59 protein-coding genes (2 of these 59 running past the window's edge) are annotated in these 55969 nt (G+C 71.7%); 45 read left to right on the top strand and 14 right to left on the bottom strand.

Annotation, left to right across the window (positions count from 1 at the left end):
• Positions 1–241, top strand: the 3' portion of a protein-coding gene (locus PV410_RS33175; RefSeq protein ID WP_500329461.1) for a hypothetical protein. 68 nt of this gene lie to the left of the window's left edge; only the last 241 of its 309 coding nucleotides appear in the window; the start codon falls outside the window, past its left edge; the stop codon is at positions 239–241.
• 32 nt (positions 242–273) lie between these two features.
• On the opposite strand, the gene PV410_RS33180 is transcribed toward PV410_RS33175, so the two are convergent.
• Positions 274–852, bottom strand: coding sequence for a hypothetical protein (locus PV410_RS33180; RefSeq protein WP_499513305.1), 579 nt, complete (start codon positions 850–852; stop codon positions 274–276).
• A gap of 106 nt (positions 853–958) precedes the next feature.
• On the opposite strand from PV410_RS33180, the gene hemL reads away from it, so the two are divergent.
• The 8 genes from hemL (at position 959) to ccsB (ending at position 9439) form a co-directional block, all read left to right on the top strand.
• Positions 959–2272 carry a glutamate-1-semialdehyde 2,1-aminomutase gene (hemL, locus tag PV410_RS33185; RefSeq protein ID WP_500329462.1) on the top strand — a complete coding sequence of 438 codons (1314 nt, stop codon included), beginning with the start codon at positions 959–961 and terminating at the stop codon, positions 2270–2272.
• The gene (locus PV410_RS33190) at positions 2269–2943 is read left to right on the top strand and encodes a histidine phosphatase family protein (RefSeq protein WP_500329463.1); all 675 of its coding nucleotides are present in this window, start codon (positions 2269–2271) and stop codon (positions 2941–2943) included. Before hemL ends, PV410_RS33190 begins: the two co-directional genes overlap by 4 nt.
• Positions 2944–3140: 197 nt before the next feature.
• On the top strand, positions 3141–4454 hold the full coding sequence (locus tag PV410_RS33195; protein ID WP_500329464.1) for a polysaccharide deacetylase family protein: 1314 nt from the start codon (positions 3141–3143) through the stop codon (positions 4452–4454).
• Positions 4455–4546: 92 nt separating this feature from the next.
• Positions 4547–5119: a type 1 glutamine amidotransferase domain-containing protein gene (locus tag PV410_RS33200; RefSeq protein WP_500329466.1), complete on the top strand. Its 573-nt coding sequence runs from the start codon at positions 4547–4549 to the stop codon at positions 5117–5119.
• Between the two features lie 87 nt (positions 5120–5206).
• Entirely contained in the window at positions 5207–5824 is a 618-nt protein-coding gene (locus PV410_RS33205; protein WP_500329468.1) for a TlpA family protein disulfide reductase, read from the top strand.
• Between the two features lies 1 nt (position 5825).
• Positions 5826–6584 carry a cytochrome c biogenesis CcdA family protein gene (locus PV410_RS33210; RefSeq protein ID WP_500329470.1) on the top strand — a complete coding sequence of 253 codons (759 nt, stop codon included), beginning with the start codon at positions 5826–5828 and terminating at the stop codon, positions 6582–6584.
• 3 nt (positions 6585–6587) lie between these two features.
• Positions 6588–8360 carry a cytochrome c biogenesis protein ResB gene (resB, locus tag PV410_RS33215; RefSeq protein ID WP_500329471.1) on the top strand — a complete coding sequence of 591 codons (1773 nt, stop codon included), beginning with the start codon at positions 6588–6590 and terminating at the stop codon, positions 8358–8360.
• Positions 8357–9439, top strand: a complete 1083-nt coding sequence (ccsB, locus tag PV410_RS33220) for a c-type cytochrome biogenesis protein CcsB (RefSeq protein ID WP_500329473.1) — start codon at positions 8357–8359, stop codon at positions 9437–9439. The genes resB and ccsB overlap by 4 nt, the downstream gene beginning before the upstream one ends.
• A 27-nt stretch (positions 9440–9466) precedes the next feature.
• On the opposite strand, the gene PV410_RS33225 is transcribed toward ccsB, so the two are convergent.
• The 3 genes from PV410_RS33225 to PV410_RS33235 are packed head-to-tail and all read right to left on the bottom strand — an operon-like array spanning position 9467 to position 11295.
• A complete protein-coding gene (locus PV410_RS33225) occupies positions 9467–10420 on the bottom strand; it encodes an isopenicillin N synthase family dioxygenase (protein ID WP_500329475.1) in 954 nt (317 codons plus the stop codon).
• Entirely contained in the window at positions 10417–10863 is a 447-nt protein-coding gene (locus tag PV410_RS33230; protein ID WP_499513315.1) for a nucleoside deaminase, read from the bottom strand. The genes PV410_RS33225 and PV410_RS33230 overlap by 4 nt, the downstream gene beginning before the upstream one ends.
• Positions 10864–10884: 21 nt before the next feature.
• Positions 10885–11295, bottom strand: coding sequence for a PLD nuclease N-terminal domain-containing protein (locus PV410_RS33235; RefSeq protein ID WP_500329477.1), 411 nt, complete (start codon positions 11293–11295; stop codon positions 10885–10887).
• Positions 11296–11383: 88 nt separating this feature from the next.
• On the opposite strand from PV410_RS33235, the gene PV410_RS33240 reads away from it, so the two are divergent.
• On the top strand, positions 11384–12835 hold the full coding sequence (locus tag PV410_RS33240) for a menaquinone biosynthesis decarboxylase (RefSeq protein WP_500329479.1): 1452 nt from the start codon (positions 11384–11386) through the stop codon (positions 12833–12835).
• Positions 12832–13755, top strand: a complete 924-nt coding sequence (mqnP, locus tag PV410_RS33245; RefSeq protein ID WP_500329481.1) for a menaquinone biosynthesis prenyltransferase MqnP — start codon at positions 12832–12834, stop codon at positions 13753–13755. The genes PV410_RS33240 and mqnP overlap by 4 nt, the downstream gene beginning before the upstream one ends.
• 30 nt (positions 13756–13785) lie before the next feature.
• On the opposite strand, the gene PV410_RS33250 is transcribed toward mqnP, so the two are convergent.
• Both PV410_RS33250 and PV410_RS33255 read right to left on the bottom strand, forming a co-directional pair.
• The gene (locus PV410_RS33250) at positions 13786–14415 is read right to left on the bottom strand and encodes a magnetosome magnetite crystal formation protein family (RefSeq protein WP_500329483.1); all 630 of its coding nucleotides are present in this window, start codon (positions 14413–14415) and stop codon (positions 13786–13788) included.
• Positions 14416–14457: 42 nt separating this feature from the next.
• A complete protein-coding gene (locus PV410_RS33255) occupies positions 14458–15096 on the bottom strand; it encodes a rhomboid family intramembrane serine protease (RefSeq protein WP_500329485.1) in 639 nt (212 codons plus the stop codon).
• Between the two features lie 160 nt (positions 15097–15256).
• On the opposite strand from PV410_RS33255, the gene PV410_RS33260 reads away from it, so the two are divergent.
• The 5 genes from PV410_RS33260 (at position 15257) to PV410_RS33280 (ending at position 18781) form a co-directional block, all read left to right on the top strand.
• A complete protein-coding gene (locus tag PV410_RS33260; RefSeq protein ID WP_499513320.1) occupies positions 15257–15946 on the top strand; it encodes a UbiX family flavin prenyltransferase in 690 nt (229 codons plus the stop codon).
• 81 nt (positions 15947–16027) lie between these two features.
• The gene (locus PV410_RS33265) at positions 16028–16483 is read left to right on the top strand and encodes an Lrp/AsnC family transcriptional regulator (RefSeq protein WP_499513321.1); all 456 of its coding nucleotides are present in this window, start codon (positions 16028–16030) and stop codon (positions 16481–16483) included.
• 47 nt (positions 16484–16530) lie between these two features.
• Positions 16531–17694: an aminofutalosine synthase MqnE gene (gene mqnE / locus PV410_RS33270; RefSeq protein ID WP_499516908.1), complete on the top strand. Its 1164-nt coding sequence runs from the start codon at positions 16531–16533 to the stop codon at positions 17692–17694.
• 159 nt (positions 17695–17853) lie between these two features.
• The gene (locus tag PV410_RS33275; protein WP_500329487.1) at positions 17854–18372 is read left to right on the top strand and encodes a GNAT family N-acetyltransferase; all 519 of its coding nucleotides are present in this window, start codon (positions 17854–17856) and stop codon (positions 18370–18372) included.
• Between the two features lie 76 nt (positions 18373–18448).
• On the top strand, positions 18449–18781 hold the full coding sequence (locus PV410_RS33280; protein ID WP_499513323.1) for a DUF4229 domain-containing protein: 333 nt from the start codon (positions 18449–18451) through the stop codon (positions 18779–18781).
• A 155-nt stretch (positions 18782–18936) separates the two neighbouring features.
• Here PV410_RS33280 and PV410_RS33285 read toward each other — a convergent pair whose 3' ends face one another.
• Both PV410_RS33285 and PV410_RS33290 read right to left on the bottom strand, forming a co-directional pair.
• Positions 18937–19788 carry a MaoC/PaaZ C-terminal domain-containing protein gene (locus tag PV410_RS33285; RefSeq protein WP_500329489.1) on the bottom strand — a complete coding sequence of 284 codons (852 nt, stop codon included), beginning with the start codon at positions 19786–19788 and terminating at the stop codon, positions 18937–18939.
• A 549-nt stretch (positions 19789–20337) separates the two neighbouring features.
• A complete protein-coding gene (locus PV410_RS33290; RefSeq protein ID WP_354796699.1) occupies positions 20338–20541 on the bottom strand; it encodes a cold-shock protein in 204 nt (67 codons plus the stop codon).
• Between the two features lie 306 nt (positions 20542–20847).
• Here PV410_RS33290 and PV410_RS33295 point away from each other — a divergent pair, with 306 nt between their 5' ends.
• The 9 genes from PV410_RS33295 to PV410_RS33335 all read left to right on the top strand — a co-directional run bounded on the left by PV410_RS33295 (position 20848) and on the right by PV410_RS33335 (position 29029).
• Positions 20848–21720: a menaquinone biosynthetic enzyme MqnA/MqnD family protein gene (locus PV410_RS33295; protein WP_500329490.1), complete on the top strand. Its 873-nt coding sequence runs from the start codon at positions 20848–20850 to the stop codon at positions 21718–21720.
• A gap of 143 nt (positions 21721–21863) precedes the next feature.
• Positions 21864–23534, top strand: a complete 1671-nt coding sequence (locus PV410_RS33300) for a serine/threonine-protein kinase (RefSeq protein ID WP_500329491.1) — start codon at positions 21864–21866, stop codon at positions 23532–23534.
• Between the two features lie 53 nt (positions 23535–23587).
• Positions 23588–24787: a cyclic dehypoxanthinyl futalosine synthase gene (mqnC, locus tag PV410_RS33305; protein ID WP_500329493.1), complete on the top strand. Its 1200-nt coding sequence runs from the start codon at positions 23588–23590 to the stop codon at positions 24785–24787.
• An 8-nt stretch (positions 24788–24795) separates the two neighbouring features.
• On the top strand, positions 24796–25200 hold the full coding sequence (locus PV410_RS33310) for an imidazolonepropionase-like domain-containing protein (protein ID WP_500329495.1): 405 nt from the start codon (positions 24796–24798) through the stop codon (positions 25198–25200).
• Between the two features lie 82 nt (positions 25201–25282).
• The gene (locus PV410_RS33315; protein WP_499513330.1) at positions 25283–25972 is read left to right on the top strand and encodes a class I SAM-dependent methyltransferase; all 690 of its coding nucleotides are present in this window, start codon (positions 25283–25285) and stop codon (positions 25970–25972) included.
• A gap of 134 nt (positions 25973–26106) precedes the next feature.
• Positions 26107–27396 carry a geranylgeranyl reductase family protein gene (locus PV410_RS33320; RefSeq protein ID WP_499513331.1) on the top strand — a complete coding sequence of 430 codons (1290 nt, stop codon included), beginning with the start codon at positions 26107–26109 and terminating at the stop codon, positions 27394–27396.
• 129 nt (positions 27397–27525) lie between these two features.
• Entirely contained in the window at positions 27526–27990 is a 465-nt protein-coding gene (locus PV410_RS33325; protein WP_500329497.1) for a helix-turn-helix domain-containing protein, read from the top strand.
• Positions 27983–28342, top strand: a complete 360-nt coding sequence (locus PV410_RS33330; protein ID WP_500329499.1) for a DUF4180 domain-containing protein — start codon at positions 27983–27985, stop codon at positions 28340–28342. Before PV410_RS33325 ends, PV410_RS33330 begins: the two co-directional genes overlap by 8 nt.
• Before the next feature lie 303 nt (positions 28343–28645).
• Positions 28646–29029, top strand: coding sequence for a hypothetical protein (locus PV410_RS33335; RefSeq protein ID WP_500329500.1), 384 nt, complete (start codon positions 28646–28648; stop codon positions 29027–29029).
• Positions 29030–29345: 316 nt separating this feature from the next.
• Here PV410_RS33335 and PV410_RS33340 read toward each other — a convergent pair whose 3' ends face one another.
• A complete protein-coding gene (locus tag PV410_RS33340; protein ID WP_500329501.1) occupies positions 29346–30128 on the bottom strand; it encodes a C40 family peptidase in 783 nt (260 codons plus the stop codon).
• 555 nt (positions 30129–30683) lie between these two features.
• On the opposite strand from PV410_RS33340, the gene PV410_RS33345 reads away from it, so the two are divergent.
• The 18 genes from PV410_RS33345 (at position 30684) to PV410_RS33430 (ending at position 51402) form a co-directional block, all read left to right on the top strand.
• Positions 30684–31043, top strand: coding sequence for an NADH-quinone oxidoreductase subunit A (locus PV410_RS33345; protein ID WP_089226370.1), 360 nt, complete (start codon positions 30684–30686; stop codon positions 31041–31043).
• A 15-nt stretch (positions 31044–31058) separates the two neighbouring features.
• Positions 31059–31613 (top strand): NuoB/complex I 20 kDa subunit family protein, encoded by a 555-nt coding sequence (locus PV410_RS33350; protein ID WP_018558792.1) that lies wholly within the window; start codon positions 31059–31061, stop codon positions 31611–31613.
• Complete coding sequence (locus PV410_RS33355; protein WP_500329503.1) at positions 31610–32347, top strand: NADH-quinone oxidoreductase subunit C; 738 nt, start codon at positions 31610–31612, stop codon at positions 32345–32347. The genes PV410_RS33350 and PV410_RS33355 overlap by 4 nt, the downstream gene beginning before the upstream one ends.
• The gene (locus PV410_RS33360; RefSeq protein WP_500329505.1) at positions 32344–33678 is read left to right on the top strand and encodes an NADH-quinone oxidoreductase subunit D; all 1335 of its coding nucleotides are present in this window, start codon (positions 32344–32346) and stop codon (positions 33676–33678) included. The genes PV410_RS33355 and PV410_RS33360 overlap by 4 nt, the downstream gene beginning before the upstream one ends.
• Before the next feature lie 26 nt (positions 33679–33704).
• Positions 33705–34532, top strand: a complete 828-nt coding sequence (gene nuoE, locus PV410_RS33365; RefSeq protein ID WP_500329541.1) for an NADH-quinone oxidoreductase subunit NuoE — start codon at positions 33705–33707, stop codon at positions 34530–34532.
• Between the two features lie 2 nt (positions 34533–34534).
• Positions 34535–35866 carry an NADH-quinone oxidoreductase subunit NuoF gene (gene nuoF / locus PV410_RS33370; RefSeq protein ID WP_500329543.1) on the top strand — a complete coding sequence of 444 codons (1332 nt, stop codon included), beginning with the start codon at positions 34535–34537 and terminating at the stop codon, positions 35864–35866.
• Complete coding sequence (locus tag PV410_RS33375) at positions 35863–38364, top strand: NADH-quinone oxidoreductase subunit G (RefSeq protein WP_500329506.1); 2502 nt, start codon at positions 35863–35865, stop codon at positions 38362–38364. The genes nuoF and PV410_RS33375 overlap by 4 nt, the downstream gene beginning before the upstream one ends.
• Positions 38365–38399: 35 nt before the next feature.
• The gene (nuoH, locus tag PV410_RS33380) at positions 38400–39698 is read left to right on the top strand and encodes an NADH-quinone oxidoreductase subunit NuoH (protein ID WP_500329544.1); all 1299 of its coding nucleotides are present in this window, start codon (positions 38400–38402) and stop codon (positions 39696–39698) included.
• Positions 39691–40347, top strand: coding sequence for an NADH-quinone oxidoreductase subunit NuoI (gene nuoI, locus PV410_RS33385; RefSeq protein WP_500329508.1), 657 nt, complete (start codon positions 39691–39693; stop codon positions 40345–40347). Before nuoH ends, nuoI begins: the two co-directional genes overlap by 8 nt.
• Entirely contained in the window at positions 40344–41150 is an 807-nt protein-coding gene (locus tag PV410_RS33390; protein ID WP_500329509.1) for an NADH-quinone oxidoreductase subunit J, read from the top strand. The genes nuoI and PV410_RS33390 overlap by 4 nt, the downstream gene beginning before the upstream one ends.
• The gene (nuoK, locus tag PV410_RS33395) at positions 41147–41446 is read left to right on the top strand and encodes an NADH-quinone/ubiquinone oxidoreductase subunit 4L family protein (protein ID WP_499513341.1); all 300 of its coding nucleotides are present in this window, start codon (positions 41147–41149) and stop codon (positions 41444–41446) included. Before PV410_RS33390 ends, nuoK begins: the two co-directional genes overlap by 4 nt.
• A gap of 12 nt (positions 41447–41458) precedes the next feature.
• Positions 41459–43357, top strand: a complete 1899-nt coding sequence (gene nuoL / locus PV410_RS33400) for an NADH-quinone oxidoreductase subunit L (protein WP_500329510.1) — start codon at positions 41459–41461, stop codon at positions 43355–43357.
• Positions 43357–44952, top strand: coding sequence for an NADH-quinone oxidoreductase subunit M (locus PV410_RS33405; RefSeq protein WP_500329512.1), 1596 nt, complete (start codon positions 43357–43359; stop codon positions 44950–44952). The genes nuoL and PV410_RS33405 overlap by 1 nt, the downstream gene beginning before the upstream one ends.
• A complete protein-coding gene (nuoN, locus tag PV410_RS33410) occupies positions 44949–46601 on the top strand; it encodes an NADH-quinone oxidoreductase subunit NuoN (RefSeq protein ID WP_500329514.1) in 1653 nt (550 codons plus the stop codon). Before PV410_RS33405 ends, nuoN begins: the two co-directional genes overlap by 4 nt.
• Before the next feature lie 389 nt (positions 46602–46990).
• The gene (locus PV410_RS33415) at positions 46991–47977 is read left to right on the top strand and encodes a polyprenyl synthetase family protein (protein ID WP_500329545.1); all 987 of its coding nucleotides are present in this window, start codon (positions 46991–46993) and stop codon (positions 47975–47977) included.
• 264 nt (positions 47978–48241) lie between these two features.
• The gene (locus PV410_RS33420; RefSeq protein ID WP_500329515.1) at positions 48242–49537 is read left to right on the top strand and encodes a LolA family protein; all 1296 of its coding nucleotides are present in this window, start codon (positions 48242–48244) and stop codon (positions 49535–49537) included.
• Between the two features lie 40 nt (positions 49538–49577).
• Entirely contained in the window at positions 49578–50543 is a 966-nt protein-coding gene (locus PV410_RS33425; protein WP_499513346.1) for an ABC transporter ATP-binding protein, read from the top strand.
• Positions 50530–51402: an ABC transporter permease gene (locus PV410_RS33430; RefSeq protein ID WP_500329517.1), complete on the top strand. Its 873-nt coding sequence runs from the start codon at positions 50530–50532 to the stop codon at positions 51400–51402. Before PV410_RS33425 ends, PV410_RS33430 begins: the two co-directional genes overlap by 14 nt.
• 10 nt (positions 51403–51412) lie before the next feature.
• Here the strand turns inward: PV410_RS33430 and PV410_RS33435 are convergent, their stop codons facing one another.
• Positions 51413–51970 (bottom strand): flavodoxin family protein, encoded by a 558-nt coding sequence (locus PV410_RS33435; protein WP_500329519.1) that lies wholly within the window; start codon positions 51968–51970, stop codon positions 51413–51415.
• Positions 51971–52075: 105 nt separating this feature from the next.
• Positions 52076–52525 carry a VOC family protein gene (locus tag PV410_RS33440; RefSeq protein WP_500329520.1) on the bottom strand — a complete coding sequence of 150 codons (450 nt, stop codon included), beginning with the start codon at positions 52523–52525 and terminating at the stop codon, positions 52076–52078.
• Positions 52526–52590: 65 nt separating this feature from the next.
• Between PV410_RS33440 and PV410_RS33445 the strand changes: the two genes are divergently transcribed.
• On the top strand, positions 52591–53205 hold the full coding sequence (locus tag PV410_RS33445; protein WP_500329522.1) for a CGNR zinc finger domain-containing protein: 615 nt from the start codon (positions 52591–52593) through the stop codon (positions 53203–53205).
• A 61-nt stretch (positions 53206–53266) separates the two neighbouring features.
• On the opposite strand, the gene rarD is transcribed toward PV410_RS33445, so the two are convergent.
• Positions 53267–54262 carry an EamA family transporter RarD gene (rarD, locus tag PV410_RS33450; protein ID WP_500329524.1) on the bottom strand — a complete coding sequence of 332 codons (996 nt, stop codon included), beginning with the start codon at positions 54260–54262 and terminating at the stop codon, positions 53267–53269.
• Positions 54263–54408: 146 nt separating this feature from the next.
• Positions 54409–55266: an SDR family oxidoreductase gene (locus PV410_RS33455; protein WP_500329526.1), complete on the bottom strand. Its 858-nt coding sequence runs from the start codon at positions 55264–55266 to the stop codon at positions 54409–54411.
• Between the two features lie 105 nt (positions 55267–55371).
• Between PV410_RS33455 and PV410_RS33460 the strand changes: the two genes are divergently transcribed.
• Positions 55372–55767 (top strand): winged helix-turn-helix transcriptional regulator, encoded by a 396-nt coding sequence (locus PV410_RS33460; protein ID WP_499513353.1) that lies wholly within the window; start codon positions 55372–55374, stop codon positions 55765–55767.
• 64 nt (positions 55768–55831) lie between these two features.
• Here the strand turns inward: PV410_RS33460 and PV410_RS33465 are convergent, their stop codons facing one another.
• On the bottom strand, positions 55832–55969 hold the 3' end of the coding sequence (locus tag PV410_RS33465) for a 2-oxoacid:ferredoxin oxidoreductase subunit beta (protein WP_500329528.1). 948 nt of this gene lie beyond the right edge of the window; the window shows 138 of its 1086 coding nt (coding positions 949–1086); the start codon falls outside the window, past its right edge; it ends in the stop codon at positions 55832–55834.

Genomic DNA, 55969 nt, shown 5'->3' on the forward strand with positions numbered 1-55969 from the left:
CGTCGGAGCCGGCGCGGCCGGCGCCGCGCCGCAACAGGCTGCCCCCGCCTCGCACCAGTCCGTCGTCACCCACGGGGACGGCTGCCGGGGCTACGGCGACTGGGGTTACGGATGGCGTTACGGCCATCACTTCGACGACGACTGTGGCTACGGCCACGGCTACGGCGGTTATGGAGGCTACGGAGGCTACGGCTACGGAGGTTACGGCTACGACAACGGCGTCGTCGTGGTGGTGCTGTAACCGTCAGTGAATCCGCACCCGCCCGGCGCCCGTCACGGCCACACCAGGCAGTAGAGCTGGTGCCCGCTCTCGTGACAGCGCTGGGCGAAGTCCTGCCACTCGTGCAGCATCGTGTAGATCACGAACGCGTCCCGCGGCCCGCGGCGGTCGGGGACGGTGGACCAGATGAAGGCGGCGGCGCCGAGGGCCTCCTCATCGGCCTTGCGCAACGGCTCGACGACGGAGTGGGGCAGCTTGACGACGGCGTAGTCGGGGTGGAGCACGACGAGTTCCAGCGGCGGGACCTTGGCCGGGGGTATGCCCTCGATGCCGGTCAGCACCATGGCGGCCATGGTCTCCGGCTTGACCTTGGTGTACATCCCCTGGCCCAGCTCGTCGCCGCCGAGTTCCTCGGGTCGCATCGAGATGGGGACCCGCGCGGCGGTTGCACCATCGGGTGCGCCGAAGTACTTGTAGGTCACCCCCACTCGGCCACCCCTGCTCCCGCTTTTCTCAACGGCCCTGTCGCGCTCTTTCGGCGGCCGGCGGCGCCGACCGGTGGGGCGGGCGTGCTCCGCGTCGGGGTCGTCCGCCCCGCCGCCCACGTCACCGCGTTCGCCACCGCGCTGCATTCCACTACCCGACCATCCGCAGACCCAACCACGCAACCCGATCATCGTCTCAGATGCACGGTCGATACCTCGTCGCGCAACGCCCGGCATTTGAGAGCATGTGCTTGTGAGCTATCCGTACGCCTACGAAGCGCCAGTTTCTCAGACCTTGTTCGATCGAGCAGCCGCCGTGACCCCTGGTGGGGTGAACAGCCCGGTACGTGCCTTTCGTGCCGTGGGCGGTACGCCCCGGTTCATGGTGTCCGGAACGGGTCCTTACCTGAAGGACGCGGATGGTCGCGAATACGTCGACCTCGTCTGCTCGTGGGGGCCGATGATCCTCGGCCACGCCCACCCCGAGGTGATCGCCGCCGTGCAGGCGGCGGTTGCGCGGGGTACGTCCTTCGGCACGCCCGGTGAGGGCGAGGTGGAACTGGCCGAGGAGATCGTGGCGCGTGTCGCGCCGGTGGAGCAGGTGCGGCTGGTCTCCTCCGGCACCGAGGCCACGATGTCGGCGATCCGGCTGGCACGCGGGTTCACGGGCCGGGCCAAGGTGATCAAGTTCGCGGGATGTTACCACGGTCATGTGGACGCCCTGCTGGCCGCCGCGGGTTCCGGGGTTGCCACTTTCGGGTTGCCCGACACCCCCGGGGTGACGGGCGCGCAGGCCGGGGACACGATCGTGCTCCCCTACAACGACCTGGGGGCCGTACGGGCCGCGTTCGCCGCCCACCCCGGTGAGATCGCCTGCGTGATCACCGAGGCGTCGCCCGGCAACATGGGCGTCGTGCCCCCGGCCGAGGGCTTCAACCAGGGCCTGGCGGACCTCTGCCGTGAGAACGGCGCGCTGTACGTCTCCGACGAGGTCATGACCGGCTTCCGTGTGTCGAGGTCCGGCTGGTACGGCATCGACGGCGTCCGTCCCGACCTGATGACCTTCGGCAAGGTGATGGGCGGCGGCTTCCCCGCCGCGGCCTTCGGCGGCCGTGCCGACGTGATGGCGCACCTCGCGCCCGCGGGCCCGGTCTACCAGGCGGGCACGCTTTCCGGTAACCCGGTGGCCACCGCCGCGGGCCTGGCCCAGCTGCGGTTGCTGGACGACGCGGTGTACGAGGTGGTGGACTCCGTCGCCGCCGAGGTGTCGGGCCTGGTGACCGCCGCGCTCTCCAAGGAGGGTGTGACGCACACCCTGCAGACCGCGGGGAACATGTTCTCGGTGTTCTTCACCGGTGACCGGGTGACGAACTACGACGAGGCCAGGCAGCAGGAGGCGTTCCGCTTCACGGCCTTCTTCCACGCGATGCTCGCCCAGGGCGTGTACCTGCCGCCCTCGGCCTTCGAGTCCTGGTTCGTGTCGTCGGCGCACGACGGCGCCGCCATCGAGCGGATCGCGGCCGCCCTGCCGGCCGCCGCCCGCGCCGCAGCGGAGGCCACCGCATGAGCGAGATCACAGTCGTCCACCTGATGCGGCACGGCGAGGTGGAGAACCCCACCGGCGTGCTCTACGGGCGCCTGCCCGGCTACCACCTGTCCGACCTGGGCCGGAAGATGGCCGACCGGGTCGCCGAGCACCTCGCGGGCCGTGACATCACCCACGTCGTCGCGTCCCCCCTGGAGCGCGCCCAGGAGACCGCGGCGCCGATCGGCGCCGTCCTCGGTCTGGACGTCGCGAGCGACGGGCGGCTGATCGAGGCGGACAACGTCTTCCAGGGCAAGACCTTCGGCGTCGGCGACGGCGCGCTCAAGCGCCCCGCCAACTGGAAGCACCTGGTCAACCCGTTCCGGCCGAGCTGGGGCGAGCCGTACGCGGACCAGGTCGTCCGCATGACGGCCGCGCTGGAGGCGGCCCGGGACGCGGCCCGCGGCCACGAGGCGGTGTGCGTCAGCCACCAGCTGCCGATCTGGATCGTGCGCAGCGCCGTGGAGCAGCGGCGCCTGTGGCACGACCCGCGCAAGCGGCAGTGCACCCTGGCGAGCCTGACGTCCTTCACGTTCGAGGACGACCGGATCGTCTCCGTCGGCTACACCGAGCCCGCCCGCGACCTGGTCCCGGCGCATCTGCTGGCCGGGGCGAAGCCGGTCAAGGGCGGCAGCAAGGGCTTCGGCGCCTGACGACCGCCTCCCGCCGGTTCCGGAGGGCACCGGTCACGCGGACCGGCGCCCTCCGGTACACCCCGTGACGGCCGCCGCCGCGTGGCCCGATACGGTGCCCCGCCCGGCGAATTCGTGCACCCCGCGAAGGAACCTGCCGTACACGTACGGCATCTAGGGCGGTGAGCAGGGGCGACGCACGGGGATTGGGGCGCGGAATGCGGGAGATCAGCCGACGAGGGGTACTGGGCCTGGCGGCCGGAGCGGCCGCCGCCGGGCTGGCGGGCTGCGCCGGGGAGGGCCCCGGCGGCCGGCGCGTCGGCGAGGGGCCGTCGGCGTCGCCCACCCCGTCCGCCGGCGGCCCGCAGGGGCGGCCCTCCCCGTCCCCGTCGGTGCGGACGATCGGCGACGGCTCGACGGCCGACACCGGGCCGCAGCCCCATCAGCCCGCCGTGGAGCGCCTGGAACCCGGGCAGACGCCACCGCAGTTCGTGATCTTCTCCTGGGACGGGGCGGGCGAGCTGGACAACGGGCTCTTCGAACGGTTCCGCAAGCTCGCAGGCGAGCACGGGGCGGCGATGACCTTCTTCCTCTCCGGCGTCTACCTGCTCCCCGAGTCGAAGAAGAGGCTCTACAAGCCGCCGCGCAATCCCGTCGGCGCCTCCGACATCGGCTACCTCACCGACGCCCACGTCCGCGCCACCCTCGAGCAGTTGCGGCTGGCCTGGCTCGAGGGCCATGAGATCGGCACGCACTTCAACGGCCACTTCTGCGCGGGAGCGGGCTCGGTGGGCCGCTGGAGCCCGGCCGACTGGCGCAGCGAGATCGAACAGGCCGTCGGCTTCGTGGAGAACTGGCGCACCCACACCGGTTTCACCGACCTGCCCCCGCTGCCCTTCGACTACCGCAAGGAGCTGATCGGCGGCCGTACGCCCTGCCTGCTGGGCCAGCGCTCGCTGCTGCCCACCGCCGCCCGCCTGGGCTGGCGGTACGACGCCAGCGGGCCGGGCGGCCTGCAGGTGTGGCCGGGCAAGAGCCACGGGCTGTGGGACCTGCCGCTGCAGGCGGTGCCCTTCCCCGGCCGCTCCTTCGAGGTGCTGTCGATGGACTACAACATGCTGGCCAACCAGTCGGTGAACTCCACGCGCGGCAACCCCGCTCACTACCCGGCCTGGCGACGGCAGGCCCGCGACGCCTACCTCGGGGGCTTCCGCCGGGCGTACGAGACCAACCGCGCGCCGCTGTTCATCGGCAACCACTTCGAACAGTGGAACGGCGGGATATACATGGACGCCGTCGAGGACGCGCTGCGGCGGATGGCCGACCACGGGGATGTGCGCCTGGTGTCGTTCCGCCAGTTCGTGGACTGGCTGGACGCGCAGGACCCGGCGGTGCTGGCGAAACTGCGCACCCTCGGCCCGGGGCAGCGCCCCGCGGGCGGCTGGCGCCGGTTCCTCGCGCAGGAACGTTCCTCCGTGTCCCCCTCCACCACGCCGTCCACCACGCCCTCCTCCTCTTCCTCCCCCTCCTAGACGGTTCCACCCGTTTCGTCCTGGGGGCGGCGGGCAGGCGAGCCGGTGAACGGGAACGTCCCCGGAGGACCGAGCCGAGGAGGTCGGAGGCCATGCGCGCGTCCCTGCAGGGGAGGAAGATCGCGTTCCTGGTGGCGCCGGAGGGCGTCGAGCAGACCGAACTCACCGGCCCCTGGGAGGCCGTCCGCGAGGCGGGCGGGACGCCCCGGCTGGTCTCCACCCGCCACGGCCGCGTGCAGGCCTTCGAGCACCTCGACCGGGCCGGTACCTTCCCCGTCGACGACACGCTCGGGGAGGTGGTCGCCGCGGACTTCGACGCACTGGTCCTCCCCGGCGGCGTCGCCAACCCCGACCTCCTGCGGCTCGACCCGGATGCCGTCGGCTTCACCAGGGACTTCTTCACCGAGGGCCGCCCCGTCGCGGCGATCTGCCACGCGCCGTGGCTGCTGGTGGAGGCCGGTGTCGTGCACGGACGTACCCTCACCTCCTGGCCCAGCGTGTGCACCGACGTCACCAACGCCGGCGGCACCTGGATCGACCAGGAGGTCGTGGTCGACTGCGACGGCCCCAACGTCCTGGTCACCAGCCGCAGGCCCGGCGACCTCAAGGCCTTCCAGGACGCCCTGGTGGACGAGTTCGCGCACCAGACGCGGAGCCGCGATTAACCGTCGCTTACTTGGGGCATTTGCCGCTTTCGGCAAAGCTGTCGGGGGTGCGCGAGATCGCTCCCGGCCTCATGCGAAACTTTTCACATGAGTCCTACGCGCGCCCTCCGACGCCGTCCGCTCCGCGGTGCCGCGGCACTGGCCGGAGCAGCCGCGTTCGCGCTGGCCGTCACGGCCTGCTCGACCTCCACCGCGTCCTCCGACGGCACCGGCCCCGGAACGAACTACGTCGGCGGCACCGGTGAGATCTCCACGGTCAAGCCGGGCCACCGGGTGGCAGCGCCGGAGCTGAGCGGGAAGTCCGTCGAAGGAGCCCCGCTCAGCCTCGCCGACCACAAGGGCAAGGTCGTCGTCCTCAACATCTGGGGCTCGTGGTGCCCGCCCTGCCGGGCCGAGGCGCCGCACCTGGCCAAGGTGGCCAAGGAGACCGAGGCGCAGGGCGTGCAGTTCATCGGCATCAACACCCGGGACCTGCAGACCGCACAGGCCAAGGCCTTCGAGAAGGAATTCGCCATCCCCTTCCCGAGCTTCTACGACCCGTCCGGGGACCTGGTGCTGCGCTTCCCCAAGGGCAGCGTCAACCCGCAGGCCATTCCCTCCACGCTGATCATCGACCGTCAGGGGAAGATCGCGGTGCGCGCGCTGAAGGAGCTCAGCGCCGACGAACTGCACGAGGTCCTCGACCCGGTGATCGCGGAGAAGTGACGTGAGCGTAATCGCCGCCGGTGCCAACCAGACCGTGGTGAACGGCGCCCTGCTCGCCGCCGTGCCGGTCGCGCTCCTCGGCGGCCTGGTCTCGTTCTTCTCGCCGTGCGTGCTGCCGCTCGTCCCCGGTTACCTGTCGTACGTGACCGGCGTCACCGGCACCGACCTGGCCGAGGCCCGGCGCGGCCGGATGTTCGTGGGCGCGTCGCTGTTCGTCCTCGGCTTCACCGCGGTCTTCGTCTCCGGCGGCGCGCTGTTCGGCAACTTCGGCACGACGCTGCTGGTGCACAAGACGGTCATCACCAGGGTGCTCGGCGCGCTCACCATCGTCCTGGGGCTCGCCTTCATGGGGGTGGTCGGCGGCATCACCCAGCGCGAGCTCCGCTTCCACCGCAAGCCCGCGATGGGCCTGGCGGGGGCGCCGCTGCTCGGCGTGCTCTTCGGCATCGGCTGGACGCCGTGCCTGGGACCGACGCTGAGCGCCGTCAACTTCCTCGCCTTCAACGAGGCCAGTGCCGGCCGCGGGGCGCTGCTCACCGCCGTCTACTGCCTCGGCCTCGGCCTGCCGTTCATACTGGCCGCCATCGCCTTCCGCCGTGCGCTCGGCGCCTTCGGCTGGGTCAAGCGCCACTATGTGTGGGTGATGCGCCTCGGCGGTGGCATGCTCGTCGCTGTCGGCCTGCTGCTCGTCACCGGCGTGTGGGACCACATCGTCTACCAGATGCAGATCTGGTCGTCCGGCTTCACTCCAGGGATCTGATCCATGAGCTCGAAAGACACCGCGGGGGCACCCCCCGACGCGGCGGCGGGCGCCGGTGCCGACCTCGGCGCGGCCGGCGCACAGCTGTCGACCGCGCCCGTCGAGGACCTCGGCCAGGTCGTGCCCGGTTCCTTCGGCGGCGTCCGCGGGCCGGGTACGGCCGGCGGACTCGCCTGGACCGGGCGGGAGGTGTGGGGCTGGACGCGCTGGATCTGGCGCCAGCTCACCTCGATGCGGGTGGCGCTGATCCTGCTCTTCCTGCTGTCGCTGGCCGCCGTCCCCGGTTCGCTGGTGCCGCAGACCAGCGTCGACGAGATCAAGGCGCAGGCCTTCAAGGACGCCCACACCACCCTGGCGCCGCTCTACGAGAAGCTCGGGCTGTTCAACGTCTACAGCTCGGTGTGGTTCTCGGCGATCTACATCCTGCTGTTCGTCTCGCTCGCCGGCTGCATCGTCCCGCGCAGCTGGCAGTTCGTCGGCCAGCTGCGCGCCAAGCCGCCGGCCGCCCCGCGCAACCTCACCCGGCTCCCGGCGTACGCGACCTGGCGCACCGAGGCCGAGCCGGACGCGGTGCTCGCCGCCGCCCGGCGCGCGCTCCGCGGCCGCCGCTTCCGCACCCAGGTCACCGGTACGGCGGTCGCGTCGGAGAAGGGCTTCCTGCGCGAGGCCGGCAACCTGATGTTCCACATCGCCCTGTTCGGGCTGCTGATCTCCTTCGCGGTGGGCGGGCTGTTCAAGGCCGAGGGCGGCAAACTGATCGTCGAGGGCGACGGCTTCAACAACACGCTCACCCAGTACGACGACTTCAAGCCGGGCACCTTCTACGACGCCGACGACCTGGACACCTTCGGCTTCAAGCTGGACGGCTTCAACGCCTCGTACGCGCGCAGCGGCCCGCAGAAGGGCACGCCGCGCACCTTCCGCGCCAACATCCGCTACTGGACGAGCCCGGGCGGCAAGCAGACGAAGTCCGCGATCGAGGTCAACAAGCCGCTGGAGGTGGGCAGCTCCAAGGTCTACCTGATCGGCCACGGCTACGCGCCCGTCGTCACCGTCAAGGACGGTCAGGGCAACGTCGTCTTCCAGGGCCCGGTGCCGTTCCTGCCGCAGGACGGCAACCAGACCTCGGTCGGCGTGATCAAGGCGATGGACGTCCGCGACCACGCCGACAAGAAGACCCAGTACGGCTTCCAGGGCCTGTTCACCCCGACCTTCGCGCTGAACGCGCAGCAGGGCCCGCACTCGTCCTTCCCGGCCCTGGACTACCCGGCGCTGATCCTCACCGCCTACCACGGCGACCTGGGCGTGGACGCCGGCCTGCCGCAGAACGTGTACCAGCTCGACACCGACAAGATGAAGCAGTTCAAGGACGCCGACGGCCAGATCGTGAGCAAGGCGATGAAGCCGGGGGAGACGCTCGCGCTGCCCGACGGCGACGGCTCGCTCACCTTCGACGGCGTCAAGACCTGGGCCACCTTCCAGGTCTCCCACCAGGTCGGCAACGGCTGGGCGCTGGTGAGCGCCGTCGCCGCCATCCTCGGCCTGGCCGGATCGCTGTTCATCCAGCGCCGCCGGGTCTGGGTGCGGGCGGTGCGCGGCGCGGACGGTGCCACCGTCGTCGAGCTGGCCGGGCTCGGCCGCAGCGAGTCGGCGCGGATCGCCGACGAGCTCGGTGAGCTCGCCGCCGACCTCACGGCCACGGCCCCGCCGCTGCCCGAAGCGGACCCCGAACCCTCAGAAGAACCCCTGCCCGATGACGAAGGAGCGCGCGCGTGACCATCGCTGCCGCGGTCAACGAGAACGTCGCCCACCTCAGCAACTACCTGATCTACTCGGCGATGGCGGTCTACACGCTGGCCTTCCTCGCCTACATCGCGGAGTGGGTCTTCGGCAGCCGCAGCAAGGTCGCCAAGACCTCCGCCGCGCTCGCCCCCGGCGCCGCCGGGTCCGCGCCCGCGGTCACCGTGACCGTGAAGCAGGGCGGCGGCACCGCCACCCTGGCGCGCCCCGAGGTCGTCACCCGGGCCTCCGCCAGTGACCGCGGCTTCGCCGACGGCCCCGGCGCGGCCGGCGACACCGAGCAGGGCGACCTCTACGGCCGCATCGCGGTGTCCCTGACCGTGCTGGCCTGGGCGCTGCACGTGGCCGCCGTGGCGGCGCGCGCCTTCTCGGTGCAGCGCGCCCCCTGGGGCAACATGTACGAGTTCTCCACGACCTTCGGCGCCACGGCGGTCACCGCCTACCTGGTGCTGCTCCTGCTGGGCAAGAAGGTCCGCTGGATCGGGCTCTTCCTGACCACCACGGTCCTGCTCGACCTCGGCCTCGCCGTCTCGGTCCTCTACACCGACAGCGACCAGCTGGTCCCGGCGCTGCACTCCTACTGGCTGTGGATCCACGTCTCCTGCGCCATCATCTCCGGCGCGGTGCTCTACCTGGGCGCGGTGGCGAACGCGCTCTACCTCTTCCGCGACCGCTACGAGACCGGCCTCGCGGCCTCCGGCACCTCCGAGGGCACCTGGGCGAACATCATGTACCGCCTGCCGTCGGCCGCGAGCCTGGACAAGTTCGCGTACCGCGTGAACGCCATGGTCTTCCCGCTGTGGACGTTCACGATCATCGCCGGCGCGATCTGGGCCGAGGCGGCCTGGGGCCGCTACTGGGGCTGGGACCCCAAGGAGACCTGGTCCTTCATCACCTGGGTGGTCTACGCGGCCTACCTGCACGCCCGCGCCACCGCCGGCTGGAAGGGCCGCAAGGCCGCCTACCTGGCGCTGCTCGCCTTCGCCTGCTTCCTGTTCAACTACTACGGCGTGAACATCTTCATCACCGGCAAGCACTCCTACGCCGGCGTCTGAGCCCCGGCGTCCGGCCCCGGCCGGGGTTCAGCCCAGGCCGATGGCGTCCAGCTTCGCCCGCAGGTACGCGTGCGAGTCCACGGGCTCGTACGCGTGCCTGCCGACGGGCGCGGGCAGGGGCGTGACGCGGGTGCCGGGGTCGCACTCGTAGAACCACACCAGCGACATCAGCTCCTCCGCCGGGGCGTCGGCCGGCGGGGGCAGCACGCGGTGCCGCCCGGAACGCCAGCGGTCGCCGGTCCAGCGGGCCATCAGGTCGCCGATGTTGACGGTGAAGGAGTCCGGCTCCCAGGGGGCGTCCTGCCAGCCGTCCTCGTCGGTGTGCACCTGGAGGCCGCCCTTGCCCCGCTGGCGGTCGAGCACGGTGACCGTGCCGAAGTCGGTGTGCGGGCCGATCCTGAACTGGCCCGGCTCGGGCGCTCCGACCACCTCGGTGCCCGGGTACCAGTTGATGTTGAAACCCCAGGTGGGGTGGCGGGTGTGCCGGGTGAAGAGGTCCCCGGGCCCGCCCAGGGCGGCGGCCAGCAGCTCCAGCAGGTGGTCGGAGAGACCGCGCATGTGCCTCACGTACGCGTCCACCAGCGGTCGCAGCCGCGGCGTCTCGGCCGGCCAGAGGTTCGGCAGGAACCACTCGGCGTCCACCGCCGGGTCACCGGTCGGCTCCTCGGCGGCGAACGACCAGGACTCCTTCAGGTCCGGCGGGGTGGCCGTGCCCTCCGCGTAGCCGTTGGCCTCCGCGCCCGGGCCCAGCCAGCCGCGGCCCCCGACCCGTACCGCGTACGGCTCCTTGACGGCGGCCGGCAGCCGGAAGAAGCCGCGGGCGGCCTCCCGGATCGCCGCGCGCAGTCCCGGCTCGACGCCGTGCCCGGTGACCAGCAGGAAGCCGGCCGAGCACAGCGCCTCGTCGACGGTGGCGGCGACGCGCGCGCGGGTGGCGGCGTCGCCGGTGAGCCAGGGCCCGAGGTCGATGGTGGGGATCATGCGCCGATGTCCTCGTTCCACAGCTCGGGGCGGGCCGCGACGAACTCCGTCATCAGGGCCACGCACTCCGGGTCGTCCAGCAGGACGATCTCCACGCCGTGCTCGGCCAGCCAGTCGTGGCCGCCGTGGAAGGTGCGGGCCTCGCCGATGACGACCCGGGAGATCCCGAACTGCCGGACCAGGCCGCTGCAGTACCAGCACGGCGACAGGGTGGTCACCATCGTCGTCCCGCGGTAGGTGCGCTGCCGTCCGGCGGCCCGGAAGGCCGCCGTCTCGCCGTGCATCGACGGATCTCCGTCCTGCACGCGGCGGTTGCGGCCGCGGCCCAGCACCGTGCGGCCGTCCGGAGCGTACAGGGCCGCCCCGATGGGGATCCCGCCCTCCGCGAGGCCCGCCCGGGCCTCGGCGACGGCGGTCGCCAGCATCGCCTGCGCGTCGTCCATGACGCCCAGTGTCCCGCAGGATCAGCCGCGGGGCTGGTTGTCCTGGCCGTCGGCGGGGCCGTTCTCGCGCTGCCGCAGCTCCTCCTCGCGGCGGCGCAGGTCGGCCTCCCAGCTCTTCAGCAGTTGCTCGTCCTTCTTGTTCTCCTCGCGCAGCGAGTGCAGGAACTCCGGGTTGTCGTCCGGGGCGACCCACTGCGTGCGGTGGTTGCGGTGCCACTCCGCGGGCGTGCTGCCGCCCGCCGGCCCGGTGCGGTGCTTGCCTGCGACCAGCCAGGCGATCGGCCCGATCAGCACCTCGCCGAAGAGCAGGATGACGATGACCCACACGACCTTGGGGAGGCCGCGGACCTGCTCCTCGGGCGTGTTGAGGCAGTCGATGAAGGCGTAGATCCACAACGCCAGCACCAGCAGGAACGGGATGTACCGGATCATCGCGGGAGTGCCCCCCAGGCAGCGACGGCGGGGCGCGGCAGGGCCCCGGTGACGGGTCCAGGGTAGTGCGTGCCGGATACTGGACCGCATGGCTTACGACGATCTTCGCTCGCTGCTGAGGGCCCTGGAGAAGGAGGGGGACCTCAAGCGCGTCAAGGCAGAGGTCGACCCGTACCTGGAGGTCGGTGAGATCGTCGACCGCGTCAACAAGGCGGGCGGCCCGGCGCTGCTGTTCGAGAACGTCAAGGGCTCCTCGATGCCCCTGGCGATGAACGTGTACGGCACCGACCGCCGGCTGCTGAAGGCGCTCGGCCTGAAGTCCTACGCCGACATCGGCGACCGCATCGGCGGGCTGCTCAAGCCGGAGCTGCCGCACGGTTTCGTCGGCGTGCGCGAGGCCTTCGGCAAGCTCGCCGGGATGACGCACGTACCGCCGAAGAAGGTGAAGGACGCCCCCGTCCAGGAGGTCGTCCTCACCGGCGACGACGTCGACCTGGACGCGCTGCCGGCCCTGTTCACCTGGCCCGAGGACGGCGGCTCCTTCTTCAACCTCGGCCTGACGCACACCAAGGACCCCGGGACCGGCGTCCGCAACCTGGGCCTGTACCGGCTGCAGCGGCACGACCGCCGCACCATCGGGATGCACTGGCAGATCCACAAGGACAGCCGCAACCACTACCAGGTGGCCCAGCGGCGCGGCGAACGGCTCCCGGTGGCCATCGCGTTCGGCTGTCCGCCCGCCGTGACGTACGCCTCGACCGCGCCGCTGCCCGGCGACATCGACGAGTACCTCCTCGCCGGCTTCGTCGGGGGCAGGCGCATCGAGATGGTCGACTGCAAGACGGTGCCGCTGCAGGTGCCCGCCCAGGCGGAGGTGGTCCTGGAGGGCTGGCTGGAGCCCGGGAAGATGCTGCCCGAGGGGCCGTTCGGCGACCACACGGGCTTTTACACCCCACAGGAGCCCTTCCCGGCGCTGACCATCGACTGCGTGACGATGCGCCGCCGGCCGCTGCTGCAGTCCATCGTGGTGGGCCGGCCGCCGACCGAGGACGGCCCGCTGGGCCGGGCCACCGAGCGGTTCTTCCTCCCGCTGCTGAAGGTCATCGTGCCGGACATCGTGGACTACCACCTGCCGGAGGCGGGCGGCTTCCACAACTGCGCGATCGTCTCGATCGACAAGAAGTACCCGAAGCACGCCCAGAAGGTCATGCACGCCATCTGGGGCGCCCACATGATGTCGCTGACCAAGCTGATCGTCGTGGTCGACGCCGACTGCGACGTGCACGACCTGCACGAGGTCGCCTGGCGGGCGCTGGGCAACACCGACTACGCCCGCGACCTGTCGGTGGTCGAAGGTCCCGTGGACCACCTCGACCACTCCTCCTACCAGCAGTTCTGGGGTGGCAAGGCAGGCATCGACGCGACCCGGAAGCTGCCCGAGGAGGGCTACACCCGCGACGGCGGCTGGCCCGAGATGGTGCTCTCCGACCCGGAGACCGCCGCGAAGGTCGACCGCCGCTGGAAGGAGTACGGCCTGTGAGCGCCGAATCCGCGACCCCGGATCTCTTCGGACCCTCCCCGCGCCCGGACGGCAAGGTCCGGGCGTTCCTGCGGCTGGTGATGATCGAGCACTCGGTCTTCGCCCTGCCCTTCGCCTACATCGCCGCGCTCAGCGCGATGTTCGCGCAGGACCGGTCCGTCCACTGGTGGCAGCTCTTCCTGATCACCGTCGCCATGGTGGGCCTGCGCACCTTCGCGATGGCGTGCAACCGGATCATCGACCGCGAGATCGACGCCCGCAACCCGCGCACCGCGGGACGCGAACTGGTCACCGGCGCCGTGTCCGTGCGCTCGGCGTGGACCGGCGCGCTGATCGCCGTGGTGTTCTTCCTGGGCGCCGCCGCGCTGCTCAACCCGCTGTGCCTGGCATTGGCGCCGATCGCGGTGGTCCCGATGGTGGTCTACCCGTACGGCAAGCGGTTCACGGACTACCCGCACGCCATCCTCGGCCTCGCCCAGGCCATGGGCCCCATCGGCGCCTGGCTCGCGGTCACCGGCTCCTGGTCGTGGGACGCCGTGATCCTCGGCCTCGCGGTGGGCGTGTGGATCGGCGGCTTCGACCTGATCTTCGCCTGCCAGGACGTTGCCGCCGACCGCGCCCACGGGGTGCGCTCGGTGCCGGCCCGCTTCGGCGTCGACGGCGCGCTGTACGGGGCGCGGGTGAGCCACGTGGTGACGACCGTGCTGCTCGTCTGGTACGGACTGGCGGTCGGCGCCGGGGCCTTCTGGTGGGTCGGCATGCTGATCGTCGGCGGTGCCTTCGTCTACGAGCACAGCATCGTGAAGCCCGGCGACCTCAGCAGGCTCAACCGGGCGTTCTTCACGGTCAACGGCTTCATCGGGATGGCGCTGTTCCTGTGCGCCCTGCTCGACCTCGCGGTGCGCGGCCTGGGCGTGTGACGCCCCCGCGCCCGGCGCGGTCGCGCCGGGTCAGCGGCGCACGAACGGCAGGGCGACGAACTTCGGGTAGCTCCACCACTGGCCGCCGTTGGCCTTGGTGCTGCCGATGATGCAGAAGATCACCCCGGTCAGGAGGTGCAGCGCGGCCAGGGCCATCAGGCCGAAGCCCACGAAGGGCAGCCAGACCGGTCCGCCGTGGTCGTACGCGGCCACGGAGGCGAGGCCGCCGCCGTAGCCGACGATGCCCAGGAGGCCCGCAATGGCCGCGGTGATGCCGTAGTTGATCCCCTGCGCGGCGTGGTGCCGGATGAAGGGGTCGTGCTTGTTGCGCTCGTTGGAGCGGATGACCAGCGGGGTCACCCAGGCCAGCGCCCAGCCCAGGCAGCACATGCTGCTGCCCGCCACCACGGTGAGCAGCGCGCCCAGGTGGGCCCACATGGCCGGCGTGGTGGGCGGCCGCAGCGGCGGGGGCGGGAACGGCAGCGGTCCCTGGCCGTGGCCGTAGCCGTAGCCGTACGGGGGCTGCGGCGGTGCGGGCGGCGGGTACGGCGGGGGCGGTGACGGCATGGCGTGGGGCCCCTGCGCCGGACCCGGCTGCGGTGGCACGGGCGGCGCCGTGTCCCGCGGCGGTACGTCGTCGTGCTTGCTGAAATCGGTCATGGAGAACCGCCCCCCGTCGTTTGGTCCCCGGATCCTACGGCCTCATCTGATCAGCCCGTCGGCGGGGCGGTCCCGGAAGAGGAAGGCGCCCACGACGCCGCCGAGGAGGCCGAAGAGGTGGCCCTGCCAGGAGACCCCCTGCGCGGTCGGCAGGACACCCCACAGGATCGAGCCGTACGCCACCGCGACGACCAGCCCGACCGCGATGTCGATGAGGCGCCGGTCGACGAAGCCGCGCACCAGCAGGTACCCGAACAGGCCGAAGACGACGCCGGAGGCGCCGGCGGTGTTGGTGTGCGGCGGCGCCACCAGCCAGACCCCGCCGCCGCTCGCCATGACGATGACGAAGACCACGCTCAGCAGGCGGGTCGTGCCGCGCAGCGCCGCGAGGAAGCCCAGCACCAGCAGCGGCAGGCTGTTGGCGGCGACGTGGTCGAAGCCGAAGTGGATGAACGCGGCGGGGATGATGTCGCGCAGTTCGCCGATCTGCCGCGGCACGATCCCGAAGGTGTCGAGCGCGTGATGGGTCATCACGTCCACGCACTCGATCAGCCAGAGCAGCCCCACCCAGATGAACATGATCGCCGCGGCCGTCTTCGCCCGCTCTCCCGGAGCGACGTCGCCCCGGACGCGCCGCCGGGCGTCACCGGCGTCACGGCCGGCGATGGGTTCGTACGCCACAGGCCCCCCTCGTGGTGGTCCACCGTCCGCCTGGCCGGCCAGGCTCCCCTCACGGTAGACAACGACGACGGCATCCGTGGCGGTTCCCGCGCCCACTCGTCCGTTCCGCCCGGCCGGACCGGCGGAGGCCGTGCCACAGGTGGCCGGATAGGCTCGCGGCATGGACGACAGCGAGCGCGGGACACCGTGGGTGGTCGGGGTCTCCGGGGCTTCCGGGACGCCGTACGCCGCGGCGGTGCTGCGGGCGCTGCTGCACGCCGGCGAGGCGGTGGACCTGGTGGTCAGCCGGGCCGCCCGGCTCACCGTCCTGGACGAGACCGGGGCGCCTTTCCGGGACGCCCACTGGCGCGAGGACCTGGCCCGCTGGCTGGCCCGCGGCGCGGACGGCACCCCGGACCGGTTCGAGACCGATCTGAGCCGGGTGCGGTACTGGTCCGCCGGGGACCTCGCGGCCGGGCCGAGCTCGGGTTCGTACCCGGTCAAGGGGATGCTGATCGTGCCGGCGAGCACGGCCTGCGTGGCGGGCGTCGCCCTCGGGCTCTCCAAGGACCTGCTGCAGCGGGTGGCGAGCGTCACCCTGAAGGAGCGCCGGCCCCTGGTGGTCGCGGTACGGGAGACGCCGCTGGGCGGGCAGACCCTGAGGCACCTGGTCGCCCTGGACGAGGCGGGCGCCGTGGTGCTGCCGGCCTCCCCCGCCTTCTACGCCGGGGCCAGGGACATCCAGGACCTGGTCGACTTCGTCGCCGGCCGCGCGCTGGACGCCGTGCGGGTGCCGCACAAGCTGTACCGCCGCTGGGAGGGCGAGCTGGGGGCCGCCGGGGCCGGGGTCGACGGGGCTGCTGCGGATTGATGCGCAGGGCACATCCCCGTTCATGCCTTAGATTCTTGTCCTGACAGCGCAGTCGCGGCACGAATGAAGGGGTCCAGTCTGATGGACGCGGTGGACAGGCAGCTCATCCAGGCCCTCCGTGAGAACGGCCGGGCCTCGTACGCCGAGCTGGGCCGGCTGGTGGGCCTGTCCGGACCGAGCGTCACCGACCGGATCAACCGGCTGGAGCAGGCCGGTGTCATCACCGGCTACCGCGCCACGATCCGCCCCGCGGCACTGGGCCTCGGGGTCACCGCGCTGGTGGGCCTGCAGCTCAGCGACGCCGCCGACCACGAGGACGTGGCGACCCGGCTGCGCGACCTGGACGAGATCGAGGACTGCTGGTTCATCGCCGGCGACGACTCGTACATGCTCAAGGTGCGCGTCCCCGACGTGGACGGCCTGGAGCACACCATCCGCCGGCTGTCCGGCACCAAGGGCGTCGCCCGGACCCGCACCACCATCGTGCTCTCCACGAAGTGGGAGAACCGGGTCGGGGAACTTCCCGAGAGCATCTAGGCGTAAGGTCGGACGGTCGACTACGGATGGTGAAGGCGAGGCGGGCGATGGACGCGGGGCTCAAGCGCGAGCTGGAGGAGAAGGTCTACGCGGGTGAGCGGCTGACCCGCGAGGACGGCATCGCCCTCTACGAGTCCGACGATCTGGCCTGGCTGGGCGGCCTCGCCCACCACGTGCGGACGCGGAAGAACGGTGACGTCGTCCACTTCAACGTCAACCGTCACCTCAACATGACCAACGTCTGCACCGCCTCCTGCGCGTACTGCTCCTTCCAGCGCAAGCCGGGGGAGAAGGACGCCTACACGATGCGCATCGAGGAGGCCGTCCGGCTGGCGAAGGAGATGGAGGGCGAGAACCTCACCGAGCTCCACATCGTCAACGGCCTCCACCCGACGCTGCCGTGGCGCTACTACCCGCGCTCGCTGAAGGCGCTCAAGGAGGCGCTGCCGGACGTCTCCCTGAAGGCCTTCACCGCCACCGAGATCCACCACTTCGAGACGATCTCCGGGATGAGCGCGAGCGAGATCCTGGACGAGCTCATCGAGGCGGGCCTGGAGTCGCTGACCGGCGGCGGCGCCGAGATCTTCGACTGGGAGGTGCGGCAGCACATCGTCGACCACCGCACCCACTGGGAGGACTGGTCGCGCATCCACCGGCTGGCGCACGAGAAGGGCCTCAAGACCCCGTGCACCATGCTGTACGGGCACATCGAGGAGCCCCGGCACCGGGTGGACCACGTGCTGCGGCTGCGCGAGCTGCAGGACGAGACCGGCGGCTTCCAGGTCTTCATCCCGCTGCGCTACCAGCACGACTTCGTGGACCTGAAGGACGGCAAGGTCCGCAACACCCTCCAGGCGCGCACCACGATGGCCAGCGGCGCCGAGGCGCTGAAGACCTTCGCGGTCTCCCGGCTGCTGTTCGACAACGTGCCGCACGTGAAGGTGTTCTGGGTCATGCACGGTGTGCAGACCGCCCAGCTCGCGCTGCAGCACGGCGCGGACGACATGGACGGCTCGGTCGTCGAGTACAAGATCACGCACGACGCCGACAACTACGGCACGCCCAACAAGCTCACCCGTGACGACCTGCTGGAGCTCATCCAGGACGCCGGCTTCCGTCCGGTGGAGCGCAACACCCGCTACGAGATCATCCGTGAGTACCCGGGTCCCGACGCGGCGCGCCGCGAGTCGCCGCAGCCGATGCGCCTGTGAGCCCAGGCGTGCGCCGTCGCGCGACGGCGCACGCCCAGCGCACATTTCCCGGCCCCCGGAACGCACGCGGGGGCTTCGAGGGCTCCCCTTCACCCCGATGTCGTCCGGCGGCCGGACGCCCGTCGATCGGTGTCAGCCCCGATGCCTAGGGTGTGCGCCATGGCACTGCGCTTCACCCTCGACCCCGAGCTCACCCCCGAACTGCGGGAACAGCTCGTCTCCCTGTGGACCGACGTCTCCAACGCTGGCGGCGCCGTCGGCTTCGTCGCGCCCGTGTCCCGGGCCGACGTGGCCCTCGAGGCGGAACGGCACTACGCGGCACTGTCCGGGGGCAGGGCGCGCATGATCGCCGGTTTCGACGGCGACCGGCTGGCCGCCTCGGCCTTCCTCACCTTCAACACCCACCGCCTGATGAGGCACTGGGCCTGGCTGTACACCGTGATGGTCGACCCGTCCCTGCAGGGCCGCGGGAACGGCGCGGAGTTGCTGCAGGCGGCGGAGCGGTCCGCCCGCGACCTCGGACTGGAGGGGCTGAAGCTCACCTGCCGCGGCGGCATGGGTCTGGAGCGCTTCTACGCCTCGGCCGGCTACAAGGAGGTCGGGCGTGTCCCCGCGGCGATACGTGTCGCCGTAGGTGACGACCGTGACGACATCACGATGTGGCTCCCGCTGACCTGACCCTTCCGGGCCCGTGCTTCACTGATACGGGTACGTCCGGTACCTCCCGCAGGCCGGAACGAGGGAAACGAAGGAAGTGGCTACGACCGTGAGCTGGAAGCCGAGCCCCATGCTGCGCTACTCCCTGATGCGTCTCGGCCTGTTCGCGGCCTGCTTCCTGGCCATCTGGGGCCTGGTCTACGTCCACGTGCTGCCCGCCGGGCTCGGCGACTCCAACCTGCTGTGGGTGATGCTGCTCGCGCTGGTGATCAGCGCGCCGCTCAGCTTCGTCGTGCTGCGCGGGGTGCGCGAGGAGGCCTCCGTGCAGGTCGCCGCGCGCGTGGAGCGCACGAAGGCCAACCTCGCCGCCAGCGCCTCCCAGGAGGACGAGGCGGACGACGCCTCACGCGCGGCGGCGCAGCGCGGCTGACACACCCGGGGGCCGGGACGCACACCGCCGGCCACCGAGCGGCTGGGCCGTCCCCTATTGTCAGGCGCGCACCACCGGCGAGCCCTTCGCGGCCGAGGTGGACGCCCCGCGCGAAGCTGCCGCCCCGCTCACCCGCGCCCGCGCTCGCCCGGACCCTAGGGTCCGACGGTCCCGGTGAGATGGATCCGGTCCGCGGAGCGGACGGCGAAGGTCCTTCCCTTGCCCGGACGGGAGGGGTCCGGGGCCGAAGCCGCGTAGGTGACGGTGGCGGGCAGCAGGACGGGGGCCTTGAACTCGGCCCGCAGGGTGACCGTTTCGGCGTCCTCGGGCACGGCCTCGGCGGCGCAGCGCGCGACCGTCCACATCCCGTGGGCGATGGCGCGGGGGAAGCCGAGCGGCCGCGCGGTCAGCGGATGGACGTGGATCGGGTTCCAGTCGCCCGACACGGCGGCGTGCCGGCGCCCGAGGCCGGCAGGGAGGTGCCACTGCGCCACGGCCGGCAGTTCCGCCCCCTCGGCGGCCGTGGTGCCGCCGCCCGGGGCCCCGCCTCCCGTACCGCCCGCGCGGGTCCGTGCGAGGTAGCCGCTGCGGTCGCGCCAGACGACCTCCCCGCCGACGGACGCCCCGGTGACGAGCACGACCTCCACGCCCCGCCGGTGGGCGCGCAACTCCTCGGCGTGCACGGTGATGTCGGGGCGGTCGCCGGGCAGCAGCGGGCGCCGCTGGACGATCTCGATCCACGTGTGCACGAGGCCGAGCAACGGCAGCGGGAAGCTCCGCCGGGCCATCAGCCGGGCGGCGAGCGGGAAGCCGAGGACGTGCGGGTAGGTCAGCGGGAGCCGTTCCGCAGGGGGGAAGCCGCACACCTCGGCGTACGCGGCGAGCCGCCGGGGGTCCACCCGGACGCCCGGCGCGGTCACGTGACCGGCGGGCAGCGGCGCGTCGGCGGCCGGGTGCTTGCCGAGGCCGGTCAGTACGCCTCGGGCGAGGGTGAGGAGCAGGGGCATCGTGGGTTCCCGCGCGGGTCGGTGGGCGGTCGGTCGGCGGTCGGGGGCGGACGGACGGCGGGTCAGGCGCCCGGCGGACGACCGGTGCCCGTGCCCGCGGAACGCGACCGGTGATCGGCCCTCGGCCTTCCCCTGACGCGGAGGTGGATTTACCTGCACGTAAGGTTACCGGAAGTAACAGCCATGACGGCCCCGACTGGGGCACCGAGAGCGGATGCGCCGCAGGGCCGGAGCCCGCCCGGGCGCCCTGGTCTCCGACGTCGAACTGCCGGCCGGCCTCCAGCCGGCCGTGGACGCTACGCATTCCACCGTTCACCGCGCCGAGTTCCTGCGCCGTTACGCCGTGCTCCGCGCCGAATTCACGGAGCGGTCGGACCGTCCCACCGCGTCCATGGAACTGCGCCGTGCGGTCGTCGTCCCCGAATTCGCACAGGAGATCGAGGTGCTTTACGCCGCGTCCCGACCGGGACCCCGCATAGGCAGGAGCCCCGCACGACGGTGCGGGGCTCCTTGGGTACTGCTCGTTGGGTACTACGTGTCAGTCCGCGATCAGGCGGGGGAGACGTTCTCGGCCTGCGGGCCCTTCGGACCCTGCGTGACGTCGAAGGTCACCGCCTGGTTCTCCTCCAGCGAACGGAAGCCGGAGGCGTTGATCGCCGAGTAGTGGACGAAGACATCGGGGCCGCCGCCGTCCTGGGCGATGAAGCCGAAGCCCTTCTCGGCGTTGAACCACTTGACGGTTCCGGTAGCCATAAGCCCTCCTTGGGCCAAAGGGTTGCCCTGCTCCAGAACCTGCCCTGCGCACTGCAAGAAGTCTGAAAACTACAAAAGCCCGCGGTCACATGCTCCGCAGGCTCTGTACTGCAAGGGAAACCAAACTGCAACTTGCGACGACAGTAGCACGGAGCATCTGCGGCGGGGAAGAGCGACAAGATCGGTTTTCAGCCGTGCCGCGGGACGCGCGAACGCGGCGTGGACGCGCTGCCGGAATCCGATGGCCCGGCGCGGGAGGACGGTACCCGCCGCAAGATCCCGGGGGCGGGGGTCTAGCCTCCTGATGTGGACAAATCTGCGCCTCATCCCTCCGCCGGTGGTGTGCGCCGGGCCCGGCCCCGCGTCGGGCACATCCAGTTCCTGAACTGCGTGCCCCTTTACTGGGGGCTCGCCCGAACGGGTGCCCTGCTCGACCTGGAGCTGACCAAGGACACGCCCGAGAAGCTCAGCGCCCAGCTCGTCTCCGGCGACCTGGACGTCGGCCCGATCACCCTCATGGAGTACCTCCGGAACGCCGACGAGCTGATCGCGCTCCCGGACATCGCCGTCGGCTGCGACGGGCCGGTGATGTCCTGCGTGATCGTGAGCCAGGTGCCGCTGGGCGCGCTGGACGGCTCCCGGGTCGCCCTCGGCTCCACCAGCCGCACCTCGGTCCGCCTGGCCCAGTTGCTGCTCGCCGAGCAGTACGGGGTCGAACCCGAGTACTACACGTGCCCGCCCGACCTCTCGCTGATGATGCAGGAGGCCGAGGCGGCCGTCCTGATCGGGGACGCGGCGCTGCGCGCCTCGCTGCACGACGCGCCGCGGCTCGGCCTGGAGGTCCACGACCTCGGGCTGATGTGGAAGGAGTGGACCGGACTGCCCTTCGTCTTCGCCGTCTGGGCCGCCCGCCGCGACTACCTGGAGGCGCTCCCCGCCGTGGTGCACGAGGTGCACCAGGCCTTCCTGGCCTCCCGCGACCTGAGCATGGAGGAGGTGGAGAAGGTCGCCGAACAGGCCGCCCGCTGGGAGGCCTTCGACGCCGGCACCCTCCAGCGCTACTTCACCACCCTGGATTTCTCGCTCGGCCCCGAGCAGCTCACCGGCATCGCCGAGTTCGCCCGCCGGGTGGGCTTCCCGGCGCAGGCGCGGGTCGAACTGCTGCGCCCCGGGGGCTGATCCGCACGGCCGGCGGCAGCCCGCCGCCGGCCCGGGCCCGGCGCCCGCGGGCGCACTACGATCGGCGACGGCCCCGGCTGGGGTGACCACGACTGCCACGGGTACAACTCCACTGACCTTCCGCACCGGCGAGAGGCGCGCAGATGCAGCCCCTGCAAGCGAACGACCCCCCGGCGATCGGCCCGTACCGCCTCCTCGGCCGGCTGGGGGCCGGCGGGATGGGCAGGGTCTACCTGGGGCGCAGCCCCGGCGGCCGGACGGTGGCCGTGAAGGTGGTGCGCTCGGAGCTCGCGGACGACCTGGAGTTCCGCACCCGGTTCCAGCGCGAGGTCGACGCGGCGCGCCGGGTCGGCGGTGCGTGGAGCGCGCCGGTGCTCGACGCCGACACCGACTCGCCGGTGCCGTGGGTGGCCACCCGCTACGTCGCCGGTCCCGCCCTGTCCGAGGCGGTCGCCACCTTCGGGCCGCTGGCGCCGCAGGGCGTACGGGCGCTGGGCGCCGGACTCGCCGAGGCGCTGGAGGCCGTGCACGAACGGGGGCTGGTGCACCGCGACATCAAACCGTCCAACGTGCTGCTCTCGCTCGACGGTCCCGTGCTGATCGACTTCGGCATCGCCCGCGCCATGGACGCCACGGCCGCGCTGACCAGCAAGGGGGTCGTCGTCGGCTCGCCCGGCTACATGGCCCCCGAGCAGGTCACCGGCAGACCCACCGGCCCCGCAGCCGACATCTTCGCCCTCGGCGCGGTGCTGGCCTTCGCCGCGACCGGCCGCGGCCCCTTCACCGGGGACAGCGCGGCCGTCCTGCTCTACAAGGTCGCCCACGAGGAGCCCGAACTCGACGGCGTGCCCGATGAGTTGCGCCGGATCGCGGAGTCCTGCCTCGCCAAGGACCCCTCGGTGCGCCCGACGCCCCGCCGGCTCGCCGAACTGCTGACGGCCGGCGGCGACGCCGCCTCACTGGTGCGGGCCGGCTGGCTGCCGTCCCCGCTGACGGAGCGCCTGGGGCGGCAGGCCGTCGAGCTGCTCGACCTCGAACCGACCCCGCCCCCGGGTACGAACGGCCCGGTCGGCGGCGCCCCTGCCGCGGCCGCCGGGGGACCGGGCGGCGGTTACGGCTCATACGGTTCGCACCCCTCGTACGGGTCGTTCGGGCCGCCGCCCTCGCTGACCGCGCCCCAGGACGCGCCGCCGTTCGCCGCCACGCCCCCGCCCGCCCCCGGCCCGGGCCGGCGGCGCGGCCGCGCCGCCGCGCTGGCCGCGACGGCGATCCTGCTGGCCGCGGCCGCCGTGACCCTGGCACTCGTGCTGCCGGGGCTCGGCGACGACGCGGACCAGGCCAAGGGCGGTGAGCGCACCCCCTCGCGGAGCGCGGGCTCCGGGTCCCCGACGGCGTCCTCGGCCACGTCCTCGGCCACGTCCTCGGCCACGTCCTCGGAACCGCGGCTGGACGCACTCCCCAAGGCCTTCGTCGGCACGTGGAAGGGCGACACCGTCACCGCCCACGGCGTGCCGGGGACGATGGAGATCACCCTCCGCGAGGGCAAGGTCGGCGCGGTCGTCGGGCGCGACAAGAGCGTGCTGGACCTGCTCGGCCAGTCCTACGACTGCAGCGGCGACTGGAAGCTCGCCGAGGCCACGCGCAAGAGCGTCGTGCTCGACACCAGCGGCGGCACCAACCCGCATCCCGGGGTCTGCTCGGACGGCTCGGCGGACGAGCGGTTCACGCTCAACGCGGACGGCTCGCTGCACTACCGCTCGGGCGACTCCCTGGCCGGTCAGCCGGAAGGGGACCTCAGGAAGCAGGGCGGCTGACCCCCTGGCGTAGGCTGGGCGAGTCCGTCACGACCCTCGGAAGGGATGCCCCGGTGAGCGAGAACGCCGACCTGCAGTCCGTCCTCGACCGTGCGGCCGACGGCGGCCGCATCACGCCCGAGGAGGCGCTCGACCTCTACCGTTCCGCGCCCCTGCACGCCCTCGGCGCCGCCGCCGACGCCGTACGCCGCCGCCGCTACGCCGGCACCGAGCACATCGCGACGTACATCATCGAGCGCAACATCAACTACACCAACGTCTGCGTGACGGCGTGCAAGTTCTGCGCCTTCTACGCCCCGCCCAAGGACACCGCCAAGGGCTGGACGCGCGACCTCGACGACATCCTGCGCCGCTGCGCGGAGACCGTCGAACTCGGCGGCACCCAGATCATGTTCCAGGGCGGCCACCACCCCGACTACGGCGTCGAGTACTACGAGAAGCACTTCAGCGCCATCAAGCAGGCCTTCCCGCAGCTGGTCATCCACTCCCTCGGCGCCTCCGAGGTCGAGCACATGGCCCGCATCTCCAAGGTGCCGGTGGAGGAGGCCATCACCCGCATCCACGCCGCGGGCCTGGACTCCTTCGCGGGCGCCGGCGCCGAACTGCTGCCGGCCCGGCCGCGCAAGGCGATCGCCCCGCTGAAGGAGAGCGGCGAGCGCTGGCTGGAGATCATGGAGGCCGCGCACAACCTCGGCGTCGAGTCGACCTCCACGATGCTCATGGGCACCGGCGAGACCAACGCCGAGCGCATCGAGCACCTGCGCATGATCCGTGACGTCCAGGACCGTACGGGCGGCTTCCGCGCCTTCATCCCGTACACCTACCAGCCGGAGAACAACCACCTGAAGGGCCGCACGCAGGCCACGCTCTTCGAGTACCTGCGGATGATCGCCATCGCGCGGATCTTCCTGGACAACGTCGCCCACATCCAGGGCTCCTGGCTCACCACCGGCAAGGAGGTCGGCCAGCTGTCGCTGCACTACGGAGCCGACGACCTCGGCTCGGTGATGCTGGAGGAGAACGTGGTCTCCTCGGCCGGCGCCAAGCACCGCTCCAACCGCATGGAGCTGATCCACCTGATCCGCGCCGCCGGCCGGGTCCCCGCCCAGCGTGCCACCACCTACGAGCACCTCGTCGTCCACGACGACCCCGCGAACGACCCGGTCGACGACCACGTGGTCTCCCACCTGTCGTCGACCGCCATCGAGGGCGGCACGGCGCACCCGGAGCTGAAGCTGCTCAGCACCTCCTGACGCCGCCGATGCTGACGATCCATTCCGGGACCGACGGCACGGCCCTGCTGGTGGACGGCGGCCTCGTCGCCGCCGTCGGCCCGCTCGACGCGCTACGGGCGGCCCACCCGGGCGCCCGTGTCCGGAGCTGGCCGGGAGCGCTGCGTCCGGGCCTGACCCACGAGGGCGGGCTCCCGCAGGCGCCCACCCCGCGCGAACGCGTGCACGCACTGCTGCTGCGCGGGGTCACCGCCGTCGCCACCGCCCCGGCCGACCCCGCGCTGCGCTCCGCCCTGGACCGCAGCGGGCTGCTGCCGGCCCGCCAGGCCCCGCCCCTGGAACCGGGCGTCCGGGCGGACTTCGCCGTCTTCGACGGGCGGGGCGCCTGCCTCGCCACCGTCGTCGGCGGCCGGCTCCTGCACCGCAGGGCCTGACCGGCCCGCGCGCCCGGCCTCCCGTGGCGGTAGCCAGGGCCCCTGCGCGGGACCCGGGGCCACCGGGTGAACAATGGGGGGCGTGACCCGAGCCTCCCTGGACAAGCAGCCGCACGAAGTCGCCGCGATGTTCGACGACGTCGCGGCCAACTACGACCTGACCAACGACGTGCTGTCGCTCGGCCAGGACCGCCGCTGGCGCAAGGTCGTCGCACAGGCCCTCGCCGTCCGTCCCGGCGAGCGCGTGCTGGACCTGGGCGCCGGCACGGGCACCTCCTCCCTGCCCTTCGCCGAGGCGGGCGCCCACGTGGTGCCCTGCGACTTCTCCCTGGGCATGCTGCGGGAGGGCAAGCGCCGCCACCCCTTCCTCCCGCTCACCGCGGGCGACGCGACCAGGCTGCCGTTCGCCGACGGGGTCTTCGACGCCGTCACCATCTCCTTCGCGCTGCGCAACGTCCACGACACCGACGCCGCGCTGCGCGAGATGCTGCGGGTCACCCGCCCCGGCGGCCGGGTCGTCATCTGCGAGTTCAGCCACCCCACCTGGGCGCCGTTCCGCACGGTCTACACCGAGTACCTGATGCGGGCGCTGCCGCCGGTCGCCCGCGCGGTCAGCAGCAACCCCGACGCGTACGTCTACCTCGCCGAGTCCATCAGGGCCTGGCCCGACCAGCCCGGCCTCGCCGCGCGACTGCAGAAGGCCGGCTGGTCGAAGGTCGCGTGGCGCAACCTGTCGGGCGGCATCGTGGCACTGCACCGCGCGGTGCGTTGAGAGGCCGCGCGGCCTCCAAGCCGGGGGCGCCCGGCCCGCGCGCGAAAGCGGCCACATAGACTGCACGGGTCCGGTCCGGCCGCCGCCGGCTGGTCGCAGACAGGCCGCATCGGCCCAGAGCAGCGAGGAGCACCGTGACCGAGACCGCCGCTTCGGAACGCAGCGCCGATGTGATCGTCGTGGGTGCCGGGCCCGCCGGTTCGACGACGGCCTACTACCTGGCGAAGGCGGGACTCGACGTCCTGCTGCTGGAGAAGACCGCCTTCCCGCGCGAGAAGGTGTGCGGCGACGGCCTGACGCCCCGGGCGACCAAGCAACTGGTCGCGATGGGCATCGACATCTCCGAGGAGGCCGGCTGGCTGCGCAACAAGGGCCTGCGCATCATCGGCGGCGGGGTCCGGCTGCAGCTGGACTGGCCGGACCTGGCCTCGTTCCCGGACTACGGGCTCGTGCGCAAGCGCGAGGACTTCGACGAACTCCTCGCCGGCCAGGCGCAGAAGGCCGGCGCCCGGCTGTACGAGCGCTGCAACGTGGGCGCCCCGATCCGGGACGAGCGCACCGGCCGGATCACGGGCGTCGAGGCCAAGCTGGGCGAGGAGAAGACCCCGGTCACCTTCCACGCGCCGCTGGTGGTCGCCGCCGACGGCAACTCCACCCGGCTCTCCCTCCAGATGGGCCTCCACCGCCGTGAGGACCGCCCGATGGGCGTGGCCGTCCGCACGTACTTCACCTCGCCGCGGCACGACGACGACTACCTGGAGTCCTGGCTGGAGCTGTGGGACCGGCGCGTCCCGGGCGACCCGCGGCTGCTGCCCGGCTACGGCTGGATCTTCGGCATGGGCGACGGCACCTCCAACGTGGGCCTGGGCGTCCTCAACACCTCCGCCTCCTTCAAGGAGCTGGACTGGCGCGAGGTGCTGAAGGCCTGGTGCGCCTCGATGCCCGAGGAGTGGGGCTACACCGAGGAGAACATGACCGGGCCGATCCGCGGCGCGGCGCTCCCGATGGCCTTCAACCGCCAGCCGCACTACACCAAGGGCCTGCTGCTGGTCGGCGACGCGGGCGGCCTGGTCAACCCGTTCAACGGCGAGGGCATCGCCTACGCGATGGAGTCCGGCCAGATCGCCGCCGACGTCATCGTCCAGGCGCACGCGCGCGGCACCGCGGCCCAGCGGGAGCTGGCGCTCCAGTCGTACCCGCGGATCCTCAAGGACACCTACGGCGGCTACTACACGCTCGGCCGGGCCTTCGTGAAGCTGATCGGCAACCCGAAGGTCATGAAGCTGGCGACCCAGCGCGGCCTGACGCACCCGATGCTGATGCGCTTCACGCTGAAGCTGCTGGCGAACCTCACCGACCCGTCGGGCGGCGACGCGATGGACCGTGTGATCAACGGGCTGTCGAAGGTGGCGCCGCGCTCCTGACGCCCCGGCATCCGCTCGCCGCGCCGGCCCGTGCCGTACGGGCCGGCGCGGCTTTTTGCTGCCGTCACATCGTGAGAGGGGACAGGCAAACATCCCTATCGTTCCCTTCACAGGGTAGGATGCGTACTTATGGAGAGGGAGTGGTTGTCCGTCGAGCAGGTCGCGGACCGGCTCGGCCTGCACGTGCGCACGGTCCGCGGCTACATCCGCGACGGCCGGCTGAAGGCCGTGCGCATCGGCAAGCAGTACCGCGTCGCCCGGGCCGACCTGGACGCCCTCACCGGTGCGCCGGCCGCAGCCGCCCGGCACCGGGTGGAGGTCTCGGCCATCGTCGAGGTCGACGGCATCGGGCCCTCCGCAGCGGACCGTCTGAGCACCCTGCTCGTGGCCGGTGCCCAGATGGCGCGGGAACCCCACGAGTTGGCCCGGGTCCGGACGGCGTACGACGACGAGCGCTCGCGGCTGAAGGTCGTGGTGCTCGGCGGCGCCGCGGCGACGGCGGACGTCCTGCGCACCGTCGACGGCGTCCTGGGAGGGGAGAACGACATGTTCCCGGAGGAGCGCACCGAGGACCCGGAGGCGGGCCGTGGCTGACGTGGTGACCGAGCGAGGGGGCGTGCCCGTCCTCGTCTGCGGCGAGGAGGGCGCGAGGATCTCCGGCGTCCAGGACGCGCTCGACGTGATCGGATCCGCCTTCTCCCGGGCGGAGGTGGTGGCCGTGCCCGTCGGCCGGTTCGACGAGCGGTTCTTCGCCCTGCGCACCGGGCTGGCGGGGGAGCTCCTGCAGAAGTTCGTCAACTACCGCATCCGGCTCGCCATCGTGGGTGACGTCTCCGCGTACACCGCGGCCAGTACGGCCTTTCGCGACCTGGTCCGCGAGTGCAACCGCGGCGACCGCACCTGGTTCGTCGACGACCTCGAGGCGCTCGACGCCCGCCTCGGCTGACCGGGCACCGGCCCGCCCCCGGGGGCGAACTCCCCGCGTCAGGACGCCCGTCGTCCCGGCCGGCGCCGCGGCCCGCCGGGCGGGACCGGCGAACTCCGCCGTCGCCGGGCCCGGTTGACGCCGGCCGGCGGGAAGGGGCGTGGGCCGGGCAGGTCGCCGATCCTTTGACATCGATGTCGTTGACATCGATGTCAGATGGGTCTGCCCCGGAGTCAGCTCGCGCCCGAAATGCGGGATTTGAGGCGTTGTGCTCATACTTTTGATCACTGCTCGGGGATCCGTGATCAAGAGAAGGGTGCAGTCATGAGCACGCGCATACACCAGGTCCTGGCCGCCGCGGCCGCATCGGTCCTGCTCGCCGGAGGGGGCGTGCTCGCCGCCGGCCCGGCCTCGGCGGCCCCCACGGACCACCGCCCGGGCGACCGCCGGGGCGATGACCGCCGGGGCGATGACCGCCGGGGTGACGACCGCCGCGACGACGACCGCCGGGGCGACGGTCGGCGCGACGACGACCGGCGGGGCGACCGGCAGGGGCAGTGCTCGATCGGGCAGGGTTCCTGGAAGCTGGAGTACCGTCCCGGACGCCTGGTGCGGGTGTCCAGCCACGGCCGCGTCAAGTGGGTCCGCACGCCGGGCCAATGGGTCAGGGTCTGGCACAGCGGGGGCCGTGACTGCCACCGTCGATGAACCCGGCGTTCGGAGCCCGGTCCGCCGCCACGGCGGAGCCGGGCTCCGGCCCGTGAGCCCCGTCCGGGGCTCCCCGGTCGTCCGGCCCCGTGTGCGGTACGTCTCCTTGCGGCGGGGCCGGACTTTCGTATGCGGCCGCCCGCCGCCGGGCGCGGTGCGGCGGCTCCCCCTCGCGGCGGCGGGAGGAGGGCGCCGGGTGGTCCGGCGCACAGGTGCGTGGGTCCTGTCCGGGGCGCGGAGCACCGCACGGGGGCGGAACGGAGGAGGCCGCCGGCCCGGTGCGGGCCGGCGGCCTCCGTGGGGACGGGGCGCGTGATCAGAGCACGCGTACGGCGGACGTCGGCATGTAGTTGGACATCTGCTGGATGACGACGCCCTTGCTCGGGTTCGCCGCGTCCAGGTACTGCCCGCCGCCGATGTAGACGGCCACGTGGTAGGCGGAGCCGACTCCGCCCCAGAAGACGAGGTCGCCCGGCTGGACCGCGCTCACGGAGATCTGGGTGCCGAAGGTCGACTGCGCCTGCGAGGTGCGCGGGAGATCGACGCCGATGGTGCGGAAGGCGGCCTGGGTGAGACCGGAGCAGTCGTACGCGCTGGGGCCCGTGGCGCCGTAGACGTACGGCTTGCCGACCTGGGCCTTCAGGAAGCCTATGACGGAGGCGACGCTGCCCGTCGCGCTGGAGGAGGAGGCCAGCGCGGTGCGTCCCGCGGAGCGCGACGCGGTCGCGGTCTCGCGCGCCTTGGCGGCCTTGGCCGCGGCGCGGTCGCGCGCGTCGGCGGCGGCCTTCTTCTTCTGGGCGGCCTTCATGGCCTCGGTGCGGGCCTCCGCACGGGCGGCGTCCAGCTGCTGCTCGACGACGGTCTCGTCGATGGCGTCAGCGGCCTCCGCGGCGGTGGCGGTGGTGGAGAGGGCGGGGATGACGGGGATGCTCCCCGTGGTCGCCGGGTCGGCGGCCGAGGGCTCGGCGTTCGCCGAAGACGACATTCCGGTCAGGGCGAGCGTTCCGATGACGCCGCCGGCGACTCCTGCGCGGCGCACCCAGTTGGGGCTCTGCGCGGCGCGTCGCCGGCGGCGTATATGCGAGGTCTGAAGGGACATGAAGACTTGGGTATCAGGCCCGGTCGGTTCCGTTCAACAAAAGTGTGATGCGCCACAGTTGGCTGTCGAGCAGTGGTATTGTCCCTTTTTCGATCTTCCTTATTCGGGACGTTCTGGACATTCAACTCCATATCCTCGTGCGCGCGTTCACGTGCCTCCGGCCGCCGTCAGCGGGGTGTTTCGCGGCTCACCCGCAGGAGGGGCAGGGCGCTATCACGTCCCCCGGTCCAGCTCCAATTTGCCTTCGATCGTCGGCGCCTGATAGTGCGGCACCCCTGTTTACCAGCGGAAACGCAGGAAAATGTGACTTCTGGTGATCGTTTGGGATTACTGAGTGAGAAGATCACCGCTCATCCCCGTTCATGATCGTTCGACTGGTGTCGGAGATCACAAAGGTCAGAGTGAACCCCGTGTCGCAGATCACAGACCAGGAGGCATAGGATGCGGGCAGTCTGGGCTTGTGAACTGCCTCACATGGAGACGATCTAGGTGGCGCGGGGTGCACGTCCGGGCACGGTCCGTCATCAGTCATCGTCGACTGGAAGGAGCGGGGACGTGAATGCCTACGCGCCCATCCTCGTGCTGGGCGGCCTCGGGGCCGGCTTCGCGATCTTCTCCGTGGTCATGGCCTCCATCATCGGCCCGAAACGGTACAACCGGGCCAAGTTGGAGGCGTATGAGTGCGGCATCGAGCCGACTCCGCAGCCAGCCGGGGGCGGCCGTTTCCCGATCAAGTACTACCTGACGGCGATGCTCTTCATCGTCTTCGACATCGAGATCGTCTTCCTTTACCCCTGGGCCGTCACGTTCGACGCCCTCGGGGTCTTCGGGCTCGTCGAGATGCTCCTCTTCGTGCTCACCGTCTTCGTCGCCTACGCCTACGTCTGGCGTCGCGGCGGCCTGGAATGGGACTAGGGGCGGAGAATAGCCATGGGTATTGAAGAGAAGTTGCCGAGCGGCTTCCTGCTCACCTCCGTCGAGGCGGCGGCCGGCTGGGTCCGGAAGGCCTCGGTCTTCCCGGCCACGTTCGGCCTCGCGTGCTGCGCCATCGAGATGATGACGACCGGGGCCGGGCGGTACGACCTGGCCCGTTTCGGCATGGAGGTCTTCCGCGGGTCCCCGCGCCAGGCGGACCTGATGATCGTGGCCGGCCGGGTGAGCCAGAAGATGGCCCCCGTCCTGCGCCAGGTCTACGACCAGATGCCGAATCCCAAGTGGGTGATCTCGATGGGGGTCTGCGCATCGAGCGGCGGGATGTTCAACAACTACGCCATTGTGCAGGGTGTTGACCATGTGGTGCCTGTTGACATTTATCTCCCTGGATGTCCGCCCCGTCCCGAAATGCTGATGGACGCGATTCTCAAGCTCCACCAGAAGATCCAGCACAGCAAGCTCGGCGTGAACCGCGAAGAGGCCGCGCGCGAGGCGGAGGAAGCGGCGCTGAAGGCGCTGCCGACGATTGAGATGAAGGGGCTCCTCCGATGACGGATTCCCCGGACACCCCGAACCCGGACAAGGACGTCAACGCGGCCGGGCTGCCCGGCCAGCGCGGCGACCACGGGGAGGCGATCCGCGTCCAGCGCGGCATGTTCGGTGCCCGCAACGGCGGCGACACCTCCGGGTACGGCGGCCTGGTGCGCACCGTGCGACTGCCCGGGGCGGCGAGCCGGCCGTACGGCGGCTGGTTCGACGACGTCGCCGACGAGCTCGAGGGCGCCCTCGAGGAGCAGGGGCTCGTCCCGGACAACGCGATCGAGAAGGTCGTCGTGGACCGCGGCGAGATCACCTTCCACGTCGCGCGCGAGCACCTCCCGCTGGTGGCCAGGACCCTGCGCGACGACCCCGCGCTGCGCTTCGAGCTCTGCACGGGCGTGAGCGGCGTCCACTTCCCCGAGGACAAGGGCCGCGAGCTGCACGCCGTGTACCACCTGCGCTCGATCACCCACAACCGGCTGATCCGGGTGGAGGTGAGCGTCTCCGACGCGGACCGGCACGTCCCGTCGCTCGTCGGGGTCTACCCGACCAACGACTGGCACGAGCGCGAGACCTACGACTTCTTCGGGATCGTCTTCGACGGCCACCCCGCGCTGATGCGGATCATGATGCCGGACGACTGGCAGGGCCACCCGCAGCGCAAGGACTACCCCCTCGGCGGCATCCCCGTCGAGTACAAGGGCGCCCAGATCCCTGCTCCGGACCAGCGGAGGTCGTACTCGTGAGCACTCACCACGCACCCCGGCAGGCATCGGAGCGGGAGACCACCGAGGGCCGGGTCTTCACGGTCACCGGCGGCGACTGGGACGAGCTGTCCGAGACCGTCGGCAAGGCCGACGACGAGCGCATCGTCGTCAACATGGGCCCGCAGCACCCGTCGACCCACGGCGTGCTCCGGCTGATCCTCGAGATCGACGGCGAGACGGTCACCGAGGCCCGCTGCGGCATCGGCTACCTCCACACCGGCATCGAGAAGAACATGGAGTTCCGGACCTGGACCCAGGGGTCCACGTTCGTGACGCGCATGGACTACCTCACGCCGTTCTTCAACGAGACGGCGTACTGCCTGGCGGTGGAGAAGTTGCTCGGCATCACCGACGCGGTCCCGGACCGCGCCTCGGTCATCCGCGTGATGCTGATGGAGCTCAACCGCATCTCCTCGCACCTGGTGGCCATCGCCACCGGCGGCATGGAGCTCGGCGCCACCACGATCATGATCTACGGGTTCCGTGACCGCGAGATGATCCTGGACGTCTTCGAGCTGATCACCGGCCTGCGGATGAACCACGCGTACATCCGCCCCGGCGGCCTCGCCCAGGACCTGCCGCCCGGCGCCGTGGACCAGGTCCGCGAGTTCGTGAAGAAGTTCCGCAAGAACCTCCCCGAGTACGACAAGCTCGCCACCGGCAACCCGATCTTCAAGGCCCGCATGCAGGACGTGGGTTACCTGGACCTGGCCGGCTGCATGGCGCTCGGCGCCACCGGCCCGATCCTGCGCTCCACGGGCCTGCCGCACGACCTGCGCAAGTCCCAGCCGTACTGCGGTTACGAGACCTACGAGTTCGAGGTCCCGACCGTCGACACCTGCGACTCCTACGGGCGGTTCCTGCTCCGCCTGGAGGAGATGCGGCAGTCGCTGGACATCGTCGAGCAGTGCCTGGACCGGCTGCAGCCCGGCCCGGTCATGGTCGCCGACAAGAAGATCGCCTGGCCCGCGCAGCTCGCGCTCGGCCCGGACGGGCTCGGCAACTCGCTCGACCACATCAAGAAGATCATGGGCACCTCCATGGAGGCCCTGATCCACCACTTCAAGCTGGTGACCGAGGGCTTCCGGGTCCCGGCCGGCCAGGCGTACGTCGCCGTCGAGTCGTCCAAGGGCGAACTCGGCGTCCACGTGGTCAGCGACGGGGGCACCCGCCCCTTCCGCGTCCACTTCCGCGACCCGTCCTTCACCAACCTGCAGACCATGGCCGCGATGTGCGAGGGCGGCCAGGTCGCCGACGTCATCGTCGCGGTGGCGTCCATCGACCCCGTGATGGGAGGCGTCGACCGGTGACTGAGGTATCACTCGGCATCCCCGCGATGCCCGCGCCGGACTACCCGGCCGACGTACGGCAACAACTGGACGCGGACGCGGCGGAGGTCATCGCGCGCTACCCCGGCAGCCGCAGCGCCCTGCTGCCGCTGCTGCACCTGGTGCAGGCGGAGGAGGGCTACGTCTCCCGCACCGGGGTGCGCTTCTGCGCCGAACAGCTGGGGCTGACCACGGCCGAGGTCACCGCGGTGGCCACCTTCTACTCGATGTACCGGCGGGGGCCCTCCGGCGAGTACCAGGTCGGGGTCTGCACCAACACCCTGTGCGCGGTCATGGGCGGCGACGCGATCTTCGACGAGCTCAAGCAGCACCTCGGCGTCGGGAACGGCGAGACCACCGACGACGGCAAGATCACGCTGGAGCACATCGAGTGCAACGCGGCGTGTGACTTCGCCCCCGTGGTGATGGTCAACTGGGAGTTCTTCGACAACCAGGACCCCGCGTCGGCCAAGCGGCTCGTCGACGACCTCCGCGCCGGCCGCACCGTCGAACCCACCCGCGGCGCTCCGCTGTGCACGTACAAGGAGACGTCGCGGATCCTCGCCGGGTTCCCCGACGAGCGCCCCGGCGCCGTCGAGGCGAGCGGCGGCGCCGGCCCCGCCTCGCTGGCGGGCCTGCGGCTCGCCCGCGGCGAGTCGCTGCCGGGCTCCGGGGCCGGCGTGCCCCGGCAGACCTCCGCCCCGCCGCAGGACGAGACGCCCCCGGCCCACCCCAGCTCCCACGACGCTCCGTTGGACTCCGCGGTCTCCGACCCGGAGCACCCGGCGGGACCGGTCACGCAGGAGCGCCCGACGGAAGGTGAGGAGGACCGGTGACCATGGTCGACTCGGCGGAGAAGGTGCTGGCACCCGTTCTCTCGGCCTTCTGGGACGATCCGCAGTCCTGGACCCTCGACACGTACCGCCGCCACGAGGGCTACGAGGGCCTGCGCAAGGCGCTGGCCCTGCCCCCGGACGACGTGATCGCCCTCGTCAAGGAGTCCGGCCTGCGCGGCCGCGGCGGCGCGGGCTTCCCCACCGGGATGAAGTGGCAGTTCATCCCGCAGGGCGACGGCAAGCCGCACTACCTCGTCGTCAACGCGGACGAGTCGGAGCCCGGCACCTGCAAGGACATCCCGCTGCTCTTCGCCAACCCGCACTCGCTCATCGAGGGCATGGTGATCGCCTGCCACGCGATCCGCTCGAACCACGCCTTCATCTACCTGCGCGGCGAGGTCGTCCCCGTGCTGCGGCGGCTGCACCACGCGGTGGCCGAGGCGTACGAGGCCGGACTCCTCGGCAAGGACATCCTCGGCAGCGGCTTCGACCTGGAGCTGACCGTGCACGCCGGCGCCGGCGCGTACATCTGCGGTGAGGAGACCGCGCTGCTGGACTCCCTGGAGGGACGCCGCGGCCAGCCCCGGCTGCGCCCGCCCTTCCCGGCGGTCGAGGGCCTGTACGCCTGCCCGACGGTGGTCAACAACGTCGAGTCCATCGCGTCGGTGCCGTCGATCCTGCTCAAGGGCAAGGACTGGTTCCGCTCGATGGGCAGCGAGAAGTCCCCGGGCTTCACGCTGTACTCGCTCAGTGGCCACGTCGCCAACCCCGGCCAGTACGAGGCCCCGCTGGGCGTCACGCTGCGCCAGCTGCTGAACCTCAGCGGCGGCATGCGGCCCGGCCACCGGCTGAAGTTCTGGACCCCGGGCGGCTCCTCGACGCCGATGTTCACCGACGAGCACCTCGACGTCCCGCTGGACTACGAGGGCGTCGGCGCCGCGGGCTCCATGCTCGGCACCAAGGCGCTGCAGTGCTTCGACGAGACGACCTGCGTGGTGCGGGCCGTCACGCGCTGGACCGAGTTCTACGCCCACGAGTCCTGCGGCAAGTGCACCCCCTGCCGCGAGGGCACCTACTGGCTCGTCCAGTTGCTGCGGGACATCGAAAGCGGGGCCGGCACGTTGGCGGACCTCGACAAGCTCGCCGACATCGCCGACAACATCAACGGCAAGTCCTTCTGCGCCCTCGGCGACGGAGCGGCCAGCCCGATCTTCTCCTCCCTCCAGTACTTCCGCGACGAGTACGTGGAGCACCTGGAGGGCCGCGGCTGCCCCTTCGACCCGTCCAAGTCCACGGTCTGGGCCGACAAGTCTCACCTGGAGGTGAACGCGTGACCGTCACGACCAACGCCGCCTCCGGTGAGGCGGCGGTGCCGCCCGAGGACCTGGTGTCCGTCAGCATCGACGGGGTCGAGATCTCCGTGCCCAAGGGCACCTTGGTGATCCGTGCCGCCGAACTGATCGGCATCGAGATCCCGCGCTTCTGCGACCACCCCCTCCTCGACCCCGCGGGCGCCTGCCGCCAGTGCATCGTCGAGGTCGAGGGCCAGCGCAAGCCGATGGCGTCCTGCACCATCACCTGCACCGACGGGATGGTCGTCAGGACCCAGCTCACCTCCGACGTCGCGGACAAGGCCCAGCGCGGGGTGATGGAGCTGCTGCTCATCAACCACCCGCTGGACTGCCCCGTCTGCGACAAGGGCGGCGAGTGCCCGCTGCAGAACCAGGCGATGTCCGCCGGGCAGGTCGACACCCGCTTCGAGGGCCGCAAGCGGACCTACGAGAAGCCGGTCCCGATCTCCACCCAGGTGCTGCTGGACCGCGAGCGCTGCGTGCTGTGCGCGCGCTGCACCCGCTTCTCGCAGCAGATCGCCGGCGACCCGATGATCGAGCTGGTGGAGCGCGGCGCGCTGCAGCAGGTCGGCATCGGTGAGGGCGACCCCTTCCAGTCGTACTTCTCCGGCAACACCATCCAGATCTGCCCGGTCGGCGCCCTGACCTCGGCGGCCTACCGCTTCCGCTCCCGGCCCTTCGACCTGGTCTCCTCGCCGAGCGTGTGCGAGCACTGCGCGGGCGGCTGCGCCACCCGCACCGACCACCGGCGCGGCAAGGTCATGCGCCGGCTCGCGCAGGACGACCCCGAGGTCAACGAGGAGTGGATCTGCGACAAGGGCCGCTTCGGGTTCCGCTACGCGCAGCGCCCCGAGCGGCTCACCACCCCGCTGGTCCGCAACGCCGACAGCGGTGAACTGGAGCCCGCGAGCTGGCCCGAGGCCCTGGAGGCCGCGGCCCGCGGACTCGCGGCGGCCCGCGGCCGCACCGGCGTGCTGACCGGTGGCCGGCTCACCGTCGAGGACGCGTACGCCTACGCCAAGTTCGCCCGCGTCGCCCTCGACACCAACGACGTCGACTTCCGGGCCCGCGCCCACTCCGCGGAGGAGGCCGACTTCCTGGCGGCCGTCGTGGCGGGCCGCGGCCGGGACCTGTCCGGCGACGGCGTCACCTACACCCTGCTGGAGAAGGCCCCCGCCGTCCTGCTGGCCGGACTGGAGGCCGAGGAGGAGGCGCCCGGCGTCTTCCTGCGGCTGCGCAAGGCCTGGCGCAAGCACAAGCAGCGCACCTTCGCGCTGGCGCCGTTCGCCACGCGCGGGCTGGAGAAGGCGGGCGGCACCCTGCTGCCCGCCGCGCCCGGTACCGAGACCGAGTGGCTGGACGCCCTGGCCAGTGGCGTCGGCCTGGACGGCAACGGCCTGACCGCCCACGAGGCGCTGCGCGCCGAGGGCGCGGTCGTCCTGGTCGGCGAGCGGCTGGCGGCCGTCCCCGGCGCGCTGACCGCGGTCGTGCGGTTCGCCCAGGCGTCCGGCGCGCGGCTGGCGTGGATCCCGCGCCGCGCGGGCGAGCGCGGTGCCGTCGAGGCGGGTGCCCTGCCCGGGCTGCTGCCCGGCGGCCGTCCGGTCACCGACCCGCGGGCCCGCGACGAGGTCGCCGGGGTCTGGGGCGTGACCACGCTCCCGTCCCGCCACGGCCGCGACACCGGCCGGATCCTGGAGGCGGCGGCGAGCGGCGAGCTCGGTGCACTGCTGGTCGGCGGCGTCGAGCCGGCCGACCTGCCCGACCCGGCCCGGGCCCGCGCGGCCCTGGACGCGGCGGGCTTCGTGGTCAGCCTGGAGCAGCGACCCGGCGAGGTCACCGACCGCGCCGACGTCGTCCTGCCGGTCGCCGCGGTCGCCGAGAAGGCCGGAACCTTCCTCAACTGGGAAGGCCGGGTACGGCTCTTCGAGGCCGCGATCAAGCCGGCCCAGCAGGTCCAGCGCCACCAGTACCCGGACGCCCGGGTGCTGACCATGCTGGCCGACGCGATGGACGTCTCCCTGGGCCTCGCCGACGTCCGCTCGGCCCGCGCCGAGCTGTCCCGGCTCGCCCCGTACGAGGGCCCGCGCGCCGAGGCGCCGCAGGAGACCGGCCGGCCACTGCCGAAGCCCGGCAGTGGCGAGGCGGTCCTCGCGGGCCACCGGCTGCTGCTCGACCGGGGCCTGCTGCAACAGGGTGACGAGGCCCTCGCCGGCACCCGCCACCCGGCGGTCGCCCGCCTCTCGGCGACGACCGCTCAGGAGATCGGCGTCGCCGAGGGCGAGCTGATGGAGGTGACCGGCCCGCTGGGCTCGGTCCGGCTGCCGCTGCAGGTGACGGCGATGGCCGACCGGGTCGTGTGGGTGCCCCTCAACTCGGCCGGCGGGGGAGTCGTCTCGGACACCGGCGCCCTGCCGGGCCAGGTCGTCCGGATCGCCCCGGCCGCCGTGGACGCCGCTGCCGCACCGGAGGTGACCCCGTGACGGGACTGACGACCCTCGCCGCCGAGGACCTGTCCATGTTCGGGCGGGACCCGTGGTGGCTGATCGCCATCAAGGCGGTTTTCTGCTTCGCGTTCCTGATGGTGACCGTGCTCTTCTCCATCGTGTGGGAGCGCAAGGTCGTCGCGTGGATGCAGCTGCGCATCGGCCCCAACCGGCACGGCCCCTGGGGCATGCTCCAGTCGCTCGCCGACGGCATCAAGCTGATGCTCAAGGAAGACCTCGTCGTCAAGAAGGCCGACAAGGTCGTCTACGTGCTGGCCCCGATCGTGGCGGCCATCCCGGCCTTCATGGCGGTCGCGGTGATCCCCTTCGGCCCGGCGGGCAACGAGATCTCGATCTTCGGTCACCGTACGCCGATGCAGCTCACCGACCTGCCGATCGGTGTCCTCTACATCCTGGCCACCGCCTCCGTCGGCATCTACGGCATCGTGCTGGCCGGCTGGTCGTCCGGCTCGACGTACCCGCTGCTCGGGGGTTTGCGCTCCTGCGCGCAGATGATCTCGTACGAGATCGCGATGGGCGTCGCCTTCGCGTCGGTCTTCCTCTACTCCGGCTCGATGTCGACCTCGCAGATCGTCGCCCAGCAGGAGGACCGCTGGTACGTCCTGCTGCTGCCGGTCTCCTTCATCATCTACATCGGCACGATGGTCGGCGAGACCAACCGTGCCCCCTTCGACATGCCCGAGTCCGAGGGCGACCTGGTCGGCGGCTTCAACACCGAGTACTCGTCGATCAAGTTCGCGCTCTTCATGCTCGCCGAGTACGTGAACATGGTGACTGTCTCGGCGGTGGCGACCACCCTCTTCCTGGGGGGCTGGCGGGCCCCGTGGCCCATCAGCACCTTCTGGGAGGGCGCCAACCACGGCTGGTGGCCGCTGCTGTGGTTCGTGGTGAAGGTGCAGCTGCTGCTCTTCTTCTTCATCTGGCTGCGCGGCACGCTGCCCCGCGTCCGCTACGACCAGCTGATGAAGCTGGGCTGGAAGGTCCTGATCCCGGTCTCGATGGTGTGGCTGATGCTGGTCGCCACCGTCCGGGCACTGCGCAACGAGAACTACGACTTCCAGTCGATCGTGCTCTACGTCGGCGGAGGAATCGTCCTGCTGCTCCTGGTCTCGCTGGTCTTCGACGTCTTCCGCGACCGCGGCGAGAAGGCGAAGGAGGCGGCCGAACAGGCCGGGCCGCAGGAGCCGTTCGATCCCATGGCGGGCGGGTACCCCGTGCCGCCGCTGCCCGGCCAGGAGCTGCCGCCCGTCCCGCGGCGGCCGTCCCGCGCGGAGCGTCAACTCGTAGGCAAGGAGGCCGACGATGCCTGAGTTCCTGGGCCCGGTGGCGGGCTTCGGCGTGACCTTCAAGGCCATGTTCAAGAAGCGGCTGACCGAGCAGTACCCCGAGGAGAAGAAGCCGACCGCGCCGCGGTTCCACGGCCGCCACCAGCTCAACCGTCACCCGGACGGGCTGGAGAAGTGCGTGGGCTGCGAGTTGTGCGCCTGGGCCTGCCCGGCGGACGCGATCTACGTCGAGGGCGCCGACAACACCGACGAGGAGCGCTACTCGCCGGGTGAGCGCTACGGCCGCGTCTACCAGATCAACTACGCCCGCTGCATCCTGTGCGGGCTGTGCATCGAGGCCTGCCCGACGCGCGCGCTGACCATGACCAACGAGTACGAGCTCGCCGACAGCAGCCGCGAGTCGCTGATCTTCACCAAGGAGCAGCTGCTCGCGGGCCTGGAGGAGGGCATGGTCGACAGCCCCCACGCGATCTTCCCCGGCATGGACGAGGGCGACTACTACCGCGGCGCGGTGACGCACGCGGCCCCCGGGACCGAGCGTCAGGTCGCGGTCTCCAAGGGTGAGAAGCCGGACGAGACGGTGGAGGGCGAGCGGGACGGCGACGGCACGGCGGGCACCCAGGTCCCCGCGACGGGCGGCGCCGCTCCGGCCGGGACGGGAGGCGAGGCATGAACGACGTGACCACGCTGACGACGCTGGCCGCGTACACCACCTCCACCGGGGAGGCGGTCCAGTTCTGGGTGCTCGGCACCGTCGCGGTGCTCGGCGCGCTCTCGACCGTGCTGATGAAGAAGGCCGTGCACAGCGCACTGTCGCTGGCCGGGACGATGATCGTCCTGGCGGTCTTCTACCTGGCCCAGGGCGCGTACTTCCTCGGCGTCGTCCAGATCGTCGTCTACACCGGCGCGATCATGATGCTCTTCCTCTTCGTCGTCATGCTGGTCGGCATCACCGCCGCCGATTCGCTCAAGGAGACGCTGAAGGGGCAGCGCTGGCTGGCCGCCGGAGCCGGCCTCGGCTTCGGCGTGCTGCTGATCGCCGGCATCGCCAACGCCTCGATCAAGAACTTCCAGGGGCTCGGCCAGGCCAACGCCGGCGGCAACGTCGAGGGACTCGCCTCGCTGATCTTCACCAAGTACGTGTGGGCCTTCGAGATCACCGGCGCGCTGCTCATCACCGCCGCGATCGGCGCGATGGTCCTCACCCACCGCGAGCGCACCGAGGCCCGTGCCACCCAGCGCGAACTCGCCGAGCGGCGCGTGCGCGAGGGCAAGCAGATCACCCCGCTCCCCGCGCCCGGCGTCTACGCCCGCAACAACGCGGTCGACGTCCCCGGCCTGCTGCCGGACGGCACGGTCTCGGAGCTCAGCGTCAGCCCGACGCTGCGCGGCCGCGGCCAGTACCGGGACGTGTCCGCGGAGGCGGTCGACAGGGTCGCCGAGCTGGAACAGCGCTCCGAGGAGGCGTCGAAGTGAATCCGGTCAACTACCTGTACCTGTCGGCGCTGCTGTTCACCATCGGCGCGGCCGGGGTGCTGATCCGGCGCAACGCGATCGTCGTCTTCATGTGCGTCGAGCTGATGCTGAACGCCGCCAACCTGGCGTTCGTCACCTTCTCCCGCATGCACGGCAACCTCGACGGCCAGATCATCGCCTTCTTCACGATGGTCGTCGCCGCCGCCGAGGTGGTCGTGGGCCTGGCGATCATCGTGACGATCTTCCGCTCCCGCCACTCGGCCTCGGTCGACGACGCCAGCCTGATGAAGCTCTAAGGGGTAGCGAAAGTGGACTACTTGATCGGATGGCTCGTCCTCCTGCCGCTGCTGGGCGCCGGCGTGCTGCTCACCGGCGGACGGAGGCTGGACCGCACGGGCCACTGGATCGGCACCACGCTCGCGGGGGCGTCCTTCGTCGGCGCGGCGGTGCTCTTCTTCGACATGCTGGGCCGCGGCGGCGAGGACCGCGCGCTGCACTCGACCGCCTTCACCTGGATCTCCGTCGGCGGCTTCCACGCGGACGTGGCCTTCCAGCTCGACCAGCTGTCGATGACCTTCGCCCTGCTGATCACCGGTGTGGGCACGCTCATCCACATCTACTCGATCGGCTACATGGAGCACGACGAGCGGCGCCGCCGCTTCTTCGGCTACCTCAACCTCTTCCTCGCGGCGATGCTCCTGCTGGTCCTCGCCGACAACTACCTGCTCCTGTACGTCGGCTGGGAGGGCGTGGGCCTGGCCTCGTACCTGCTGATCGGCTTCTGGCAGCACAAGCCCAGCGCGGCGACCGCGGCCAAGAAGGCCTTCATCGTCAACCGCGTCGGTGACGTCGGCCTGTCGATCGCGATCATGCTGCTGTTCACCACCTTCGGCACCTTCACCTTCGAGCCGCTCTTCGGCCAGGTGGACAAGGCGGGCGAGGGCGTTCTGACCGGCATCGGCCTGATGCTGCTGCTCGCCGCCTGCGGCAAGTCGGCCCAGGTCCCGCTGCAGTCCTGGCTCGGCGACGCGATGGAGGGCCCGACCCCGGTCTCGGCCCTGATCCACGCGGCGACGATGGTGACCGCCGGCGTCTACCTGATCACCCGCTCCGGCGTGATCTTCAACGCCGCGCCCACGGCGCAGGTGGCCGTGGTGACGGTCGGCGCGGTCACGCTGCTCTTCGGTGCGATCGTCGGTTGCGCCAAGGACGACATCAAGAAGGCGCTGGCCGGCTCCACGATGTCGCAGATCGGCTACATGGTGATGGCCGCCGGCCTCGGCCCGATCGGCTACGTCTTCGCGATCATGCACCTGGTCACCCACGGCTTCTTCAAGGCCGGGCTCTTCCTCGGCGCCGGATCGGTCATGCACGGCATGAACGACGAGGTGGACATGCGGAAGTACGGGGCCCTGCGGAAGTACATGCCGGTCACCTTCGTCACCTTCGGCCTCGGCTACCTGGCGATCATCGGCTTCCCGGGACTGTCCGGCTTCTTCTCCAAGGACAAGATCATCGAGGCCGCCTTCGCCAAGGGCGGCACCGAGGGCTGGATCCTCGGCGGCGCGGCCCTGCTGGGCGCGGCGATCACCGCGTTCTACATGACCCGCGTGATGCTGATGACCTTCTTCGGCGAGAAGCGCTGGCAGCCCGACGCGGACGGTCACGAGCCGCACCCGCACGAGTCGCCGAAGTCGATGACGATCCCCATGGTCGTCCTGGCCTTCGGCTCGGTCTTCGCGGGCTTCCTGTTCAGCTGGAACGAGGCCTTCGTGAAGTGGCTGGAGCCGGTCACCGGTCACGAGGAGGGTCACCCGCCGATCGGCGCGGCCGCCGTCACCGGCGCCACGATGGTGGTGATGGTGCTCGGCGTCGCCCTGGCCTGGGCCGTGTACGGACGCCGCCCGGTGCCGTCCGTCGCCCCGCGCGGCAGCTGGCTCACCCGCGCCGCCCGGCGCGACCTGCTCCAGGACGACTTCAACCACGTCGCCCTGGTGCTGCCCGGCGAGTACCTCACCCGCGGTCTGGTCTACGTGGACCACAAGGGTGTGGACGGCGTCGTCAACGGCACCGCGGCCGCCGTCGGCGGCCTCTCCGGCCGGATGCGCCGCCTCCAGAACGGTTATGTGCGCAGCTACGCCGTGTCGATGCTGGCGGGCACCGCGGTGCTGGTCGCCGCGACGCTGCTGATGAGGGGTGTTGCCTGATGTCCTTCCCCCTGCTCACCCTGACCGCCGGCCTGCCGGCGCTCGGCGCGATCGCCACCGCCGCCGTGCCGGCGGCGCGGCGCGAGGCCGCCAAGTGGCTGGCGCTGGCCGTCTCACTGGCGACGCTCGTGCTGGCCGCGATCGTGTTCGTCCGCTTCGACCCGGGCGGGGCCCGGTACCAGCTCGGCGAGTCCCACGCGTGGATCGCCGACTTCGGGGTCCGCTACGAACTCGGCGTGGACGGCATCGCCGTCGCGCTCATCGGGCTGACCGCGCTGCTCGTCCCGTTCGTCATCGCCGCGGGCTGGCACGACGCCGACCCGCTGGAGGAGAAGAACCCCAACCGCCGCTGGCGGCCCACCCAGGGCTTCTTCGCGCTGATCCTGCTGGTCGAGGCGATGGTGATCATCTCCTTCGAGGCCACGGACGTCTTCCTCTTCTACATCTTCTTCGAGGCCATGCTCATCCCGATGTACTTCCTCATCGGCGGCTTCGGGGACCGTGCCCACGAGCACGGTGAGGAGGAGGCGGCCCGGCAGCGCTCCTACGCGGCGGTGAAGTTCCTGCTCTACAACCTGGCCGGCGGGCTCATCATGCTGGCCGCGGTCATCGGGCTCTACGCCGTCACCGCCGACCAGCTCGGCCAGGGCACCTTCTCCCTCCAGGAGATCCTGCAGGCCCGGGCGGCCGGCAAGCTCGACATGTCCACCACCGCGGAACGCGCCCTGTTCCTCGGTTTCTTCTTCGCGTTCGCGGTCAAGGCCCCGCTGTTCCCGCTGCACACCTGGCTGCCCAACGCCATGGGCGAGGCCACGGCGCCGGTCGCGGTGCTCATCACCGCGGTCGTCGACAAGGTCGGCACCTTCGCGATGCTCCGCTTCTGCCTCCAGCTCTTCCCCGAGGCCAGCAAGTGGGCGACGCCGGTGATCCTGGTGCTGGCGCTGATCAGCATCGTCTACGGCGCCCTGGTCGCCGTCGGCCAGCGCGACATCAAGCGGCTGGTCGCGTACGCGTCGATCTCCCACTTCGGCTTCATCATCCTGGGCATCTTCGCGATGACCTCCCAGGGCCAGGGCGGGGCGACGCTGTACATGGTCAACCACGGCATCTCCACCGCCGCGCTGATGCTGGTCGCGGGCTTCCTGATCTCCCGTCGCGGCTCCCGTCTCATCGCGTCCTACGGCGGGGTGCAGAAGGTGGCCCCGGTGCTGGCCGGCACCTTCCTGATCGGCGGTCTGGCCACCCTGTCGCTGCCGGGGCTCGCGCCCTTCGTCAGCGAGTTCCTCGTCCTCGTCGGGACGTTCAGCCGCTACCCGGCCGTCGGGATCGTCGCCACCACCGGCATCGTCCTCGCCGCGCTGTACGTCCTCGTCCTGTACCAGCGGACGATGACCGGCCCGGTGAAGGCCGAGGTGCAGGGGATGCCCGACCTGAAGGTCCGGGAACTCGCCGTCGTGGCGCCGCTGATCGCGCTGCTGATCGTGCTCGGCGTGTACCCGAAGCCGCTGACCGACGTCGTCAACCCGGCGGTGCAGCAGACGCTCTCCGACGTGCACAAGACCGACCCCAAGCCGGCGCTGGAGGCATCCAAGTGAGCAGCACAGTTGCTGTCCACAGCCTGTGGACAACGGCGGCACCGCTCGCCGCCGACAAGATCAACGCGCCGAAGATCGAGTACGCCCAGCTGGCTCCGGTCCTGATCGTCTTCGGTGTGGCCGTCCTCGGCATCCTCATCGAGGCGTTCCTGCCGCGGCGCCTGCGCTACACCGGGCAGGTCGGCCTCGCGGTCGTCGGCATGGCCGCCGCCTTCGCCGCGGTCGTGGCGCTCGCGGCGGGCGGCTACGCCACGACGAAGGCCCACATCGCCGCCATGGGCGCGGTCGCCGTCGACGGCCCGGCCCTCTTCCTGCAGGGCACGATCCTGCTGGTGGGCCTGGTCGGGGTGTTCACCTTCGCCGAGCGTCGGCTCGACCCCAAGGCGCACGGCCGGCACGTCGACTCCTTCGCCGCGCAGGGCTCCGCGGTGCCGGGCAGCGACCAGGAGAAGAACGCCGTCAAGGCCGGTTTCACCACCACCGAGGTCTTCCCGCTGCTGATGTTCGCCGTCGGCGGCATGCTGATCTTCCCGGCGGCCAACGACCTGCTGACGCTCTTCGTGGCCCTGGAGGTCTTCTCCCTCCCGCTCTACCTGCTCTGCGCCCTCGCCCGGCGGCGGCGCGCGATGTCGCAGGAGGCGGCGGTCAAGTACTTCCTGCTGGGCGCCTTCTCCTCCGCCTTCCTGCTGTTCGGCATCGCCCTGCTGTACGGCTACGCGGGCACCGTCTCCTACTCCGGCATCGCGTCGGTCGTGGACGGCACCGCCAAGCTCAACCCGGCGCTGGCCGACTCCGCGGGCAACGACGCGCTGCTGCTGATCGGCGCCGCGCTGGTCGGCATGGGCCTGCTGTTCAAGGTGGGCGCCGTGCCGTTCCACATGTGGACGCCGGACGTCTACGAGGGTGCTCCGACCCCGGTCACCGGCTTCATGGCCGCGGCCACCAAGGTCGCCGCCTTCGGCGCGCTGCTGCGACTGCTCTACGTGGTCCTGCCGGAGCTGCGCTGGGACTGGCGGCCGGTGCTGTGGGGCGTCGCGATCCTCACGATGCTGGTCGGCGCGATCGTCGCGGTCACCCAGACCGACGTGAAGCGCCTGCTCGCCTACTCCTCGATCGCGCACGCCGGCTTCATCCTGGCCGGTGTCATCGCGGCCACGCCGGAGGGCATCTCCTCGGTGCTCTTCTACCTGGCGGCGTACTCCTTCGTGACGCTGGGCGCCTTCGCCGTCGTCACGCTGGTGCGCGACGCCGGCGGGGAGGCCACACACCTGTCGCGCTGGGCGGGCCTGGGACGGCGTTCGCCACTGGTGGCCGCGGTCTTCGCGGTCTTCCTGCTCGCCTTCGCCGGCATCCCGCTGACGTCCGGCTTCGCCGGGAAGTTCGCGGTCTTCAGCGCCGCCGCGCAGGGCGGGGCGGTGCCGCTGGTGATCGTGGGTGTGATCTCGTCCGCCATCGCGGCGTTCTTCTACATCCGGGTCATCGTGCTCATGTTCTTCAGCGAGCCCAAGGCCGACGGCCCCACGGTCGCCGTGCCCTCGCCGCTGACGTCCACGGCCATCGCACTGGGCGTGGCGGTCACCCTCGTGCTGGGTGTCGCGCCCCAGTACTTCCTGGACCTCGCGAACCAGGCGGGCGTCTTCGTCCGCTGACCCCACCGCACGGCCCGGCCCGTGCGGCCATCCACGGCGCGGCTCCCCGCACTTGGCGGGGGCCGCGCCGTTCGGCATGGCGGGCGGCTCGCGGGGAAGGCGGAACAGCGGCGCAGACTCCTCGCGCAGCCCGCTCCGGGTGCCGTCCGGGGGGTGTGCGGGGCGGCGGTGAGGCCCCACGGCCGGGCGCGGCACCGGAAAGGACCGGCCGTACACGCGGGCAAAACCGGGCGTAGTGGCCCGCGGGGGCCATGCCCTCGCAGTGATCGAGAGGCGACCGGTTACTCTGCCAGGTGTAGTGCAGCGCCACGCCGCAAGCCGCAGAAGTGATCTCAGCGACAGGAGAATCCCAGGTGACGACCGTCGTCGGGCCCTTCGGGCTGAGCGTAATGGACGAGGACCTCGAGTCCGCCGTCCGGGCCGGGCTGTCCGCCGTCGAGGCAGGCCTCATGGAGGCCACCAAGAGCGATGTGCCGTTCATCACGGAGGCGGCCCGCCACCTCGTGCACGCGGGCGGGAAGCGGTTCCGTCCGCTGCTGTCGCTGCTGGCTGCCCAGTTCGGCGACCCGCACGCGCCCGGCATCGTGCCGTCGGCCGTGGTGGTGGAACTGACGCACCTGGCGACGCTGTACCACGACGACGTCATGGACGAGGCCGCGGTGCGGCGCGGCGTGCCGAGCGCCAACGCCCGCTGGGACAACTCGGTCGCCGTGCTGACCGGCGACTTCCTGTTCTCCAAGGCCTCGCACATACTGGCCGACCTCGGGCCGGAGGCCGTACGCATCCAGGCCGAGGCCTTCGAGCGGCTGGTCACCGGACAGATCCTGGAGACCGTCGGCCCGCGCGACGGACGCGACCCGATCGACCACTACCTGGAAGTGATCGCCGGCAAGACGAGTTCGCTGATCGCCGTCTCGTGCCGCTTCGGCGCCATGATGTCCGGCGCGGACGAGAGCGTCGTCGACATCCTCACCCAGTACGGGGAGCGCGTCGGCACGGCCTTCCAGCTCGCCGACGACGTGCTGGACATCGCCAGCGACTCGCACGAGTCCGGTAAGACCCCGGGCACGGACCTGCGCGAGGGCGTGCCGACCCTGCCGGTGCTGCACCTGCGTTCGGCCGTGGCCAAGGCCAACGCTTTCGCCTCGGCGGACGACCTGCGGCTGTGCGAACTGCTGGACGGCGATCTGACGGACGACCGGCGGCACGCCGAGGCGCTGGAGCTGATGCGTGCCCATCCGGCGCTGGAGCAGGCCCGGCGCGACACCGTGCGCTACGCGGACGAGGCGCGGGTGCTGCTGGCGCCGCTCCCCGACTGTGCCGCCAAGCAGGCCCTGGAGGGGCTCTGCGAGGCCGTGGTGCACCGCGCGGGCTAGGTCGGCCCGGAGGTGACCCGGACGGCCGTCCTCCCGGCGCCCGTGCGGTCACCGGGGGCGAGGGGTGCCTTCCGCCCTGAACCGTTGTCAGGGATCGTCATCCCAGAGGTGTACGCCGAGTTGATCCCGGCGGGCGATGCGCCCGAGCGGCCTGATTGATGGGATAAGAGGCACCACCACACGGCGGATCGGGTGACAATGGCCCGAGGTGGACGAGTGCGACGATGACGGGAACCCGCCGTTGACGACGGAGGTAGGGACGTAATGGCACCCATCCAGCCCATGGACGACGACCGGGAACCCCGGCGCCGGACCAAGGCGATACGTTACGCGGTCCCGGTGGCGGTGGCGGGAGTCGCCGCGGCGACCATCGGGCTCGTACCGGCGCTCGCGAACGCGGGCAGCCCGGATCTGCCCGGGATCACGGCCGAGGAGCTGATCGCGAAGGTCGCGGCCTCGGACACCCAGACGATCTCCGGCTCGGTCCGCATCAGCACGGACTTCGGCCTGCCGGCCCTGCTGACCGGCGCCACGGGCGCCGGTGGGCCGTTCGGCGGTGGCGGTGGCGGCCGCGGGGATTCCTCGGCCGACCCGAAGGAGCAGCTGACCCAGCTGCTGGCCGGCTCCCACACCCTGCGCGTCGCGGCCGACGGCCCGCAGAAGCAGAAGGTGTCGATCGTCCGGAACGCCGCGGAGTACAGCCTCATCCACAACGGTGACGAGGTCTGGGCCTACGACAGCGGCAGCAACCAGGCCTACCACCTCACCGGTCTCCCGCGGGAGGCACAGGGTGAGGACCGGGCCAAGGGCGACCGCGAACTGCCCGAGGGCTGGCCGGCCACCCCGCAGGAAGCCGCGAAGAAGATCCTCGACGCGGCGGACGACAGCTCCACCGTCACGGTGGACGGCACCGCGCGCATCGCCGGGCGGGACGCCTACCAGCTGGTGGTCAGGCCCAAGGCCACCGACTCCACGGTCGGGTCGATCAGGATCGGCGTGGACGCCGGCACCGGTGTGCCGCTGAAGTTCACCCTCGCCCCGAGGGGCGGCGGCAAGGCCATCGTCGACGTCGCCTTCACCAAGGTCGACTTCTCCCGGCCCGCCGCCTCGGTCTTCGACTTCACCCCGCCGAAGGGCGCGAAGGTGACGACGGAGAAGGCCGGCGAGAAGGCGGACGGGAAGGCGGACGGGAAGGCCGGGCAGGACGCCCGCGGGGCGCACGAGGAGTTCGGTGACCTCGGCGGCCTGGACGGCCTGGACGGCCTGGACGGCCTGGAGGGCCTCGGCGTCCTCGGCAAGGGCTGGGACTCGATCGCCGAGCTGAAGCTGCCTCAGGAGGCGCTGAACGCCGGCCCGTCCGAGGGCGGGGCCAAGGCCCCCGGCCTCGGCGGACAGGGGCTGCTCGGCACCTTCGGCAAGGAGGTCAAGGGCGAGTTCGGCACGGGCACGGTGGTCGGCACCCGCCTGGTGAACGCCCTGATCACCGACAGCGGCAAGGTCTACGTGGGCACCGTGACCCAGGGCGCCCTGATCAAGGCCGCCGACGCGGCCGCCGAGTAGGGCACGGAGCAAGGCACCGGCACAGAGCGAAGGAGCGCCGATGGGGGAGCCGTCCGCCGAGACCGGTGAGCACGCGATCTCCACGAGCGGACTCACCAAGAGGTACCGCGGCGGACAGCTCGCCGTCGACGGCCTCGACCTGGCCGTCCCCCGGGGCAGCGTCTTCGGCTTCCTGGGGCCCAACGGCTCCGGGAAGACGACGACGATCCGCATGCTCATGGGGCTCATCGCCCCGACCTCCGGCACGGCGCGGGTCCTTGGCGAGCCCATGCCGCGCGCGGTGCGCAGCGTCCTGCCGCGCGTGGGCGCGCTGATCGAGGGCCCCGCCCTGTACGGCTTCCTCTCCGGCCGTGACAACCTGCTGCGCTTCGACGCGGCCGATCCGACCGCCGGTCCCCGCACCCGCGGGGACCGGGTCGACGCGGCCCTGGAGAGGGTCGGCCTGGCCGCCGCCGCGGGCAAGAAGGCGCGTGCCTACTCCCTCGGCATGAAGCAGCGGCTCGGCCTGGCCGCCGCCCTGCTGCGGCCCCGCGACCTGCTGGTGCTGGACGAGCCCACCAACGGCCTGGACCCGCAGGGCATGCGGGAGATCCGCTCGCTCGTCCGCGAGCTGGCGGCGGACGGCACCACGGTCTTCCTCTCCTCCCACCTCCTCGACGAGATCGAACAGGTCTGCACCCACGCCGCCGTGATGTCCCGCGGCCGGCTGATCACCCAGGGCCCGGTGGAGGCGCTCTCCTCCGCCGGACGCCTGGTGGTCACCACCCCCGACCCCGCCGAGGCGGTGCGGGTGCTGAAGGAGCAGGGGGTCACCGGCCTGGCCGCCGACGGCGACCGGGTCACCGGGGAACTGCCGCAGGACCCCGCGGCACTTCCCGAACTGGCCGACCTCAACGCCGCACTGGTCGCCGCCGGGGTCCGCGTCCGCGGCTTCGGCGTCGAACGGGCGTCACTGGAGGACGCGTTCGTCGCGCTGACCGGAGAGGGATTCGATGTCGCAGGCTGACACCCTGACCAGGTCGGTGTGGCCGATCCGCTCGCTCGGGCTGTTCCGCAGCGAACTGGTGACCGTGCTGCGCCGCTGGCGCACACTGGCGCTGCTGGCCGTCCTGGCCGGGGTCCCGGTGCTCATCGGGATCGCGGTGCGGATCGAGACCGGTGACGGCGGCTCGGCCGGCGGCGGGGGCGGTGACGGCCCGGCCTTCGTCGCGCTGATCACCAACAACGGTCTCTTCCTGGTCTTCGCCTCGCTCGCCGCGACGCTGCCCTTCTTCCTCCCCATGGCGATCGGTGTCGTGGCCGGTGACGCCGTCGCCGGCGAGGCCAACGCGGGAACCCTGCGCTATCTGCTGGTGGCCCCGGCCGGGCGCACCCGTCTGCTGGTCTCCAAATACGCCTCCGTCCTGGCCTTCTGCCTGATCGGCGCCCTCGTCGTGGCCGTCTCGGCACTGGTGACCGGCGCCTTGCTCTTCCCGCTCGGCGACGTCACCCTGCTGTCGGGCACGACGGTCCCCTTCTCCGAGGGGCTGTGGCGCGCCCTGCTGGTCGCCCTGGTCGTGGCCGCCTCGCTCACCGGCATCGCCGCGCTGGGCCTGTTCATCTCCACGCTCACCGACAGCGGCATCGCCGCCATGGCCACCACCGTGGGCCTGCTGATCACCGTGCAGATCGTCGACACCATCCCCCAACTGCACGCCGTGCAGCCCTACCTCTTCCCCCACTACTGGCTGAGCTTCGCCGACCTGGTCCGCGACCCCGTCTACTGGGACGAGATGCGCAGCAACTTCCAGCTCCAGGCGCTCTACGTGGCCGTGTTCGGCTCCGCGGCCTGGGCCCGCTTCACCACCCGCGACATCACGGCCTGACCGCCGCCGGTCAGCTGAAGAAGGTCTTGGCCCGGCCCAGGGCCGCCGTGTCCCTCAGCACGTCGCCCGGCCGGGTGCCGTAGCCCAGCAGCGCCCCGCCCCAGCGCATCCCGGCGTAGTCGGCCGTGTGGCGCAGCGTCCCCACCAGCGGGGCGGCCGTCGCCGGGTCCTGGCCTCCGTGCACGGTCACCGACCACAGGGTCTTGCCGCGCATCCGCTCCAGGAAGTCCAGCCCCGGCACCCGCATCCAGCCCGACCAGTGGTCCAGGTAGAGCTTGGTGCTGGTCGAGACGCTGTACCAGTACAGGGGGGAGACCACCACGATGTCGGTGGCCGCCAAGGTGGCCTCCAGGAGCGTCGCGGCGTGCCCCGACGGTGCGGGATAGCGGCCGTCGCCGTCGTGCCGGAGGTCCTCGAAGAGCGGCAGCGGCAGGTCCTTCAGCCGCAGCCAGCGCCGGTCCACCACGGGCGGAAGCTGCTCGGCGGCGTGCCGCGCCAACGCCTCGGTGTTGCCGTCGGCGCGGCTGCTTCCCACCAGGAACAGGAAGGACCGCTCTGAGTCCGACACCCCGTCATCTCCTTGCGTATGCATTAGTTGCGTACGCATGGAGATGTTGTCACCGCGCCGCCCCCGCCGTCAAGGCGAGTGCCGGAGGCCCAGAGGGCCGGCGGGCTACTCGACGTCGAACTCGTTCCCCTCCGGGTCGGCCATGGTGACCCAGGTGCCGGAGGGCTCCGCTATCCGCCGCAGCACCATCGCGCCGAGCCCTTCCAGCCGGGCCACTTCCGCCTCCAGCCGTCCGGTGCCCGGGTGGAGGTCGATGTGCAGCCGGTTCTTCACCGTCTTGGTCTCGGGCACCCGCTGGAAGAGGATGCGCCGCCCCAGGCCCGAGCCCTTCTCGTCGTCGTAGGGGTCGTCGGGGTGGCGCACGGCGGCCAGGTCCCGCCAGGCCTTGCGGTCGGCCGCCTCCGTCAGGACGTCCTGCGTCACGGCGCCGAACCCCAGCAGCTTCTCGATCAGCACGCTGTGGTCCTCGAGCGTGTACTCCAGGGCCTCCGCCCAGAAGGCGGCCTGCCGGTGCGGATCCGCCGCGTCGACCACGAGCTTCCAGTGAACTGCCATGCCGTGCCCCCTCGTTCGCGTCTCCTCCGGCCTTTGGCCGGCCTGTAACCAGTTATATTGGTTACATGACGGAGCCCGCAATCGGTCTGGTCCTCCATTCATCCGAAGGAGTCGCCTACCGCTTCGATCCGGGCGCGCTCGCCCTTGAGTTGCTGCCGACGGGCGGCCCCGGCGCCTACGCGCGCCACGAGGTCCTCCACGAGCCCGCCGACCTGGTCCGCTGGGCGGTGGCGTCCCGGCTGCGCCCCGACCCGGGCGGCCTCGCCGTCTCCCCGGAGGACGTCGCCGCGGCCCGCTACCTGCGCGACGCGCTCTGGCACATCGCCGTCGCCCGCGTCCACGGGGAACCCCTCCCCGCCCCGGACCTCGTCGTCCTGAACGAGGCCGCCGCCTGGCGTCCCCCCACCCTGCGTCTCGCCCCCGACGGGGGCAGCTCCTGGCGTACCCCGGTCACCGGCACCCAGGTGCTGGCGGCCGTCGCACGGGACGCGGTGGAGCTCTTCTCCGGCCCCCACGCCGACCGCGTCCGCGAATGCTCCGCCCACGACTGCCGACTGGTCTTCGTGGACACCTCGCGCCCCGGCCGGCGTCGCTGGTGCGCCATGGAGCACTGCGGCAACCGCCACAAGGTCCGTGCCCACCGCTCCCGCAGGGAGGCGTACGAGGCGCCGGAAGGCTAGTGCCCGTGCGTGTGCCCGTGCGTCCGTGCGCCCGTGTGCGCGTGCGTGTGGACGCCGCCGCTCAGCCGGTGACGGCCCCGCGCGGCGCCGCCTCGTCGGGCACCACCGCGGCGTCGCGCACCGCGATCCGGCCGCGCCGTGCGGTCCGCAGCGCGTCCCAGGTCAGCAGGGCCAGGGCGAGCCAGACGAGGGCGAAGCCGGCCCAGCGCTCGGCCGGCATCTCCTCGTGGAACCAGAGCAGTCCGAGCCCGAACTGGAAGACCGGCGCGAGGTACTGCAGCAGCCCCAGCATGCTCAGCGGGATGCGGATGGCCGCCGCGCCGAAGCAGATCAGCGGCACGGCGGTGACGACGCCGCACGCGGCGAGCAGGGCGGCGTGGCCGGCCCCGTGCGAGGCGAAGGTGGTGTCGCCGCGGGTGCCGAGGAAGGCCAGGTAGCCGAGCGCCGGCAGGAACTGGAGGGCCGTCTCGGCCGCCAGCGACTCCAGGCCGCCCATGCCGACCTTCTTCTTGATGAAGCCGTAGGTGGCGAAGGAGCAGGCCAGGGTCAGTGCGATCCAGGGCAGCCGCCCGTAGCCCAGGGTCAGCACCAGGACGGCGGCGGCGCCGACGCCCACGGCGGCCCACTGCGCGGGGCGCAGCCGCTCGTGCAGGACGAGGACGCCGAGGCCGATGGTGACGAGCGGGTTGATGAAGTAGCCCAGCGAGGTCTCGACGACGTGGCCGCTGTTGACGCCCCAGATGTACAGGCCCCAGTTCACGGATATGACGGCCGCCGCCACGGCCAGCAGCGCCAGCCGCCGCGGCTGGCGCAGGAGTTCGGGGACCCACGCCCAGCGGCGCATCACCAGCAGCACGAGGGAGACGACGACCAGCGACCAGACCATGCGGTGGGCGAGGATCTCGCCCGCGCCGGACGGTTCGAGGAGCGGCCAGTAGAGGGGGAAGAGCCCCCAGAGCCCGTAGGCGGCGAATCCGTACAGCAGACCGGCACGCTGCTCGTTCACTCGTTCCTCCCGGGGCGCTGGCCGACCGCTCGAAGGTAGCGTGCGGGGCATTCTCCCGTCATCTGCGTATCGCATGACGGTCATGACACCCTCGCCGCGGACCGGGAACGCACCGGGACCGGACGGACACGGGGCGGGGCCCCCGCGGCCGGAGGGGATCCGCCGCGGGGGCCCCGCCGTCCGGCGGGCGGCCGAGGTCAGCCCTTGAGCGCCGCCGCGATCGTGTCCGCGAGCGGGGTGGTGGGACGTCCGATCAGCCGGGCGAGGTCGCCGCTGCCGCCCTGGAGGAGCCCGCGGGAGACGCCGGCGACGTCCACGTCGACGTAGATCCCGGCCACCGCCTCGGGCAGCCCGGCGCCGGTCAGGACCGCCAGGAAGGCCTCGGCGGGCAGGTCGGCGTAGGCGACCGGGCGGCCGGACTGCCGGGCCAGCTCGGCGGCGTACTCGGCCAGCGTCCAGGCCTCGTCCCCGCTGAGCTCGTACACCGCGTCCTCGTGCCCCTCGCCGGTCAGCACGGCGGCCGCGGCCGCCGCGTAGTCCTCGCGGGTGGCGGAGCCGATGCGGCCCTCGCCCGCGCTGCCCGCGACGCCGTGCTCCAGCTGGACGGCGATCTGTGCGGTGTAGTTCTCGGTGTACCAGCCGTTGCGCAGCAGCGTGTAGGTCAGCCCGGAGTCCAGCAGGGCCTGCTCGGTGGCCTGGTGCTCGGCGGCGAGCCGGAAGTCGGCGGCCGGCCCGCCGAGGACGCTGGTGTACGCGAGCCGGGCGACCCCCGCCTCCTTGGCGGCCTCGATCACGGCGGTGTGCTGCGCGACGCGCTGCCCGACCTCGCTGCCCGAGATCAGCAGCACCACGTCGCCCGCGCGGAAGGCGTCCTTGAGGGTCGCGGGCGCGTCGTAGTCGGCCACCCGGAGCTCCACGCCCCGGGCGGCGAGGTCCGCGGCCTTGTCCGCGTCCCGTACGACGGCCACGACCTGCTCGGCCGGGAGGTCGGCCAGCAGCCGCTCCACGACCAGCCGGCCCAGCTGTCCGGTGGCTCCGGTGACGACGATGCTCATGACGGGTTCACTCCAGTCCCTGGTGTCCTTGTGCGTGATGACGGGACTAACCCTAGGGCCAGTACTAACTTCCAGAAAGTACCCACTTCAAAGTAAGCTAGTGGTATGGACGTAAGGGAAGAGCTCACCGCCGTGCTGCAGGCGCCCCCGGACGTGAACGCGCGCAACTGCCCCTCGCGGGTGATCCTCGAACACGTCACCAGCCGCTGGGGCGTGCTGGTACTCGCCGCACTGACCGACGGCACCCTGCGCTTCAGCGAGCTGCGCCGCACGGTCGGCGGGGTCAGCGAGAAGATGCTCGCCCAGACCCTGCAGACCCTGGAGCGCGACGGCTTCGTGCACCGCGAGGCGCACCCCGTCATCCCGCCGCGCGTGGAGTACTCCCTCACCCCGCTCGGCAAGGAGGCCGCGGACCAGGTCTGGGCCCTGGCCCGCTGGACCGAGGGCCGCACGGAGCAGGTGATGGCGGCCCGCCGGGCGTACGACGAGGCCCGGACCTGATCGTCAGGCCCGGGCCCCGTACGGCCGCTGCGGTGGGTGCGGTCGGCGTGAAGGACGCGGTGGGTCAGCCCACGACCGTCCACGTGTCGTTGCCGGCCAGCAGTGCGGCGATGTCGCCCTTGCCGTGCTGCTCGACGGCCTGCTCCAGCTGCTCGGACATCAGCACGTCGTAGACCGGCCGTTCGGCGCTGCGGAACACGCC

Origin of the sequence: Streptomyces sp. PA03-5A (assembly GCF_033792725.1) — a bacterium.
In the GTDB taxonomy this organism is placed as follows: Bacteria; Actinomycetota; Actinomycetes; order Streptomycetales; family Streptomycetaceae; genus Actinacidiphila.

Coding starts and splice junctions, on each gene's coding strand:
- PV410_RS33430 (WP_500329517.1), top strand. CDS start 50,530: ATGTCGCAGGCTGACACCCTGACCAGGTCGGTGTGGCCGATCCGCTCG.
- PV410_RS33180 (WP_499513305.1), bottom strand. CDS start 852: ATGCAGCGCGGTGGCGAACGCGGTGACGTGGGCGGCGGGGCGGACGAC.
- nuoH (WP_500329544.1), top strand. CDS start 38,400: ATGTTCGGGCGGGACCCGTGGTGGCTGATCGCCATCAAGGCGGTTTTC.
- PV410_RS33300 (WP_500329491.1), top strand. CDS start 21,864: ATGCAGCCCCTGCAAGCGAACGACCCCCCGGCGATCGGCCCGTACCGC.
- PV410_RS33205 (WP_500329468.1), top strand. CDS start 5,207: ATGAGTCCTACGCGCGCCCTCCGACGCCGTCCGCTCCGCGGTGCCGCG.
- PV410_RS33420 (WP_500329515.1), top strand. CDS start 48,242: ATGGCACCCATCCAGCCCATGGACGACGACCGGGAACCCCGGCGCCGG.
- nuoE (WP_500329541.1), top strand. CDS start 33,705: ATGCCCGCGCCGGACTACCCGGCCGACGTACGGCAACAACTGGACGCG.
- PV410_RS33260 (WP_499513320.1), top strand. CDS start 15,257: ATGGACGACAGCGAGCGCGGGACACCGTGGGTGGTCGGGGTCTCCGGG.
- PV410_RS33405 (WP_500329512.1), top strand. CDS start 43,357: ATGTCCTTCCCCCTGCTCACCCTGACCGCCGGCCTGCCGGCGCTCGGC.
- PV410_RS33425 (WP_499513346.1), top strand. CDS start 49,578: ATGGGGGAGCCGTCCGCCGAGACCGGTGAGCACGCGATCTCCACGAGC.
- PV410_RS33340 (WP_500329501.1), bottom strand. CDS start 30,128: ATGTCCCTTCAGACCTCGCATATACGCCGCCGGCGACGCGCCGCGCAG.
- PV410_RS33440 (WP_500329520.1), bottom strand. CDS start 52,525: ATGGCAGTTCACTGGAAGCTCGTGGTCGACGCGGCGGATCCGCACCGG.
- PV410_RS33240 (WP_500329479.1), top strand. CDS start 11,384: ATGGCTTACGACGATCTTCGCTCGCTGCTGAGGGCCCTGGAGAAGGAG.
- PV410_RS33230 (WP_499513315.1), bottom strand. CDS start 10,863: ATGGACGACGCGCAGGCGATGCTGGCGACCGCCGTCGCCGAGGCCCGG.
- PV410_RS33310 (WP_500329495.1), top strand. CDS start 24,796: ATGCTGACGATCCATTCCGGGACCGACGGCACGGCCCTGCTGGTGGAC.
- PV410_RS33325 (WP_500329497.1), top strand. CDS start 27,526: ATGGAGAGGGAGTGGTTGTCCGTCGAGCAGGTCGCGGACCGGCTCGGC.
- PV410_RS33250 (WP_500329483.1), bottom strand. CDS start 14,415: ATGACCGATTTCAGCAAGCACGACGACGTACCGCCGCGGGACACGGCG.
- PV410_RS33225 (WP_500329475.1), bottom strand. CDS start 10,420: ATGATCCCCACCATCGACCTCGGGCCCTGGCTCACCGGCGACGCCGCC.
- PV410_RS33195 (WP_500329464.1), top strand. CDS start 3,141: ATGCGGGAGATCAGCCGACGAGGGGTACTGGGCCTGGCGGCCGGAGCG.
- mqnE (WP_499516908.1), top strand. CDS start 16,531: ATGGACGCGGGGCTCAAGCGCGAGCTGGAGGAGAAGGTCTACGCGGGT.
- PV410_RS33335 (WP_500329500.1), top strand. CDS start 28,646: ATGAGCACGCGCATACACCAGGTCCTGGCCGCCGCGGCCGCATCGGTC.
- PV410_RS33455 (WP_500329526.1), bottom strand. CDS start 55,266: ATGAGCATCGTCGTCACCGGAGCCACCGGACAGCTGGGCCGGCTGGTC.
- PV410_RS33235 (WP_500329477.1), bottom strand. CDS start 11,295: ATGATCCGGTACATCCCGTTCCTGCTGGTGCTGGCGTTGTGGATCTAC.
- resB (WP_500329471.1), top strand. CDS start 6,588: ATGAGCTCGAAAGACACCGCGGGGGCACCCCCCGACGCGGCGGCGGGC.
- PV410_RS33445 (WP_500329522.1), top strand. CDS start 52,591: ATGACGGAGCCCGCAATCGGTCTGGTCCTCCATTCATCCGAAGGAGTC.
- PV410_RS33265 (WP_499513321.1), top strand. CDS start 16,028: ATGGACGCGGTGGACAGGCAGCTCATCCAGGCCCTCCGTGAGAACGGC.
- PV410_RS33390 (WP_500329509.1), top strand. CDS start 40,344: ATGAACGACGTGACCACGCTGACGACGCTGGCCGCGTACACCACCTCC.
- rarD (WP_500329524.1), bottom strand. CDS start 54,262: ATGCCCCGCACGCTACCTTCGAGCGGTCGGCCAGCGCCCCGGGAGGAA.
- PV410_RS33350 (WP_018558792.1), top strand. CDS start 31,059: ATGGGTATTGAAGAGAAGTTGCCGAGCGGCTTCCTGCTCACCTCCGTC.
- nuoI (WP_500329508.1), top strand. CDS start 39,691: ATGCCTGAGTTCCTGGGCCCGGTGGCGGGCTTCGGCGTGACCTTCAAG.
- PV410_RS33200 (WP_500329466.1), top strand. CDS start 4,547: ATGCGCGCGTCCCTGCAGGGGAGGAAGATCGCGTTCCTGGTGGCGCCG.
- PV410_RS33290 (WP_354796699.1), bottom strand. CDS start 20,541: ATGGCTACCGGAACCGTCAAGTGGTTCAACGCCGAGAAGGGCTTCGGC.
- nuoF (WP_500329543.1), top strand. CDS start 34,535: ATGGTCGACTCGGCGGAGAAGGTGCTGGCACCCGTTCTCTCGGCCTTC.
- PV410_RS33460 (WP_499513353.1), top strand. CDS start 55,372: ATGGACGTAAGGGAAGAGCTCACCGCCGTGCTGCAGGCGCCCCCGGAC.
- PV410_RS33190 (WP_500329463.1), top strand. CDS start 2,269: ATGAGCGAGATCACAGTCGTCCACCTGATGCGGCACGGCGAGGTGGAG.
- PV410_RS33355 (WP_500329503.1), top strand. CDS start 31,610: ATGACGGATTCCCCGGACACCCCGAACCCGGACAAGGACGTCAACGCG.
- PV410_RS33285 (WP_500329489.1), bottom strand. CDS start 19,788: ATGCCCCTGCTCCTCACCCTCGCCCGAGGCGTACTGACCGGCCTCGGC.
- PV410_RS33415 (WP_500329545.1), top strand. CDS start 46,991: ATGGACGAGGACCTCGAGTCCGCCGTCCGGGCCGGGCTGTCCGCCGTC.
- PV410_RS33275 (WP_500329487.1), top strand. CDS start 17,854: ATGGCACTGCGCTTCACCCTCGACCCCGAGCTCACCCCCGAACTGCGG.